Annotated in this window: 43 protein-coding genes and 1 pseudogene; 25 read left to right on the forward strand and 19 right to left on the reverse strand. The window is 72.1% G+C overall.

What is annotated here, in order from left to right:
• Positions 1 to 115: 115 nt before the first annotated feature.
• Positions 116 to 622, reverse strand: coding sequence for a GtrA family protein (locus tag ABZ948_RS31345; RefSeq protein WP_359765203.1), 507 nt, complete (start codon positions 620 to 622; stop codon positions 116 to 118).
• A gap of 163 nt (positions 623 to 785) precedes the next feature.
• Between ABZ948_RS31345 and ABZ948_RS31350 the strand changes: the two genes are divergently transcribed.
• The 3 genes from ABZ948_RS31350 to ABZ948_RS31360 are packed head-to-tail and all read left to right on the forward strand — an operon-like array spanning position 786 to position 3,642.
• Entirely contained in the window at positions 786 to 1,925 is a 1,140-nt protein-coding gene (locus ABZ948_RS31350; RefSeq protein ID WP_359765205.1) for a 5-(carboxyamino)imidazole ribonucleotide synthase, read from the forward strand.
• Between the two features lie 20 nt (positions 1,926 to 1,945).
• Positions 1,946 to 2,449 (forward strand): 5-(carboxyamino)imidazole ribonucleotide mutase, encoded by a 504-nt coding sequence (gene purE, locus ABZ948_RS31355; RefSeq protein WP_389626886.1) that lies wholly within the window; start codon positions 1,946 to 1,948, stop codon positions 2,447 to 2,449.
• 5 nt (positions 2,450 to 2,454) lie between these two features.
• Positions 2,455 to 3,642: a dipeptidase gene (locus ABZ948_RS31360; RefSeq protein WP_359765209.1), complete on the forward strand. Its 1,188-nt coding sequence runs from the start codon at positions 2,455 to 2,457 to the stop codon at positions 3,640 to 3,642.
• Here the strand turns inward: ABZ948_RS31360 and ABZ948_RS31365 are convergent.
• Complete coding sequence (locus tag ABZ948_RS31365; protein WP_359765211.1) at positions 3,582 to 4,724, reverse strand: alkene reductase; 1,143 nt, start codon at positions 4,722 to 4,724, stop codon at positions 3,582 to 3,584. The genes ABZ948_RS31360 and ABZ948_RS31365 overlap by 61 nt on opposite strands.
• Before the next feature lie 53 nt (positions 4,725 to 4,777).
• Here ABZ948_RS31365 and ABZ948_RS31370 point away from each other — a divergent pair, with 53 nt between their 5' ends.
• A complete protein-coding gene (locus ABZ948_RS31370; RefSeq protein WP_359765213.1) occupies positions 4,778 to 5,137 on the forward strand; it encodes a MerR family transcriptional regulator in 360 nt (119 codons plus the stop codon).
• Positions 5,138 to 5,243: 106 nt separating this feature from the next.
• Positions 5,244 to 6,377, forward strand: coding sequence for a dipeptidase (locus ABZ948_RS31375; protein ID WP_359765215.1), 1,134 nt, complete (start codon positions 5,244 to 5,246; stop codon positions 6,375 to 6,377).
• A 20-nt stretch (positions 6,378 to 6,397) separates the two neighbouring features.
• On the opposite strand, the gene ABZ948_RS31380 is transcribed toward ABZ948_RS31375, so the two are convergent.
• Together ABZ948_RS31380 and ABZ948_RS31385 are read right to left on the reverse strand one after the other, a co-directional pair.
• Positions 6,398 to 6,790 carry a VOC family protein gene (locus ABZ948_RS31380; RefSeq protein WP_359765217.1) on the reverse strand — a complete coding sequence of 131 codons (393 nt, stop codon included), beginning with the start codon at positions 6,788 to 6,790 and terminating at the stop codon, positions 6,398 to 6,400.
• A gap of 14 nt (positions 6,791 to 6,804) precedes the next feature.
• Positions 6,805 to 7,176, reverse strand: a complete 372-nt coding sequence (locus ABZ948_RS31385; RefSeq protein ID WP_359765219.1) for a VOC family protein — start codon at positions 7,174 to 7,176, stop codon at positions 6,805 to 6,807.
• Between the two features lie 131 nt (positions 7,177 to 7,307).
• Here ABZ948_RS31385 and ABZ948_RS31390 point away from each other — a divergent pair, with 131 nt between their 5' ends.
• Entirely contained in the window at positions 7,308 to 7,817 is a 510-nt protein-coding gene (locus ABZ948_RS31390) for a CGNR zinc finger domain-containing protein (protein WP_359765221.1), read from the forward strand.
• A gap of 105 nt (positions 7,818 to 7,922) precedes the next feature.
• Here ABZ948_RS31390 and ABZ948_RS31395 read toward each other — a convergent pair whose 3' ends face one another.
• The gene (locus tag ABZ948_RS31395; RefSeq protein WP_359765223.1) at positions 7,923 to 9,266 is read right to left on the reverse strand and encodes a UDP-glucose dehydrogenase family protein; all 1,344 of its coding nucleotides are present in this window, start codon (positions 9,264 to 9,266) and stop codon (positions 7,923 to 7,925) included.
• Positions 9,267 to 9,454: 188 nt separating this feature from the next.
• Between ABZ948_RS31395 and ABZ948_RS31400 the strand changes: the two genes are divergently transcribed.
• Together ABZ948_RS31400 and ABZ948_RS31405 are read left to right on the forward strand one after the other, a co-directional pair.
• Complete coding sequence (locus ABZ948_RS31400; RefSeq protein WP_359765225.1) at positions 9,455 to 10,612, forward strand: acyl-CoA dehydrogenase family protein; 1,158 nt, start codon at positions 9,455 to 9,457, stop codon at positions 10,610 to 10,612.
• 110 nt (positions 10,613 to 10,722) lie between these two features.
• Positions 10,723 to 11,088: a four-helix bundle copper-binding protein gene (locus ABZ948_RS31405; RefSeq protein WP_031119218.1), complete on the forward strand. Its 366-nt coding sequence runs from the start codon at positions 10,723 to 10,725 to the stop codon at positions 11,086 to 11,088.
• Between the two features lie 60 nt (positions 11,089 to 11,148).
• Here the strand turns inward: ABZ948_RS31405 and ABZ948_RS31410 are convergent, their stop codons facing one another.
• Complete coding sequence (locus ABZ948_RS31410; protein ID WP_359765228.1) at positions 11,149 to 12,450, reverse strand: LCP family protein; 1,302 nt, start codon at positions 12,448 to 12,450, stop codon at positions 11,149 to 11,151.
• A 119-nt stretch (positions 12,451 to 12,569) separates the two neighbouring features.
• Between ABZ948_RS31410 and ABZ948_RS31415 the strand changes: the two genes are divergently transcribed.
• On the forward strand, positions 12,570 to 13,127 hold the full coding sequence (locus ABZ948_RS31415; protein WP_037758822.1) for an acyl-CoA thioesterase: 558 nt from the start codon (positions 12,570 to 12,572) through the stop codon (positions 13,125 to 13,127).
• A 17-nt stretch (positions 13,128 to 13,144) separates the two neighbouring features.
• Here ABZ948_RS31415 and ABZ948_RS31420 read toward each other — a convergent pair whose 3' ends face one another.
• Complete coding sequence (locus tag ABZ948_RS31420) at positions 13,145 to 14,620, reverse strand: LCP family protein (RefSeq protein WP_359765231.1); 1,476 nt, start codon at positions 14,618 to 14,620, stop codon at positions 13,145 to 13,147.
• 127 nt (positions 14,621 to 14,747) lie between these two features.
• On the opposite strand from ABZ948_RS31420, the gene ABZ948_RS31425 reads away from it, so the two are divergent.
• Positions 14,748 to 15,791 carry a glycosyltransferase family 2 protein gene (locus ABZ948_RS31425; RefSeq protein WP_359765233.1) on the forward strand — a complete coding sequence of 348 codons (1,044 nt, stop codon included), beginning with the start codon at positions 14,748 to 14,750 and terminating at the stop codon, positions 15,789 to 15,791.
• A gap of 51 nt (positions 15,792 to 15,842) precedes the next feature.
• On the opposite strand, the gene ABZ948_RS31430 is transcribed toward ABZ948_RS31425, so the two are convergent.
• From ABZ948_RS31430 to ABZ948_RS31455, 6 genes and pseudogenes are all read right to left on the reverse strand, one after another.
• A complete protein-coding gene (locus ABZ948_RS31430; RefSeq protein ID WP_359765236.1) occupies positions 15,843 to 17,642 on the reverse strand; it encodes an LCP family protein in 1,800 nt (599 codons plus the stop codon).
• Positions 17,643 to 17,842: 200 nt separating this feature from the next.
• On the reverse strand, positions 17,843 to 19,615 hold the full coding sequence (locus ABZ948_RS31435) for an LCP family protein (protein ID WP_359765238.1): 1,773 nt from the start codon (positions 19,613 to 19,615) through the stop codon (positions 17,843 to 17,845).
• Between the two features lie 382 nt (positions 19,616 to 19,997).
• Positions 19,998 to 20,997: pseudogene (locus ABZ948_RS31440) on the reverse strand (LCP family protein); the annotation flags it as partial.
• Between the two features lie 498 nt (positions 20,998 to 21,495).
• On the reverse strand, positions 21,496 to 23,262 hold the full coding sequence (locus tag ABZ948_RS31445; RefSeq protein WP_359765239.1) for an LCP family protein: 1,767 nt from the start codon (positions 23,260 to 23,262) through the stop codon (positions 21,496 to 21,498).
• 243 nt (positions 23,263 to 23,505) lie between these two features.
• On the reverse strand, positions 23,506 to 24,777 hold the full coding sequence (locus ABZ948_RS31450; protein WP_435857667.1) for an LCP family protein: 1,272 nt from the start codon (positions 24,775 to 24,777) through the stop codon (positions 23,506 to 23,508).
• A gap of 193 nt (positions 24,778 to 24,970) precedes the next feature.
• Entirely contained in the window at positions 24,971 to 25,726 is a 756-nt protein-coding gene (locus ABZ948_RS31455) for a TIGR03089 family protein (protein ID WP_359765243.1), read from the reverse strand.
• A gap of 150 nt (positions 25,727 to 25,876) precedes the next feature.
• Between ABZ948_RS31455 and ABZ948_RS31460 the strand changes: the two genes are divergently transcribed.
• Entirely contained in the window at positions 25,877 to 27,337 is a 1,461-nt protein-coding gene (locus tag ABZ948_RS31460; protein WP_359765245.1) for a peptidoglycan recognition protein family protein, read from the forward strand.
• Positions 27,338 to 27,481: 144 nt separating this feature from the next.
• On the forward strand, positions 27,482 to 28,564 hold the full coding sequence (gene manB, locus ABZ948_RS31465) for a mannose-1-phosphate guanylyltransferase (protein WP_359765247.1): 1,083 nt from the start codon (positions 27,482 to 27,484) through the stop codon (positions 28,562 to 28,564).
• A 65-nt stretch (positions 28,565 to 28,629) separates the two neighbouring features.
• Here manB and ABZ948_RS31470 read toward each other — a convergent pair whose 3' ends face one another.
• The 4 genes from ABZ948_RS31470 to ABZ948_RS31485 form a co-directional block, all read right to left on the reverse strand.
• On the reverse strand, positions 28,630 to 29,631 hold the full coding sequence (locus ABZ948_RS31470; RefSeq protein ID WP_359765248.1) for a DNA-3-methyladenine glycosylase family protein: 1,002 nt from the start codon (positions 29,629 to 29,631) through the stop codon (positions 28,630 to 28,632).
• Positions 29,632 to 29,706: 75 nt separating this feature from the next.
• On the reverse strand, positions 29,707 to 31,023 hold the full coding sequence (locus ABZ948_RS31475; protein WP_359765250.1) for a coenzyme F420-0:L-glutamate ligase: 1,317 nt from the start codon (positions 31,021 to 31,023) through the stop codon (positions 29,707 to 29,709).
• The gene (cofD, locus tag ABZ948_RS31480) at positions 31,020 to 31,979 is read right to left on the reverse strand and encodes a 2-phospho-L-lactate transferase (protein WP_359765252.1); all 960 of its coding nucleotides are present in this window, start codon (positions 31,977 to 31,979) and stop codon (positions 31,020 to 31,022) included. Before cofD ends, ABZ948_RS31475 begins: the two co-directional genes overlap by 4 nt.
• 56 nt (positions 31,980 to 32,035) lie before the next feature.
• Complete coding sequence (locus tag ABZ948_RS31485) at positions 32,036 to 32,542, reverse strand: cysteine dioxygenase (protein ID WP_031119202.1); 507 nt, start codon at positions 32,540 to 32,542, stop codon at positions 32,036 to 32,038.
• Between the two features lie 659 nt (positions 32,543 to 33,201).
• Here ABZ948_RS31485 and ABZ948_RS31490 point away from each other — a divergent pair.
• The 3 genes from ABZ948_RS31490 (at position 33,202) to ABZ948_RS31500 (ending at position 38,813) form a co-directional block, all read left to right on the forward strand.
• Positions 33,202 to 33,465 carry a WhiB family transcriptional regulator gene (locus ABZ948_RS31490; RefSeq protein ID WP_010034659.1) on the forward strand — a complete coding sequence of 88 codons (264 nt, stop codon included), beginning with the start codon at positions 33,202 to 33,204 and terminating at the stop codon, positions 33,463 to 33,465.
• Between the two features lie 177 nt (positions 33,466 to 33,642).
• Positions 33,643 to 37,302, forward strand: a complete 3,660-nt coding sequence (locus ABZ948_RS31495; RefSeq protein WP_359765254.1) for a glycosyltransferase — start codon at positions 33,643 to 33,645, stop codon at positions 37,300 to 37,302.
• On the forward strand, positions 37,299 to 38,813 hold the full coding sequence (locus tag ABZ948_RS31500) for a DUF5719 family protein (protein ID WP_359765256.1): 1,515 nt from the start codon (positions 37,299 to 37,301) through the stop codon (positions 38,811 to 38,813). Before ABZ948_RS31495 ends, ABZ948_RS31500 begins: the two co-directional genes overlap by 4 nt.
• 10 nt (positions 38,814 to 38,823) lie before the next feature.
• Here the strand turns inward: ABZ948_RS31500 and ABZ948_RS31505 are convergent, their stop codons facing one another.
• The gene (locus ABZ948_RS31505; protein ID WP_359765258.1) at positions 38,824 to 39,279 is read right to left on the reverse strand and encodes a metallopeptidase family protein; all 456 of its coding nucleotides are present in this window, start codon (positions 39,277 to 39,279) and stop codon (positions 38,824 to 38,826) included.
• Between the two features lie 294 nt (positions 39,280 to 39,573).
• On the opposite strand from ABZ948_RS31505, the gene ABZ948_RS31510 reads away from it, so the two are divergent.
• The 9 genes from ABZ948_RS31510 to ABZ948_RS31550 all read left to right on the forward strand — a co-directional run bounded on the left by ABZ948_RS31510 (position 39,574) and on the right by ABZ948_RS31550 (position 49,540).
• A complete protein-coding gene (locus ABZ948_RS31510; RefSeq protein WP_010034669.1) occupies positions 39,574 to 39,996 on the forward strand; it encodes a DUF3499 domain-containing protein in 423 nt (140 codons plus the stop codon).
• 120 nt (positions 39,997 to 40,116) lie between these two features.
• A complete protein-coding gene (locus tag ABZ948_RS31515; protein WP_359765286.1) occupies positions 40,117 to 41,733 on the forward strand; it encodes an L-lactate permease in 1,617 nt (538 codons plus the stop codon).
• 102 nt (positions 41,734 to 41,835) lie between these two features.
• On the forward strand, positions 41,836 to 43,200 hold the full coding sequence (locus tag ABZ948_RS31520) for a phosphomannomutase/phosphoglucomutase (protein WP_359765264.1): 1,365 nt from the start codon (positions 41,836 to 41,838) through the stop codon (positions 43,198 to 43,200).
• Between the two features lie 69 nt (positions 43,201 to 43,269).
• Complete coding sequence (locus tag ABZ948_RS31525; RefSeq protein ID WP_359765266.1) at positions 43,270 to 43,440, forward strand: Trm112 family protein; 171 nt, start codon at positions 43,270 to 43,272, stop codon at positions 43,438 to 43,440.
• Between the two features lie 107 nt (positions 43,441 to 43,547).
• Entirely contained in the window at positions 43,548 to 44,675 is a 1,128-nt protein-coding gene (locus tag ABZ948_RS31530) for an SIS domain-containing protein (RefSeq protein ID WP_359765268.1), read from the forward strand.
• Positions 44,676 to 44,729: 54 nt separating this feature from the next.
• Positions 44,730 to 45,881, forward strand: a complete 1,152-nt coding sequence (gene manA / locus ABZ948_RS31535; protein ID WP_359765271.1) for a mannose-6-phosphate isomerase, class I — start codon at positions 44,730 to 44,732, stop codon at positions 45,879 to 45,881.
• Positions 45,882 to 46,035: 154 nt separating this feature from the next.
• On the forward strand, positions 46,036 to 47,010 hold the full coding sequence (locus ABZ948_RS31540) for a cation diffusion facilitator family transporter (RefSeq protein ID WP_359765273.1): 975 nt from the start codon (positions 46,036 to 46,038) through the stop codon (positions 47,008 to 47,010).
• A gap of 324 nt (positions 47,011 to 47,334) precedes the next feature.
• Entirely contained in the window at positions 47,335 to 48,792 is a 1,458-nt protein-coding gene (ahcY, locus tag ABZ948_RS31545; RefSeq protein WP_359765275.1) for an adenosylhomocysteinase, read from the forward strand.
• A gap of 133 nt (positions 48,793 to 48,925) precedes the next feature.
• Positions 48,926 to 49,540, forward strand: coding sequence for a hypothetical protein (locus ABZ948_RS31550; protein ID WP_359765277.1), 615 nt, complete (start codon positions 48,926 to 48,928; stop codon positions 49,538 to 49,540).
• A 93-nt stretch (positions 49,541 to 49,633) separates the two neighbouring features.
• Here ABZ948_RS31550 and ABZ948_RS31555 read toward each other — a convergent pair whose 3' ends face one another.
• Positions 49,634 to 50,656: an RDD family protein gene (locus ABZ948_RS31555; protein ID WP_359765279.1), complete on the reverse strand. Its 1,023-nt coding sequence runs from the start codon at positions 50,654 to 50,656 to the stop codon at positions 49,634 to 49,636.
• A gap of 139 nt (positions 50,657 to 50,795) precedes the next feature.
• Here ABZ948_RS31555 and ABZ948_RS31560 point away from each other — a divergent pair, with 139 nt between their 5' ends.
• Positions 50,796 to 51,803, forward strand: coding sequence for a stage II sporulation protein M (locus tag ABZ948_RS31560; protein ID WP_359765281.1), 1,008 nt, complete (start codon positions 50,796 to 50,798; stop codon positions 51,801 to 51,803).
• The last annotated feature ends 409 nt before the right edge of the window (positions 51,804 to 52,212 follow it).

A 52,212-nucleotide genomic window follows, 5' to 3' on the forward strand; every position in this document is an offset into this window, starting at 1 on the left:
CCCGCGTACTGGTTGTACTCGGGTGTTCGCCCGGTGCGGCGAGAGTGCGTGCCGGGCGTCGCGGGGCAGGCGGGACTTTGCGGACACCCCCTAGGGCCTGGGCCGCTTGCGGCGGCTACGGCACCCGCTGCTTGGACCGGGGCTGCCGGTTCCGCTCCCGCTTCAGGATCGACTCGGCGTCCGCCACGGCGTCGCGGGCGGGCAGCGCGCGGAAGACCCAGGTGCGGTACGACCAGAAGCGGAACAGGGTCGCGACGCCGATGCCGAGGAACTTGAAGATGTTGTTCTGCAGCGGCGTGTCCCAGCCGAAGCCGTACGTGGCCGTGTACAGCACGCCGTTCTCGATGACCAGCCCGACTGCGCTGAACAGCAGGAACAGGCTCATCTCGCGTGTGCGGCGGGTCTTGTCGCGGTCGCGGTAGGTGAAGTAACGGAAGCCGACGTAGTTGAAGACGATCGCGACGACGGTCGCGATGACGCTCGCGCGCACCACCTGGAGGTCGGTCACATGCCGCACCAGGTTGAACACGAGGAGGTTGACGAGCACGCCGGCCCCGCCGACCGCGCCGAATTTGGCGACTTCCCGACAGAGCCGTCGGAGCCGCGAGGCACCATGTCCCATGGTCGTGCAGGCCCCCGTCCGTCGGTTGGCGTCAACCCAGCCATGCTAACCACCCTCCCGCGCGATCTTCCTGCGGACGGCGGTGGACGGCCGGAGATGGTCCGGGCGGGGCCGGGCGGGGACAGGAAACCGGCCACCTTGGCGCGGCCGATACCCTGGGGGAGTGACGTTCCCGGTAGTCGGCATGGTCGGCGGGGGCCAGCTCGCTCGTATGACACACGAGGCAGGCATCCCGCTGGGCATCAGGTTCAAGCTCCTCAGTGACACCCCGCAGGACTCCGCTGCGCAGGTCGTGAGCGATGTCGTCGTCGGCGACTATCGCGACCTCGACACGCTGCGCGAGTTCGCCCGGGGGTGCGATGTGATCACCTTCGATCACGAACACGTACCCACCGAGCACCTCAGGGCCCTGGAGGCGGACGGCATCCCCGTGCGCCCCGGCCCGGACGCGCTCGTGCACGCCCAGGACAAGGGGGTGATGCGCGCGAAGCTCGACGCGATCGGCGTTCCCTGCCCCAGACACAGGATCGTCTCCGATCCGCAGGACGTGGCCGCGTTCGCGGCCGAGGGCGACGGATTCCCCGTCGTCCTCAAGACCGTCCGCGGCGGGTACGACGGCAAGGGCGTGTGGGTCGTCGACTCCGTCGAGGAGGCCGCCGACCCGTTCAAGGCCGGTGTGCCCGTGCTCGCCGAGGAGAAGGTCGACTTCGTCCGCGAGCTCGCCGCCAACGTCGTCCGCTCCCCGCACGGCCAGGCCGTCGCCTACCCGGTCGTCGAGTCCCGCCAGGTGGGCGGGGTCTGCGACACGGTCATCGCCCCGGCGCCCGACCTCGACGAGGCCCTCGCCCTTGAGGCCTCCGAGATGGCGCTGAACATCGCCAAGGAACTCGGCGTCGTCGGCCACCTCGCCGTCGAGCTGTTCCAGACCCGCGACGGCCGCATCCTCGTCAACGAACTGGCGATGCGCCCGCACAACTCCGGCCACTGGTCGATGGACGGCGCGGTCACCAGCCAGTTCGCCAACCACGTCCGCGCGGTCCTGGACCTGCCCCTGGGCGACCCGCGCCCGCGCGCCAAGTGGACGGTGATGGTCAACGTCCTCGGCGGCGACTACCCGGACATGTACTCCGCGTACCTGCACTGCATGGCCCGCGACCCGCAGCTCAAGATCCACATGTACGGCAAGGACGTGAAGCCCGGCCGCAAGGTCGGCCACGTCAACACCTACGGCGACGACCTGGACGACGTGCTGGAGCGCGCCCGTCACGCTGCCGGCTACCTGAGAGGCACCATCACCGAATGAGCCCTGTTGTTGGCATCGTCATGGGGTCGGACTCCGACTGGCCCGTCATGGAGGCCGCCGCCAAGGCCCTCGACGAGTTCGAGATCGCCTACGAGGTCGACGTGGTCTCCGCGCACCGCATGCCGCGCGAGATGGTCGCCTACGGCGAGCAGGCCGACGAGCGCGGGCTCAAGGTGATCATCGCCGGGGCCGGCGGCGCCGCCCATCTGCCCGGCATGCTCGCCTCGGTCACCCCCCTGCCGGTCATCGGCGTGCCCGTGCCGCTGAAGTACCTCGACGGCATGGACAGCCTCCTGTCGATCGTGCAGATGCCGGCCGGTGTTCCGGTCGCCACGGTCTCGGTCGCCGGCGCCCGCAACGCCGGTCTGCTCGCGGCCCGCATCCTCGCCGCGCACGACGAGGAACTGCGCGCCCGCATGCGCGAGTTCCAGCAGGAACTCAACGACCAGGCCACCGAGAAGGGCAAGCGCCTGCGCTCCAAGGTCGAGGGCACGGGCGGCTTCGGCTTCGGCGCGGGGAAGTGACGACGATGGCCTCCGGCGAGGCGGCCCGGGAGCTCCTTCGGGAGTTCCCGGTCGTCGACGGGCACAACGACCTGCCCTGGGCGCTGCGCGAGCAGGTCCGCTACGACCTGGACGCCCGGGACATCGCCGCCGACCAGTCCGCCCACCTGCACACCGACCTCCCGCGCCTGCGGGCCGGCGGCGTCGGCGCGCAGTACTGGTCGGTGTACGTCCGCACGGACGCCCCCGACCCGGTCGCGGCCACGCTCGAACAGATCGACTGCGTACGGCAGTTGCTGGCCCGCCACCCGGAGGACCTGCGCCCCGCGCTGACCGCCGCCGACATGGAGGCGGCGCGCCGCGAGGGCCGCATCGCCTCCCTCATGGGCGCGGAGGGCGGCCACTCCATCGCCAACTCCCTGGGCACCCTGCGCGGTCTGTACGGCCTCGGCGTGCGTTACATGACCCTCACCCACAACGACAACGTCGACTGGGCGGACTCCGCGACCGACGAGCCGAGGGCCGGGGGACTCACCGCGTTCGGCCGGGAGGTCGTACGGGAGATGAACCGGCTCGGCATGCTCGTCGACCTCTCCCACGTGGCCGCGACGACCATGCGGGACGCGCTCGACGCGAGCTCGGCCCCGGTGATCTTCTCCCACTCCTCCGCCCGGGCCGTCTGCGACCACCCGCGCAACATCCCGGACGACGTCCTGGAGCGGCTGCCCGCCAACGGCGGCATGGCCATGGTGACGTTCGTGCCCAAGTTCGTGCTCCAGGCAGCCGTGGACTGGACGGCCGCGGCCGACGAGAACATGCGGGCCCACGGCTTCCACCACCTCGACACCACCCCGGAGGCCATGAAGGTCCACCGCGCCTTCGAGGAGCGGCACCCGCGCCCGGTCGCCACGGTGGCGACGGTCGCCGACCACCTGGACCACATGCGCGAGGCGGCGGGCATCGATCACCTCGGCATCGGCGGCGACTACGACGGCACGGCCTTCACCCCCGACGGCCTGGACGACGTCTCCGGCTACCCCAACCTCATCGCGGAACTCCTCGACCGAGGCTGGTCCAAGGCCGACCTGACCAAGCTGACCTGGAAGAACGCGGTGCGGGTACTGGACGCGGCGGAGGGGGTGGCGCGGGGGCTTCAGGGGACGCGGTCGCCGTCCAACGCCACCATCGAGTCGCTGGACGCGCCCGCCTCCTGAGCGCCGAGGGCGGGGTAGTCGGTGTAGCCGGTCGCCCCGCCCACGTACATGAAGTACCGGTCGCGCATCGGGTTGAGCGGCGCGCCGAGCCGCAGCCGCGTCACCAGATCCGGGTTGGCCAGGAAGGGCCGGCCGAGCGCGACCAGGTCGGCCCCGGCGGCCAGCAGCGCCTCGGACGCCCGGCGCACCGCGTCCGTGGAGATCTCCTTCAGTACCGGGTTGCCGATCAGCACGCCCGGCCATCCGGCGCGCACCTTCCGGAACACCGCCGTCTCCGGGTCCGCGTACCCCAGGTGCAGGTAGGCCAGCCCCAGCCCGCCGAGCCGCTCGACGAGCGCCGGGTAGATCTCCTCGGTCTCGCCCTCCGCGATGCCGTTGACGGTGTTGCCGGGGGAGACCCGCAGCCCCACCCGCTCGGCCCCGATCTCGGCGGCCACGGCCTCGGTCACCTCGGCCGTGAACCGGATGCGCCGGGCGACCGGTCCGCCGTAGCCGTCCGTGCGGAGGTTGGTGTTGCGGGCCAGGAACTGGTGGAGCAGGTGGCCGTTGGCCGAGTGCACCTCCACGCCCTCGAAGCCGGCGTCCAGGGCGTTGCGGGCGGCCCGGGCGAAGTCGGCGACGGTGGTGCGGATGTCCTCGGCGGTCATCTCCCTCGGAACCACGGCCGGCCGGTGCCCCTGCGGCGTGAAGATCGTCTCGGGCAGCGGGACGGGTGAGGGCGCGAGAGGCGTCAGCCCGCTGGTCGCTGGGTGCCCGACCCGCCCGCCGTGCTGGAGCTGGAGGAACATCCGGCCGCCCGCGCCCCGCACGGCGTCCGTGACCCGTCGCCAGCCGGCCACGTGCGCGGGGCTGTGGACGGCGGTGATGTTCGGGTACGTCTGCCCGACCGCGTTCGGCGTCGACGCCTCGGCGATGATCAGCCCGGCGGAGGCGCGCTGGGCGTAGTACGTGGCCATCAGCGGGGTCGGCGTGCCGTCGGCCTCGGCCCGGTTCCTGGTCAGCGGCGCCATCACCAGACGGCTGGGCAGGTCCAGCCCGGGCAGACGAGCCGGTTCGAAGAGTGCTGTCGTGTGCTGCGTCATGCCCGTACGCTAGAACCTGACACCAATGTCAGAATCAAGCCCGGGAGTGGGACGTGCGGATCGGCGAACTGGCCCGGCGCACCGGCGTGAGCGAGCGGTCGCTGCGCTACTACGAGAAGCAGGGGATGCTCACCGCCGAGCGGACGCCCGGCGGACACCGGGAGTACCCGGAGGCGGCCGTGGACCGGGTCATCCGGATCCAGGAGCTGTTCGCGGCGGGACTGTGCAGCGAGAAGATCGTCCAGCTGCTGCCCTGCATGCGGGACAGGGACGGCGGGCCCTCGGCCCGCGCCACTCCCAACCTGGTCGCCGAACTCACCACCGAGCGCGCCCGCATCGACCGGATGATCGCCGACCTGGTCCGCTCCCGCGACACCCTGGACGAGGTGATCGAGGCGGCCCGGCTGCCCTGAGCGCGCGACCCACCGGGTCGTACTCCGAACGCCGCTCCCACCAGGAACCGCCTCCCGCGGCGTGCGACGGTGACCGTACCTCACGAACGACCGTACGGGAGCCGCCATGGCAGACCTCCAGGACGACCTGCGCCCCACCCCCGCGGCCGGCGAGCTCGACGACCTGGCCGACCCGTACCCCGAAGAGGCCGTCGTCGCGGCGGAGTCCTACGAGCCCGTCTCCGATCCGGACGACGCGCCCCTGACCCGGGCCCACGCCATCCTCGCCGCGCACCCCGTCGCCGACGGATACAACGGACTGCCCTGGGCCCTCAAGCGCCTGTCGTACTACGACCTGGAGCTCGGCGAGAGCACCGTGGACACGGACGTGCCCCGGCTGCGCGACGGCCACGTGGGTGCCCTGTTCTGGTCGCTGCACCTGCCCGAGGGCCTCGACGGCGACCGGGCCGTCGGCGCCACGCTGGAGCAGCTGGACCTGGCCAAGACCGTCGTCCGCACCTGCGACGAGGGCCTGCGGTCCGCCTGCACGGCCGGGCAGGTCGCGGACGCCCGCAACTGCGGCCGCGTCGCCGTGCTCCTCGGCCCCGCCGGGGCGTCGGCCATGGGCGACTCCCTGGGCATCCTGCGCCAACTGCACGTCCTCGGCCTGCGCGTCCTCACCCTCGCCGGGGTGTCCTGGGCGAGCGAGGCGGGACTGACCCGGTTCGGCGAGGAGGTCGTGCGCGAGATGAACCGGCTCGGCGTGATCGCGGACCTCTCCGGCGCCTCACCGCAGACCGTCCGCCGCGTCCTGAGCCTCTCCCGGGCACCCGTGCTGTGCAGCCGCTCCGCCGCCCGGGCGATCCGCCCCCACCCGGCCAACCTCCCCGACGACCTGCTCGCGGAGCTGGGCGCGGCCAAGGGGCTCTGCCTGGTGCCGCTGACCGCCGAGCAGACCGGCCCGACCGTCCGCGACGTCGCCGACCACCTCGACCACATCCGCGAGGTCGCCGGAGCGCACTGCGTCGGACTGTCCGGCACGTACGACTCCGGAGCCGCCCACCCGCAGGAGCTCGGCGACACCTCCTGCTATCCGAGGCTGATCGCCGAACTGCTCCGACGCGACTGGGACGAGGCCGACGTGGCCCTGCTGACCTGGGGCAACGTCCAGCGTGTGCTCCGCGGCGCCGACTTCACGGCCCGCGCGGCCCAGCAGCGGCGCGAGCAGTCGACGGCGACGATCGCGGAACTGGACGGCTGACGCGGCCTTCGGGGCGTGTGTCAGCCGTGCTCGATCCGGCACAGGCAGAACGGATGCCCCACCGGATCGGCGTACACCCGGAAGTCCTTCTTCTCGTAGTCCTCCTTGTCCAGCACCCGCGCCCCCAGCGCCAGCACCCGCTCCTCGGCCGCGTCGATCTCCTCCCACGTCGACCCGGCGTCGAAGTCCAGGTGGAACTGCTGGGCGTTGCGGTCGGCCCGCGGCCACTCCGGCGGGGTGTAACCGGGGGAGCGCTGGAAGGCGAGCCGCGGCCCGCCGGGGACGCGCAGCACCACCCAGTCGGGGTCGTCGTCCTCCGGCGTGCCGCCGCCGACCCGCGCGTAGAAGCGGGCCAGCTCGCGCGGCTCGGGGCAGTCGACGACCACGGAACGGAAACGTGCCACGGCGGACATGAGGCCTCCCGGTCTCAGCAGGCGCAGAGGCAGAACGGGTGCCCGGCCGGGTCGGCGTAAACCCGGAAGCTCCGCTCCCGGTCCTCGGCGTCCAGCGGCTTCGCGCCGAGCGCCAGCACACCCTTCTCGGCCGTGTCCAGGTCCTCCACCTCCAGGTCGAGGTGGAACTGCTGCGAGTGCTCGGGCGACGGCCACCGCGGCGGCACGTACCCGTCAGCGGCCTGGAAGGCCAGCGCCGGGCCGCCCGGCACCTTCAGGTCGACCCACTCGTCCGTTCCGTCCGTCTCCACCGTCGGCGTGCCCCCGAGCACCTCGGCGTAGAAGCCCGCCAGCGCGCGCGGGTCGGGACAGTCCAGGACGACGACACCCATCTTGGCGAGAGCCATGACTTCCTCCTCGAAGTCGCTGTTACCCACCTTGCTGTTACCCACATGGGCGGGTAACCGGTAACCGTTACTGCATGCTCCCGCATAGGCGGTAACCTCGCAAGGGGAATCGCGAGAGGTACGGTCCAGCCATGACGGAGAGATCGCCCGCACCCGGCGGCCTGGCCCTGGTCGAGGCGCTGGTGAACACGCTGGACATCGAGTCGGGCGCCGACGCGCTCGACACGCCGGACGGCCGGGCGCGCCTCGGGATCACCCGGGACGACGAGGCCGACGCCGCCCGCGCCCTGCGCGAGTCACTGCGCGCCGTCCTCCTCGCCCACGCCGGCCACCCGCCCCACCGCGAGGTGCCCCCGCTCGGCGACCTCCTGGCCGCGGCACCCCTCGTCGTCACGGTCGACCCGGCGGACGGCTCCGCCGCCCTCACCCCCGCCGACGGGAACTCCCTGCACGCGCGCGTGGCCGCCGCCGTCGCCGAGGCCCTGGTCGCCGGCACGTGGACCCGCCTGAAGGCCTGCGAGGCCGCCGACTGCCACTGGGCCTACTACGACCGCAGCCCGGCAGGCCGCGGCCGCTGGTGCTCCATGCAGGTGTGCGGGGCCCGCGCCAAGATGCGCCGCTACCGGGCCAAGGGAGCATGAGACGCCCCGCACCCCGGCCCGGTGGGGCAGAATGCAACAAGACGCCGGTTCGGCCGACTGAGCCTCGGCCGAACCGGCGTCGCCTGTTCTCGTGTCCCTGAGCGCCTACGCCTTGGGACGTCCCATCGCCCGGTACGTCCAGCCGGCCTTGCGCCAGCGCTCCGGGTCCAGGGCGTTGCGGCCGTCCAGGATGACCCGGGCCGCCGCGACCTCGCCGAGGGCCTCCTCGTCCAGCTCGCGGAACTCCCGCCACTCCGTCAGGTGCAGCACGATGTCGGCGCCCCGCACCGCCTCCAGCGCCGAGTCCGCGTAGCCGAGCGTCGGGAAGACACGGCGGGCGTTGTCCATGCCCTTCGGGTCGTACACCGTGACCTGGCCGCCCTGGAGGTGGATCTGCCCGGCCACGTTCAGCGCGGGCGAGTCCCGCACGTCGTCCGAGTCCGGCTTGAAGGTCGCGCCCAGCACCGCCACGCGCTTGCCCAGGAACGGCCCGCCGCCCAGCGCCTGCCGGGTCAGCTCCACCATCTGCCCGCGCTGGCGCATGTTGATCGAGTCGATCTCCCGCAGGAACGTCAGCGCCTGGTCCGCGCCCAGCTCGCCCGCCCGCGCCATGAACGCCCGGATGTCCTTCGGCAGACAGCCGCCGCCGAAGCCGATCCCGGCCCGCAGGAACTTCCGGCCGATCCGGTCGTCGTAACCGATCGCCTCCGCCAGCTTGGCGACGTCGCCGCCCGCGGCCTCGCACACCTCCGCCATGGCGTTGATGAAGGAGATCTTCGTCGCGAGGAAGGAGTTGGCGGACGTCTTCACCAGCTCGGACGTCGGGAAGTCCGTCACCACGAACGGCGAGCCCTCCGCGATCGGCGTCGCGTACACCTCGCGCAGCAGCTTCTCGGCCCGCTCGCTGCGCACACCCACCACGATCCGGTCCGGGTGCAGCGTGTCGTCGACCGCGAAGCCCTCCCGCAGGAACTCCGGGTTCCAGGCCAGCTCGGCGTCCTCGCCGGCGGGCGCGTGCGCGGCCAGGTACGTCGCGAGACGGTCCGCGGAGCCCACCGGCACCGTCGACTTGCCGACCACCAGCGCGGGCCCGTGCAGATGGGGCGCGAGCGAGGCGAACGCGGAGTCGACGTACGACATGTCACAGGCGTACTCGCCGTGCCGCTGCGGCGTGTTCACACAGACGAAGTGCACATCACCGAAGGCGCCGATCTCGGCCCAGTCCTGCGTGAAGCGCAGCCGGCCGCTGGAGCCCTCGAACCCGGGGACGTGCCTGCGCAGCAGCTCGTCCAGGCCCGGCTCGTACATCGGGGCCTCGCCCCGCTCCAGCATCTCGATCTTCTCGCGCACGACGTCGAGCGCGAGCACCTCGAAGCCCAGCTCGGCCATGGCCGCCGCGTGTGTCGCACCGAGATAACCGGTGCCGATCACGGTGATCTTCAGGGCCATGCGTGCTCCAGGGGTCTACGGCATGTGGTGCGCGCCCGAGCATAGCCGGGGCATGGGAGCGCGCTTCACTGGGCAACTTTCCCGCTGTCGCCTAGCTCACGTATCACTCCCGTGGGCGACCCCATAAACTTTTGATTACTTAACGGTAGTTAGCGCCACCATCGCAGCGTTTTGGAGCGTGAGAGACCTTGGCCGGATCGGCTGACTTCGACCTGTACCGCCCGTCCGAGGAGCACGACATGCTCCGTGACGCCGTCCGCTCGCTGGCCGAGGCGAAGATCGCGCCGTACGCCGCCGCCGTGGACGAGGAGGCCCGCTTCCCGCGCGAGGCGCTCGAGGCACTCGTCGCCAACGACCTGCACGCCGTGCACGTACCCGAGGAGTACGGCGGCTCGGGCGCCGACGCCCTGGCGACCGTCATAGTGATCGAGGAGGTCGCCCGCGTCTGCGCCTCCTCCTCCCTCATCCCGGCCGTCAACAAGCTCGGCTCCCTGCCGGTGATCCTCTCCGGCTCCGAGGAGCTGAAGAAGAAGTACATGGCCCCGCTCGCCAAGGGCGACGGCATGTTCTCCTACTGCCTCTCCGAGCCCGACGCCGGCTCCGACGCCGCCGGCATGAAGACGAAGGCCGTCCGCGACGGCGACTTCTGGGTCCTCAACGGCGTGAAGCGCTGGATCACCAACGCCGGCGAGTCCGAGTACTACACGGTCATGGCGGTGACGGACCCGTCGAAGCGCTCGAAGGGCATCTCCGCCTTCGTCGTCGAGAAGTCCGACGAGGGCGTCTCCTTCGGCGCCCCCGAGAAGAAGCTCGGCATCAAGGGCTCCCCGACCCGCGAGGTCTACCTCGACAACGTCCGCATCCCCGCCGACCGCATGATCGGCGAGGAGGGCACCGGCTTCGCGACGGCGATGAAGACCCTCGACCACACCCGCATCACCATCGCCGCCCAGGCCCTCGGCATCGCCCAGGGCGCCCTCGACTACGCCAAGGGCTACGTCCAGGAGCGCAAGCAGTTCGGCAAGCCGATCGCCGACTTCCAGGGCATCCAGTTCATGCTCGCCGACATGGCCATGAAGATCTCGGCCGCCCGCGCCCTGACCTACCAGGCCGCCGCCGCCTCCCAGCGCGTCGACGCCGACCTCACCTACCAGGGCGCCGCCGCCAAGTGCTTCGCCTCGGACGTGGCGATGGAGGTCACGACGGACGCGGTGCAGCTCCTCGGCGGCTACGGCTACACGCGGGACTACCCGGTGGAGCGCATGATGCGGGATGCCAAGATCACGCAGATCTACGAGGGCACGAACCAGGTGCAGCGCATCGTCATGGCCCGCAACCTGCCCTGACGCACGCTTGGCGGATTGGTTCCTTCCGCCCCGTGGCGGGCGGCGCCGCACAGGCGTAGGACGGAAGGGCACGGGGACCGACCCGGCCCCCGCCGTCCCCGGGAGGAACCATGACCCAGCAGCCCACCACGGCCACCCCGATGAGCAAGGAGATGCAGGACTGCGTCCAGGCGTGCATGTCCTGCCACAGCACGTGCGAGGAGACCATGAGCTCCTGCATGCAGATGGGTGGCCAGGCCCAGATGCAGGTCATGCGCGCGGTCATGGACTGCGCCGAGATGACCCGCATGTGCGCCGACATGATGATGCGCCGCTCGCCGCTCGCGGCCGAGATGTGCGCGATGTGCGCCCGGGCCTGTGACATGTGCGCCGAGGCGTGTATGTCCATGCCGGACGACGCCCAGATGATGCGCTGTGCCGAGGCGTGTCGCACCTGCGCCGAGATGTGCCGCAAGATGTCGGCCGCCACGATGTGAGGACCGCCGCACACGGCGAAGGGGGCACCCGCCCGGGTGCCCCCCTTCGCCGTGTCGGGCTCAGTTGCCCGAGACGGTGACCGTCTCGTCGTTCTTCAGCTGGTTCACCAGCGTCTTCACCTTCGCGGTGTCCCACTGGAGGTTGCCGTTCGCGGAGTTGCCCGAGATCGGCATGTTCATCGACTTGCCCTCGCCGCCGCTGACGCCCTTCATCGCCCAGAACATGGACGCCAGGTCGAACAGGCCCATGTCCTTGTCGACGACGAGGGAGTCCAGACCGGCGCCCATCGTCGGGTAGAGCTTGAAGGGGTTCAGGATCGTGCTCGGGGTGGCGACCTGGTTGGCCAGGGCCGAGAGGAACTTCTGCTGGTTCTTCGTACGGTCCAGGTCGGAGCCCGCGAGCGCGTAGCGGGTACGGACGAAGGCCAGGGCCTGCTCGCCGTTGAGGGTCTGCTTGCCCTTCTTGAGGTCCGCGCCGGACTTGGTGTCCTTGATGTCCTGCGGGATGTCCATCTCGACGCCGCCGACCGCGTCCACGATGTTCGCGAAGCCGCCGAAGCCGATCTCCACGTAGTGGTCGATGTGCAGCCCCGTGTTGGCCTCGACCGTGCGGACCAGCAGCTCCGGGCCGTCCTCCGCGTACGCCGCGTTCAGCTTCACCTGGCGGCCGGTGGCCGGGTAGAGCTTGCCGGAGTCGGAGCCCTTGTACGAGGGGATCGTGACGTTCGAGTCACGCGGCAGCGAGATCAGCGTCGGGCCGTTGCTGCCGGTGTGCAGGATCATCATCGAGTCCGTGCGCTTGCCCTCGGCGGACCCGGTGTGCAGCTTCTTCTTCTCCTCGGCCGACATGCCCGCGCGGCTGTCGGAGCCGACGATCAGGTAGTTCGTGCCCTCGCCCGTCTCCGGCCGGTCGATGACCTTCGACAGGTCGACGTCGCGGTTGAGCTTGGAGTCGGCCCAGAAGTACGTGGCGACGCTCGTCACCACCAGGACCGTCACCAGCGTGATCGCCGTCACCTTGATACGGCGGCGCCAGTTCGGCGCGGGACGCGGCTCGTACGTGCCGCCGCCCGGGCCGCCGGGTCCTCTGCCGCCGGGGGAGCCGTAGACCTGGCCGGTGTTGTAGCCGCTGTCGTAGGCGCCGGGCGGCTCGGCGTAGCCGCCGTCCACGTACGACGGCTGCTGCGGCACGCCTCCCGCGTACTGCGGCGCGCCGCCGTAGGCACCCTGCCCGGGCGACGGCGCCGGACCGCGGCGGACCTGCCGCATGACACGGGCGCTCTCGGGCTGTGCGCTCGCGCTGCCGCGTCCGTACCGGCTGCCGCGGTTGTCGTCGGACCATCCCTCGGGCCAATTGTTCATGCGCCCCAGTGTGCAGGTCCCCGTAGTGCGCCATACAAGAGTCGTCGGAAAATCAGAGCACGGCTGTGGCGAAGCTGACACAAAACCCCCTCATGCCGCCTCGGCATAAGGTAGGGGCCATGACAGACCAGGCCCCAGCTGCGGATTCCGGCAGTCCGGATATCCCGGGCAAGCCGACTTCGGCGTCCCGCACGACCCTCAGCCACATCATGACCCACAACGACACGAACCTGCTGGGGACCGTGCACGGCGGGGTCATCATGAAGCTGGTCGACGACGCGGCGGGGGCCGTGGCCGGGCGGCACTCCGGCGGGCCGGCCGTCACCGCGTCCATGGACGAGATGGCGTTCCTGGAGCCGGTCCGCGTCGGCGACCTGGTCCACGTCAAGGCGCAGGTGAACTGGACCGGCCGGACCTCCATGGAGGTCGGCGTCCGGGTCCTGGCCGAGCGCTGGAACGAGTCCGCGCCGCCCACCCAGGTCGGCTCCGCCTACCTCGTCTTCGCCGCCGTCGACGCCGACGGCAAGCCCCGCCGGGTCCCCCCGGTCCTCCCGGAGACCGAGCGCGACAAGCGCCGCTACCAGGAGGCCCAGATCCGCCGCACCCACCGCCTGGCCCGCCGCCGCGCGATCATGGAGCTACGGGAGAAGCGGGCGGCGGAGGGGTTCGAGGACTGACACGGCCGCCTGAACTCCTACCGGCACGCCACCTCGTCCCCCCGCACCACCCCGAACTCCCCCTGCCCCGGATCCTCGGCCCGTACCTTGCGGACGCGTTCGAAGTCCGCCCCCGCGATCACCTTCAGGGTCGGGCCCAACCCCTTGACCGGGCGCAGTTCGCTGCCCGGGAGGGCCGTCGCGAGGGACTTGGCCGAGCGGTCCCAGCGGGGGTCGTAGGCGACGACCGTGCGCTTCACGTCGCGGGCGGCGGCGTTCACCGGGGCCCGCGTCGTGCGGAAGCCCGTCGACGCGAGCGCCGCGTCCACCCGGCGGCCGAGGCCGGGCGTGCGCGTGCCGTTCTCCACCTGGACGCGGATCTGCTGCGGGGCCACCGACACGATGCGGGCCGCGGCGCGCTGCCGGTGCGCGGACAGCGGCTGGTCCTGGCGCAGGGCGTGGAAGAGGCGCTCCGCCTTCACCGGGTCCCACTTCAGCGTGGAGCCGACGCCCTTCACCGCGTATCCCATGCGCCCGATCGGCACGGTCGTGAACTCGGAGGAGGAGGGGGAGAAGTTCCGCATGGCCCGGCCGAGGTCCAGCATCTCGTCCGTGCCGAAGCCCTTGTCGGCGCGGACCGAGCCGAGCACGGCCCGTGTCACGTCCCGGAACTTCATCGGGTTGAGGAGGATCCCGGAGGAGGTGACGCGTTCCACGAGCGCCGCCATGAAGCGCTGCTGCCGTTTCATGCGGCCCAGGTCGGACGCGCCGTCGACGTGGCGGGCGCGCACGTACTGGAGTGCCTGGCCGCCCGCGAGGGTGTGCCGGCCGGCCGGGAGGTCCAGGCCGGTGTAGCTGTCCTTCAGGGGGTCGGCCGTGCAGATCTGCACGCCGCCCACGACGTCCACCGTCTTCATGAAGCTCGTGAAGTCGACCTCCAGGTAGTGGTCGATCTTCACCTTGGTCATGCTCTCCACGGTCCGCACGGTCAGCTGCGGCCCGCCCTCCGCGTACGCCGCGTTCAGCTTCACCGGGTGCCCGCCGTGCCGTTCGCCGGTCGTGCGGTCGACGTGCGGGGGCATCACGGCGTACGAGTCCCGCGGCAGGCTCACCACGCTGGCCCGCTCCCGGTCCTCCGAGATGTGCACGATCATGATCGTGTCGGTGCAGTGGCAGGGCGCCCCGCCCAGCCGGTACTTCCGCCGCTCCTCCTTGCTGATCTTCTCGCGGCCGTCGGTGCCGACGAGCAGGACGTTCATGCCGTGGCCGGCCTGGGGCCGGTTCTTCATGTCCTTGAAGGGGTCGACCCGGGCGATGTCCGCGTCCAGGCTGGTCACGACCGCGTGCCCGATACCGGCGGAGGCGAGGACCACCACGGACAGCGTCGTGACGGCCCGCATGCCCCAGCGCGGCTTCCGGCGCCGCGCGGGCGGTGCGGGCCGGCGGGGGCCGGGCGGCTGGGGGCGGTGCCGGGGGGCGGCGGTGGACCGAGGGGACCGCGGCGGCGTGGGCATGGGGACACCTCCGGACGACGGCCGTACGTGGGATCCGTGAAACCGTAGGCCGATACGATCTGCGGCCCGCGGTACCGCCCCGGCGGCGCGCAACGGTGTCCCCCGTTCGCGGTAACGTGAGCCCCCTATGAACGCCAATCCCGACGTGCGGCACCCCGCCGTTTCCGTGATCATGCCCGTCCTCAACGAGGAGCGGCATCTGCGGGGAGCAGTCCAAGCGATCCTCGCGCAGGAGTACGCCGGCGAGATGGAGGTCGTGATCGCCCTCGGTCCGTCCACGGACCGCACGGACGAGATCGCCGCCGAGCTCGTGGCCGAAGACCCGCGTGTGCACACCGTCCCCAACCCCACCGGCCGTACGCCCGCGGCGCTGAACGCGGCGATCAACGCCTCCCGGCACCCGATCGTGGTCCGTGTCGACGGGCACGGCATGCTCTCCCCGAACTACATCGCCACCGCGGTACGGCTCCTGGAGGAGACCGGCGCGCAGAACGTCGGCGGCATCATGCACGCCGAGGGCGAGAGCGACTGGGAGCACGCCGTCGCCGCCGCGATGACCTCGAAGATCGGCGTGGGCAACGCCGCCTTCCACACGGGCGGGCAGGCGGGCCCGGCCGAGACGGTCTACCTGGGGGTGTTCCGGCGCGAGGCGCTGGAGCGGCAGGGCGGCTACAACGTGGAGTTCATCCGCGCCCAGGACTGGGAGCTGAACTTCCGCATCCGTGAGGCCGGCGGGCTGATCTGGTTCTCGCCCGAGCTGAAGGTGTCGTACCGGCCGCGGCCGAGCGTGAGGGCCCTCGCCAAGCAGTACAAGGACTACGGCCGCTGGCGGCACGTCGTCGCCCGCTACCACGAGGGCTCGATCAACCTGCGCTACCTCGCCCCGCCGACCGCCGTGTGCGCGATCGCGGCCGGGATCCTGGTGGGCGCGCTGCTGACGCCGTGGGGCTTCCTGGTGCCCGGCGGCTACCTCGCGGCGATCCTGCTCGGCTCCGTTCCGGCGGGCAAGGGGCTGCCGCTGAAGGCGCGGCTGCAGATCCCCGTGGCGCTGGCCACGATGCACATGTCCTGGGGCTGGGGCTTCCTGACCAGCCCGCGCGCGCTGGCGCGGAAGGTCATCGCGTCCCGGCGCCCCTCGGTCCGGGCGGACGCCGACGCGGCCACCGGCTGACCCGTGCCGCACGACTTCGGGCCCCTTCCTGCCGGGAGGGGCCCGTCCTCGTCACCAGGTGAAGCCGGGGCTCACGTGCATGCAAGCCTTGTCGTCCGCGCCGTTGAGCGCCTGGGCCGACTTCGGGGTCTTGTCGTTCCGCTTCGGCGCCTTGTAGTCGGAGCCGGTACGCCAGTCCGCGCCCACGACGAGCGTGATGCCGGAGACGTCGGTCGACCGCTTCACCGAACTCAGCGGGATCCCGAGGGCCTCGGCGACGCGCTGGGCGTCGCCCTCCAGGTCGGCGCTCGGGTAGCGGACGACGGTCCTGTCCTCGCTCCATGAGCCGGCGGTGTCGGCGAAGGCCTCGGTGAAGCCCTCCTCCTTCAGCAGCCCGGCCACGGTGCCCGCGCGCCCGCTCGCCGGGGCCAGGGTGTCGGTGCGGGTGCCGTTGCGGACCTGGACGGCGATCTCGTCGTCGGCCGCGGCCGGGTCGGCGGAGGCCTTCTCCTCGGCCTTCTTCCTCTTGTCCTTGCCGTCCAGGGCGATGTCCTCCCGCACGAGCCGGAACAGCTGCTCGGCGTCCTCCGTGGGCTCCACGCGGGCGCCGACGTACCGGTTGGGCATCGTGGTCATGGTGATGCGCTCCGGCTCCACCTTGCGCAGCTCGGTGCTGAGGTCGTAGAGCTTCCGGACGGTGTCGAGGCCGGGGTCGACCGTCATGGCGCGGGTGGCCTCCTCGGCCAGTCTGCGCAGCTGGTTGGGGCTGCTCAGGGTGGCGTTCTCGCGCAGTTGGCGGACCATCGCGTTCATGTACATGTGCTGGGCCTTGGCGCGGGCGAGGTCGCTGCCGTCCTCGAAGCCGTAGCGCGTGCGCAGCCACTGCAGGGCCTGCTCGCCCTGGATGTACGAGGTGCCCTTCTCCAGTTTCAGGCCCGAGCCCTTGCCGTCGGAGGTGCGGGAGTGGATGTTGGCGTCCACGCAGACGGGGACGCCGCCGACGGCGTCGGCCATCGAGACGACCCCGGCGAAGTCGACCATGATGAAGTGGTCGATGTGGATGCCGGTGAGCTCCTGCCAGGTGGCCACCGTGCAGCCGGGGCCGCCGTGGCCGAGGCTCTGGTTGGTCATTGTCCGACCCTGGGTCGCCGGGTAGACCTTGCCGTCGTCCGGGTCCGTGCACTTGGGGATCTTGACCAGGGTGTCGCGGGGCATGCTGATGACCGACATGTTGGTGCGGTCGGCGGACAGGTGCAGCAGCATCTGGACGTCGGCCAGGGGAGTGGCGCCGAACGTCTCGCGGGCGCCGCCGAGTTTCTGGTTCTCCTCGGTGTCGCGGGCGTCCGAGCCGATGAGCAGGATGTTCAGCGGGGTCTGGCCGGCGGCGTTCGGCGTGGGGGCGGCGACCTTGTTGTCGCCGAGGTTCAGGGCGTCCTTCTTGATGTTGCCGTTGAGGTGCCGGTAGTAGAACCAGCCGGTGCCGGCCGTGCCGAGTATCAGCACGGCGAGCACCACGGCGGACCACTTCAGCGCCCGCCGCCCGGGCCGGGGCCGGCCGCCGCGCCGCCGCCCGCCGCCCTCGCCGCCACGGTTATCGACAGAGGATCCCGCGCCTGCTGCCGAGGCCCCCTCTTGACCGGCCGACTTCACGCCGGGGGCCGGTCCGCTGTCACGGCCGGGCGTCTTGGCGGCGCGGGCCGGTTTGCCGTCACTGCTCGGGGTCTTGGCGTCGCGGGCCAACCTGCCGTCACTGCTCGTGGTCTTGGCGCCGCGCTTCGGCCTGCCGTCACCGCCGGGCGTCTTCGCGCCGCGCGTCGGACTGTCGTCGTCGCTCGGCGTCTTCGTGTCCGTCTTCGTGTCCCCCGTCGGCATGCCGTCGCCCTCGGGCGACCGCGTGCCCGTCGGCCCGTTTCCGCCCGGGACCGGTTCGTGGCGGACGCCCCCTCGCGTTCCGTCCTCCCGCACACCGCTCTGCGTCACTTTCCCCGGTCCTCTCCGCCCCCCGCGCATGCAACAGGCCCGTCCTGCCTCCTGTTAGACGCACGACGGGCCTGTCAGTTGCCCTCAGCGGGTCAACTCGCGCACTTGACCTTGTCGGCCGTGGACTTTTCCACGTCCGGCGCCTCCACCGGGGCGTTGAGCTTCACGCCGGCGCCCTTGAAGTCCCTGCCGAGGGTCAGGGTCATCGTGGGCAGCCCCTGGGCGTTGGTCACGCTCTCGCCGGGCTTGAGCGCCGAGCCGGACAGGCCCATGATCTCGGCGAGCCGGCGGGCCTGGTCGGCCTGGCCGGGCGCGTACTCGAGGGTCGTCTTCGCCAGGGCGGCGGGCGCGTTGCCCCCGTTCTCGGACTTGGTCACGCCCTCCTCGACCTGGAGGTACTGCAGGGTCTTCTGCGCGCTGCCGGCGACGGCACCGCCGTTGAGGATCCGCACCCGGACCTCGGAGGCCGGGGCCTTGGTGCCCTTGAGCCGGGCGGCCTCGGCGTCCTTCTCCTTCTTCTGCTGCTTCTTGACCTCGGTGAACGAGACGTCGTTCTTGATCATCTCGAACACCTGGGGCGCCTGCGCCTCGTTGAGGACGACCGTCGCCTTCACCGTCTCCGCGGGGTTGTCCTTCACCGGGACCGTCGTGAAGGTGATGTTCTTCGTCGGTACCTTCTTCAGCTCCAGCGCGATGTCCTTGAGCGTGCCGACGTTCCCGATCGCCTTGTCCACCGTCAGGGCCTTGGTGGCGGCCTCGGCCAGCTTCAGCAGCTTGGAGGGGCTGGTGAGGGTGTCACTGGAGGACATCTTGCGCATCAGCGAGCCGAGGAACTGCTGCTGCACCTTGATCCGGTCGAGGTCGCCGCTGTTGCCGAAGCTCTTGCGCGTGCGGACGAAGGCGAGGGCCTGCTCGCCCTCGACGGTCGATTTGCCCTCGGGCAGGACGAGTTTGGACTGCTTGTCGTTGACGGGCTTCTCCACGCACACCTCGACCCCGTCCACCGCCGTGGTCAGGGTCTTCACCGCGTTGAAGTCGGCCATCATGAAGTGGTCGACCTCGATGCCGGTGTTCTCCGTCACCGTGCGCATCGTGCAGCCCGGGTCCCGGCCGCTCTCGCCGAGGCTCCGGTTGAAGCGGACGCCCCGCAGCCCCGGGACGACCTTCTCCGAGCCGTCCTCCTGCTTGGTCGGGCAGTCGGGGATGTCCACGATCAGGTCGCGGGGGATGCTGAGCGCGGTCGCGTTGGAGCGGTCCTCGGCGACGTGCAGCAGGATCGTGGTGTCGGCGTGCCCGCTGCTGCCCTTGTCGCCGTAGCCTCCGTTGCCCTCGCCGGTGCGCTTGTCGGTGCCGATGATGAGGATGCTGAAGGCCTCGTCCTTGCTGAAGTTGCTGGCACCCGCGCTGCCGACGTCGGTCGTCGTGACGTTGCCCTCCAGGTGCTGGAGGTAGAAGTAGCCGGCCGCGCCGACACCGACCAGCAGGAACGCCATCGTGCCGCCGGTCCACACCAGGACCTTCCTGGCCTTCTTCGGCTTCTGCTGCACCGGCCGGCGTCCACCGCGCCGTCCCGGCGGCGGCTCCTCGGGAGCGCCGCGCCGCCTGCGCTGCGGCGGGACGTCGGTGCGGGTTGCGCCCCCACGGGGAGCCTCCCCGCGCGGAGCCCCGGTGCGCGAAGTCGCCGTACGGGGAGCCGCCGTGCGGGGCGACGTCGTACGACCGCCCGCCGGTCCGCGTGTCCCCGGGCCCGGCGACTGCGGTGCGGAGGGGGACAGTCGCAGTTCGTATTCACCGGTGTTCGGATTGAGTACCCACTGGTCTGCGGGGTCGATCTGGTCCCCCCGCCCACGGCGTTGCGCGTCCACGGTTGTCTGATTCCTCCGTCGGGGCACGCGGCGCCCTCTCCCCCCGGAAGGCGCACGGGTACTTGGTCATCACAGAAGCACTGGATCGCTCACACTATCCGCCCAGTTGAACGCCGGTGTGCACTGAATGACAAATTCAACATCCATACATGTGGGCAATCCGCCCAAGTCCGCGCACGGAAGTTCGACGGCCCCGCGTGCGGGTGCGTCGCAGGTCACTACCAGCGGTACGGGGCGTACACGTCCATGCACGGACCGGCGTCCGACCCGTCGCGCGTGTCCGTGGCGCCGGGCCGATCCCCGGAGTTGAGCGCCGACTGCTGCGAACGCGCCGTGTCCGTACGCCAGTCGGGCCGCCCGGGTCGCTCGGGCCGCTCCTTGCCGTCGAAGGGCACGTCGTCGCGGATCATGGACCACACGCGGTCGGCGTCGGCCCCGGCCGGCACCAAGTGGTCGGCGTCCCGCGGGTCCTGGGTCGTGGGCAGTGTCGTCATGGTGATGCGATCCGTCGGCACCGTCCGGAGCTGCGTCCCCAGGTCGTACAGCCGTTTCACCGTGCCGATCTCCTCGGACACGCGCAGCGACTTCGTGGCCGCCTCCGCCAGGTCCGTCAGCCGGCCGGTGTCCGTGAAGACGTTCTGTGCCTTGAGCGTGCGGATCATCGAGTTCATGTACATGTGCTGCGCCCGGGCCCGCAGCGGGTCGCTGCCCCAGGCGTGGCGGGTGCGCAGCCACTGCAGCGCCCGCACGCCCTGGACCTTGGTGCGGCCGGCCGTCAGCTTCAGGCCGGAGCCGCCGGGTACGCCGGGCAGCGGCCGGTCCCACACGTTCTGCCGGACGCAGATCTCGACCCCGCCGATGGCGTCCGCCATGTGCACCACGCCCGCGAAGTCGATCGTCATCCAGTGGTCGATGTAGGTGCCGGTGAGGTTCTCCCAGGTCGCCAGCGTGCAACCCGCTCCGCCCCGGGCCAGCGAGGCGTTGATGATGGTGTTGACCGGCGGGTACGTCTTCCCGGTCGCCGGGTCCGTGCACTTCGGTATGTCGACCCGGGTGTCGCGCGGCACGCTCACCACGGAGGCGCTCCGGCGGTCCGCGGCCAGGTGGATGAGCATCTGCACGTCACCCAGCGGCGGATTGCCCCGACTGTCCCGGCCGCCGCCCAGCGTCACGTTCTCGTCGGAGGCGCGGCTGTCCGAGCCGATCAGCAGGATGTTCAGGGGCGTCTGCCCGGCCGCGTTCGGCTCCGCCTTCGACGCCTGGGAGTCGCCGCTGCTGCGCCGGCCCTTGAGGAGGTCGCCGTTCAGGTCCTCGTAGTAGAGGTACCCGGCGCCCGAGGTCACGAGGACCAGCAGGGAGAGGGCCGTCACCGACCGGCGCAGGGCGCGGCGCACGCGGCCGGGCCGGCTTCCCGCGCCCCCTGAGCCGCCCGGGCCTCCGGTCTCACCGGACCTGCCCGGCCTGCCGGTTCCGCCGGACCTGCCCGGGCTTCCGGTCTCACCGGACCTGCCCGGGCTTCCGGTCTCACCGGACCTGCCCGGGCCTCCGGCCTCACCGGACCTGCCCGGCCTGCCGGTTCCGCCGGGCCTGTCGGGCCCGCCCGGGCCTCCGGTTCCACCGGACCGGCCGGGCCTGTTCGGCCTCCCGGACCCGTCGGACCCCCCGGTCCTGCCCGGACCGTCATCGTCGGGGCCCGGCTCCCGGTCGTGGCCGCCCTGGTCCTGGACCGGCACCCGCGGCACGGCACCCGGCTTCGCGCCCTCCCCGTACACACCGCTGCTGCGCGCCATCTCTCCCGCTCCGCACCCCGCCGCGCTTCCCGCGCGCCACCGGACGGGGCCCGCCGCACGCCCGGTGGGACGTACGGCGGGCCCGTCAGGTCACTGGGCGCACTCGACCTTGTCCGCCGTGGACTTCTGCACACCCTCCGGCGCCTTCGTCGGAGCGGTGAGGGAGACACCCGCACCCTTGAAGTCCTTGCCGAGGGTCAGGGTCATCGCGGGCACCCCCTGCGCGTTGGTCACGCTCTCGCCCGGCTTCATCGCGGACCCGGGCAGGCCCATGATGTCGGCGAGGCGGCGGGCCTGGTCGGCCTGGTCGGGGGCGTACTCGAGCGTCGTCTTCGCCAGCTCGGCGGGCGCGTTGCCGGCGTTCTCGGACTTGGTGACGCCCTCCTCGTTCTGCAGCCAGCTGAGCGTCTCCTGCGCGCTGCCCGCGACGGCCCCGCCGTTGAGGATCCGCACCCGCACCTCGGAGGCCGGGGCCTTGGTGCCCTTCAGCCGGGCGGCGACGGCGGCCGCCTCCTTCTTCTTCTGCTCCTTGACCGCGGTGAACGAGATGTCGTTCTTGATCATGTCGAAGACCTGCGGGGCCGACGACTCGTTGAGCACGACCGTGGTCTTCACCTTCTCCGCCGGGTTGTCGATCACCGGGGTCGTGGTGAAGGTCAGGTTCTTGGTGTCGAGCTTGCCGAGCTCCATGCCGAGGTCCTTCAGCTTGCTGATGCTGTCCAGCTGGGAGTCGACGGTCAGCGCCTTCGTGCCCGCCTCGGCCAGCTTCAGCATCTTCGAGGGGCTCGACAGCGTGTCGTTGGACTTCAGCTTGCGCATCAGCGCGCTCAGGAACTGCTGCTGGAGCCCGATCCGGCTCAGGTCGCCGCCGAAGCCCACGGCATGGCGGGTGCGGACGAACGCGAGCGCCTGCTCGCCCTCGATCGTGTGGGTGCCCTTCGACAGCTTCAGGTGCGAGTCCGGGTCGTCGATGTCCTTGCCCAGACAGACCTCGACGCCGCCGACCGCGCTGGTCAGCGTCTTGACGGCGTTGAAGTCGGCGACCATGAAGTTGTCCGGCTTGACCCCGGTCAGCTCGGTCACGGTCCGCATCGTGCAGCTGGGCGTACGGCCGTCCTGGCCGAGGCTGGTGTTGAAGCGGACGTCCTGCGTGCCGGGGATGACCTTCTGCGTCCCGTCCTCCTGCGTGGTCGGGCAGTCCGGCACGTCGACGATCAGGTCGCGCGGGATGCTCAGCGCGGTGGCGTTCGAACGGTCCTTGGAGACGTGCAGCAGGATCGTGGTGTCGGCGTGCCCGACACTGCCCGCGTCGCCGTAGCTCTCGTTGCCCTTGCCGGTGCGCTTGTCGGTGCCGATCAGCAGGATGTTGATCGCCTTGTCCTTCTGGAAGCCACCGGTGCTCGCGCCGTCGTCGGAGACGGACGCGATGTTGTTGTTCAGGTGCTCGATGTAGAAGTACGCGGCGCCCGCACCGGCGACCAGCACGAACGCCATCGTGCCGCCGGTCCACAGCAGGGCCTTCCTGCCCTTGGAGGCCTTCTTGGCGGGCCGCCGCCCGCGACGCCCCGGCAGCGGCTCCTCCGGCGCCCCGCGGCGCCTGCGCGGCGGCGGCACCGCACGGCCGGGTGTCCCGGGCCGCGGGCGTCCGGGGGCGTCCGTCCGGGAGCGGGCCGGCGCGTCCGTACGGGCGCGGGCCGGCGGGTCCGTGTCCGAGGCGGGCGGCCTGCGCGGTCCGGGAACGCCCGACTGCGGGCTGGAAGGGGCCAGTCGCAGTTCGTATTCGCCGGTGTTCGGGTTGAGCACCCACTGGTCTGCGGGATCGATGTCGTCCGCCCGCCCTCGGCCTTGCGCGTCCACGGTTGCCTAGTTCCTCCGTCGGGGCACGCGGCGCCTTCCCCTCCAAGGCGCTCGGGTCTCGGTCACACAGTGTGCGCGACCTCAGGACCCGTCCTCAGAGCCGGGCGCACCGGATCGCTCACACTAACCGCCCAGTTCAGTGCCGAGCGACGACGGTGACAAATTCCACGTCCCTACACCTGGGCAATTCGCCCATTTCTCAGATGAAGAGTTCGTTGCCTTGGAGTTACCTTGGCGTCCGCTTTACTCACAGGTGTCCTCGGCTGCCGTGTTCCCCCGGAAGGTCGGTGGAGGAGAAACGGTGACGACGGGCTGCGCGAACGGCCCCGGATACGAATCCCCGTACGACCCGTCACGCGAATCGGTAGGCCTCAGCGGAGCGGAACCGCGCGGTACGTTTCCCGCCACGACCACCGGTGTGTCGGTCCGGAGCCGCTCGAACAGCTTCTCGGCCTCGGGCTCCACGAGTTGGTCGCGATTGGCGTCGAATGCGTACGACTCCCGGGGCACGGTCAGGAATTGCACTTGTTCCATGGGGATGTCGCGCAGCCCGCGCACGAGTTCGTACAAACCGCGAAGGCTCGCCAGATCCGGGTCGGTTGTGAGAGAGGACGTGGCGGCGTCGAGCACGGGGTACAGCTTCGCCGGATTCAGCAGGACGTCATTGCTGCGCACCTTGTTGACGAGCGCCCCGAGGAATCGTTGCTGCCGTTCCATCCGCTCCGTGTCGCTGCCGTCACCCAGGGACTTGCGGGCGCGGACGTAGCCGAGGGCCTGCTCGCCGTCGAGGGTCACCCGCCCGGCGGGCAGTCTCAGCTTGGCGGCCCGGTCGTCGATCGGCTCCCGCAGGCACACCTCGACGCCGTCGACCGCGTCGACCATCTCCTTGAAGCCGTGGAAGTCCACGACGACGTGATGGTCGACGCGGATGTCCGTGAGCTTCTCGACGGTCCGGATGGTGCAGGCCGAGCCGCCCACCTGGAACGCCTGGTTGAACTGGGCGAATCGCGGCGCGCTGCGGGACCCGTCCGGCCGCCGGCAGCCCGGCAGGTCCACCATCAGGTCCCGGGGCAGGGAGACGGCGGTGGCGCTGTCCCGGCCCGCCGCCAGGTGCAGCAGGATCGTGGTGTCGGACCGCTCGGTGCCGGAGTCCCGGCCGTAGCGGGCGTTGTCGTCGCCCTCGCGTGAGTCCGAGCCGATCAGCAGGATGTTCCGGGCGTCCTTGACCAGCGAGGTGGGCCGCTCCTTCTCGTAGCGGGCGAGCTCGGCCGCGGCCGCCTCGTCGGGCGTGATGTTCCCGCTGAGCTTGGCGTACACGGCCCATCCGGCACCCGCGGCCGCCACGACGAGGCCGGTGACGGCGAACACGGAGATCCGCACGCCCCGCCGACGACGCCGCCGCACCAGCCCCCGCCCACTGGCCGAGGCCCCGGCCGCGGGCCCAGTCCTGCCACCCACGACAGCACCACCCCTCCTGACGTAGGAACACCCCGCGCGCCCTGCTCCTACGACCATGGCGCGGATGAGGGGCGGGGGGTGGATGGGGGTGGGCCGAACGGGGGAGGGGGGCGAGCTACGGCTGTCGGTCTCGCTTAGCTGCGGGCAATCGTGCCGCTAAGGGCGGCACGGGTGGGCGCAGCGGCACCCCGCTACGCCGGGCTGCGGTCCCACCCAGTCTGAGCAACAACGCCGCGCACCCGGCACCGCCCTACCGGGCAATAGCCGTGACCCGCTCGCTCTCCACCCGCTTGTCCAGCACCCCGTCCCCGGCCTGCTCCAGGTTCCGGCACAGCACCACGGAACCCCCGGTCGCCAACGGCCCGTACAACCCCGCGTTCAGCCCCTCCCACGTGTCGTACGGCAACCCGGACAGGATCCGCGAGCCGGGTCCGGTCAGCCCCAGCCCCGACGCCTCCGCCCGGGCCCGCTCGACCACCTCGGCCCCGCTGAACTCCCGGCCCGCCACGATCAGCGCGGGCTCCTCGGGATCCACCGGCGCGTACGGCACGAACCGGTCGCCCTGGCCCGGCACCTCCACCGCGTAGTCGACGAATCCCTCGGGAGTCTGCGGGAAGCGCCCTCCGAGCGGCCGCAGCGCCAGCGCGACCCGCGCCCCGGAGCAGGCCCGAGCCGCCTCCAGCGTGTCCGGCCCGCTCACCACGACGTCGGCGGCCCGCGCGTCCCCCGCCACGTCCGCGACGGCCCCCACCGACGCACACGCCAGCAGCCACACCGCCGTCTGCCAGTGCGCGGGCAGCAGCAGGGCCACCCGGTCCCCGGGCTCGACGGACAACTCGTCCTGGAGCAGGTTCGCGGTCTTGGCCACCCAATTGGCGAAGGTGGCCACGGACAGTTCGACGCGTTCGCCCGTGGCGTCGTCGTAGAAGGTCACCAGGGGGCGTCCCGGATCCGCGGCGAGCGCGGAACCCAGCAGGTCGGCAGGGGTGCGATCGGTGGCGTTCACCCGCGCAAGCGTACGCGGCGCACCGGCCCCCACCCAATGGCCCGGCCACCGCACGGCCGCGCCGCCACCACCGGTTCGGCCGAACCTCGACCGACAGTCCGTCAACTCCCAAATGGACAGACTTATACGACTATGTCCAAGATCAGGGGCATGCGTGGATTCCTTGCTTCCTCGATCGGTGTCACCTGTGCGGCCGCTCTGGCTCTCCCCCTCACCCCGCCCGCCCTCGCGGCGCCGGCGAGACCGGTGCCGGCCACGGAAGCCGCCACGGCAGCGAGACCCGCGCCCCACGCGGGGACACCGACCACCACCGACCGGCGCGCGACCGAACCGCACGCCCCCGGCAGCACCCAGTCCCTCCCCCTGGAACCCCTCACCCGCAACCGCGCCACCCCGACCGCCCCGGCCACCGAACGTGACCTGCCCCGCCGCGCCGTACGCCACTTCTCCCTCGTCGGCGTCGTCTGGGACGACCCCGAGGCCGAACTGCACGGCCGCGTCCAGGTCCGCACCCGCGCCGCCGGCACCGGCACCTGGTCGGGCTGGCAGGACGTCGAGACGCACCACGCCGACCACGCGGCCGACCCGGGCACCCCCGAGAGCGCCTCGGGCCGCGTGCGCGGCGCCACGGCACCACTGTGGGTGGGCGACTCCGACGGCGTGGAACTCCGCGTCCGCGCCGAACCCCGCAGCGCGGAACCCGGTTCCGCGCACCCTCACACCGACACCCCCGACCAGCCCGCCGCGCCCGCTCTCCCCACCGGCCTCCGCCTCGAACTCGTCGACCCCGGCGAGGACGGGACACCTCCGGACGCCGCCGCGGACGGCCCCCGCACCGGCGGCCTGAACGCCGAGAACTCCGCCGCCGCCGAAGCCTCCGCAGCCAACGCCGAGCTCGCCCCCCTCGGCGCCACCGAGATCGCGGCCCTGAACCGCGCCGAGACCGAGCGGGAGTTCTTCGCCCTGAACGGCGTCGAGCCGGCGGCGCAGCAGCAGGCGAGGCCGTACGTCGGCCCCCGCCCACGCATCACCACGCGCCGCGGCTGGGGTGCGAACGAGGGCCTGCGCGAGCGCGGCTTCCGGTACACCAAGAAGGTCAGGGCGGCCTTCGTGCACCACACGGCCAGCGGCAACAACTACCGCTGCTCGCAGGTCCCGTCACTCATCCGCAGTATCTACCGCTACCACGTCAAGAGCATGGGCTGGCGGGACATCGGCTACAACTTCCTCATCGACAAGTGCGGAAAGATCTACGAGGGCCGCGCCGGGGGTGTGGCGAAGCCGGTCCTCGGCGCGCACACCCTGGGTTTCAACAACAACAGCATGGGGATCGCCGTCCTCGGGTCGTACGGCGCCACCAAGCCGTCGAAGGCGGCGGTCCGGGCCGTCGCCCGGCTGACCGCCTGGAAGCTGGGGCTGTACCGGATGAATCCGAAGGGAAAGACTTACCTGAAGTCGGCTGGCAGCAATCTCCACCGAAAAGGTAAGAAGGTACGACTGAACGTGATCTCAGGGCACCGGGACGGCTTCAAGACGGAGTGCCCGGGACGCAAGCTCTACGGCAAGCTCGGCTCGGCCCGCTCCAAGGCGGCCCGCTACCAGGGCCGCTGAGTACACGTTCACTGCCGTCGGGGGGCAAGCGGGGGCATGGGGGCGGAATGCCGCACGGCCAGCGAAGGCGCCACGGAACGGTCTGCATACACTGACCGGCCGAAAGACAGTTCGGCCGGTCCCGGCAGGAAGCAGAGACGACACGTGACAGAAGCGATCCTCCTGGTCGGCGGCAAGGGCACCCGGCTGCGCCCGCTCACGGTGCACACGCCCAAGCCCATGGTCCCGGCGGCCGGGGTGCCCTTCCTCACGCACCAGCTGGCGCGGGCGAGAGCGGCGGGTGTCGAGCACATCGTCCTGGCCACGTCCTACCTGGCCGAGGTCTTCGAGCCGTACTTCGGGGACGGCTCCGCGCTGGGCCTGCACCTGGAGTACGTGACGGAGGAGGAGCCGCTCGGCACCGGCGGCGCCATCCGCAACGTCGCCTCCCGGCTGCACTCCGGTCCGGACGACCCGGTCCTGATCTTCAACGGCGACATCCTGACGGGCCTCGACATCCGGGCCCTCGTCGACACCCACGAGTCGACGGGCGCGGACATCTCCCTGCACCTCACCAAGGTGACCGACCCGCGTGCCTACGGCCTGGTCCCCACCGACGACACGGGCAGGGTGCTGGCGTTCCTGGAGAAGCCGCAGACGCCCGAGGAGATCGTCACCGACCAGATCAACGCGGGGGCGTACGTCTTCCGCCGCTCGGTGATCGACACGATCCCGGCGGGCAGGCCGGTCTCGGTGGAACGCGAGACGTTCCCCGACCTCCTCTCCGGCGGGGCGCACCTCCAGGGCATGGTCGACTCGACGTACTGGCTCGACCTGGGCACGCCGGCGGCGTTCGTCCGCGGTTCGGCGGACCTGGTGCTCGGCCGGGCCCCGTCGCCCGCCGTGCCCGGCCGCTGCGGCGACCGCCTGGTCCTGCCGACGGCGATGGTCGCGGCCGACGCGAAGCTCTCGGGCGGCACGGTGGTGGGGGAGGGCGCGTTCGTCGCCGAGGGCGCCCGGGTCTTCGGCAGCACGATCCTGCCCGGCGCGGTGATCGAACCCGGCGCGGTCATCACCGACTCCCTGATCGGCACCCGCGCCCGCGTCGGCGAACGCTCCGTCCTCACCGGCACGGTCATCGGCGACGGCGCGGTCATCGGCCCCGACAACGAACTCCGCGAGGGCGCCCGCATATGGTGCGACGCCCGCATACCAGCGGGAGCGGTCCGCTTCTCGTCGGACCAGTAGGACCGAACCCGCTTGCCCACGCGGCGTCGGCGACAACGCCGAGCACCGGGATATCGGGCAGTCCCTCAGAACTGCCCGATATCCCACCGAGGCATCTTCGGCGCCCGACGCCCCGGCACCCTCCCACTCAGCAGAATCAGCCGAGCCGCCCGATGCCGCTGCCCCGCATACGGCTCCAGCAGCTCCAGCATCACGGCGTCATCCGCGTCCCGGTCCCCGGCCAGCGCCCAGCCCACGATCCCGGGCAGATGCAGATCCCCCACCGTGACCTCGTCCGCCGCCCCGTGACTGCGCTGCACCGTCTCCGCCGACGTCCACGGCCCGACCCCCGGCACGACCTCCAGCCGCGCCCGGGCCGCCACCGGCTCCATCCGCACGGCCTCCTCCAGCCGCGCGGCGACCCGTACGGCCCGCAGGATCGTCGACGCCCGCTTGTTGTCGACCCCGGCTCGGTGCCACTCCCAGGACGGGATCAGCGCCCACGTCCGCGGTGCCGGCATCACGTACATCCGCCCGGGCGCGGGCCCCGGCGCCGGCTCCCCGTACTTGCGCACCAGCAACCGCCACGCCCGGTACGCCTCGTCGGTTGTGACCTTCTGCTCCAGGATCGACGGGATCAGCGACTCCAGCACGAGCCCGCTGCGCGTCAGCCGCAGTCCGGGCCGCCGGTGTCGTGTCATCGCCAGCAGCCGGTGCCGCGGCACGAACGCCGACGGGTCGTCCGCCGCCCCGAGCAGCTCCGGCAACCGCTCCAGCAGCCATTCCGCCCCGGGCCCCCAGGCCTCCCCGCGCACCCCACCGCCGTACGCGCACACCCGCAGCGTCCCCGGCCCGGCGGGTGTGCGGGTGGCCCGCCACACGGACCCGTCCGGCATCGCCCGGAACGTCGGATCGCCCGGCCCGCGCCGCAACGGCCCGAGCACCAGCCCGAGGTCCAGCGGCCCGTCCGGCGCCCAGTCCCGTACCCGCCCCGGGCCCGCCGCCTGCCGCGGCACACCCGCGCCCACGGCGACGTGCCCCCCGCGCACGGTCGTGCGGGTGGGCCGAGGAGCGAACCGTCCTGCCATGAGTGAACGTCCCTGGATGAGATTGCCGCGGTCGGAGGAGAGGGCCCTACGAGGGTAGGCCCCCGCCGGTGTCCGTCACCGCACCTCGATGAACGCGCCCGCGTCCCGCTCCGCCCGCGCCCGCGGTTCCTCCGCCGGATGCCCGACCGCCACCGCCCCCATCGGATCCCAGTCCGCCGGCAGCTCCAGCACCTCGCGCACCACGTCCCGGCAGAACATCGTCGAGGACACCCATGCCGACCCCAGCCGCTCCCCGGCCAGGGCGACGAGGAAGTTCTGCACACCGGCACCGGCGGCGACGACGAACATCTCCCGCTCGGCGCCGTCCCGCCGGGCATCGCCGTACGTGTGCGAGCCGTCCATGACCAGGCAGGGCACGACGAGGTACGGCGCGTTCCGCAGGACGTCCCCGCGCCGCACCCGCTTGGCGATGGACTCCTCCGTCTTGCCGTCCCGCCGCAGATCGGCGATCCACGCGTCCCGCATCGCGTCGAGCAGCCGCGTCCGCGACTCCTGCGACTCCAGCAGCACGAACCGCCACGGCGTCGTGTGGTGCGGCGCGGGCGCCGTCACGGCCGCGGCCACGGCCCGCCGTACGGCACCGGCGTCGACGGGCTCGTCCGTGAACGCCCGGACCGTGCGCCGCTGGGTCACCGCCAGCCGCACCGCCTCGGACGTGCCGAGGCGGAACATGTCGTCGCGGGCGCCGCGGACCATGGCCCGGGCCCCCTCGCCAGCGTCGTCCGCCACCACGTGCGGGAGCCCGCGCACCACGGCGACGGGCAGCCCGGCGGCCTTGCCCTTGACCAGGTCGCCCGCGGCGGCGAGTTCGTCGGCCGTGGCGACGACGGTGGCGCTGAGCGGATTGCCGTACGCGTCCACGCCGCCGCGCAGGTCGTCCAGCACGCGCACTCCGGCGGCGCCGATCGCGACGTCCGTGAGCCCCGCGCGCCAGGGGCGCCCGAACGTGTCGGTGACGACGACACCGACGTTGACGCCGAGGGCGTCCCGCAGTCCGTCGCGGATCGCGCGGGCGGAGGCGTCCGGGTCCTCTGGCAGCAACAGCACCGTCCCGGACGGGGTGTTGGAGGCGTCGACCCCGGCCGCGGCCATCACGAGGCCCTGCCGGTTCTCGACGATGCGGAGGGCGCCCCGCCGGGCGACCACCCGGACCGTCTCCGCGTCGATCGCGGCCTCCCGGTCCGCCGCCTGGACGATCCGGCCCTCCGCCTTGGACACGATCTTCGAGGTGACGAGCAGCACGTCCCCGTCGGCCAGGCCGGGCTCGGCGGCGGCTATCAGCTTGGCCAGATCATCCCCGGCCACGACCTCGGGCAGCCCGCCCAGGGCCCACACCCGGTACCCACCGGGCTCCTGCTCCGCGCCGTTCACGCCCCCCGCACCTCCTCCGCCAGCGCCAGCGCCTCCCGGGCCATCCGCGCGGTCGCGTCGGCGTCCGTCATCATCAGCGGCACGGCCCGGCAGCGGATCCCGGCGGCCTCGACCCGCTCCACGGCGCCCGCGTCCACCGTGTCCACGAGCCAGCCGTCCAGCAGCCCCGAGCCGTAGTGCTCGGCCACCGCCGTCGCGGTCGACTCGACGCCCACGGCGGCCAGCACCTTGTCGGCCATGCCCCGCACGGGCGCGTCGCCGACGATGGGGGACAGGCCGATCACCGGCACCCCGGCGTCGGCGATCGCCTCCCGGATGCCGGGCACCGCGAGGATCGTGCCGATGGAGACGACCGGGTTGGACGGCGGGAAGAGGATGACGTCCGCCTCGGCGATGGCGTCCAGCACGCCCGGGGCGGGCTTCGCCTGGTCGGCACCGACCGGCACGATCGCCTGCGCGGGCACCGAGGCGCGCAGCCGCACCCAGTACTCCTGGAAGTGGATGGCCTTGCGCTCGCCGTCGATCTCGACGGCCACGTGCGTCTCGACGCGGTCGTCGGACATCGGGATCAGCCGCACGCCGGGCTGCCACCGGTCGCACAGCGCCTGGGTCACGGCGCTCAGCGGGTACCCGGCGCCGATCATCTGCGTCCGCACGATGTGCGTGGCGAAGTCCCGGTCGCCGAGGCCGAACCACTCGGGCCCGACGCCGTAGGCCGCGAGCTCCTCCTTGAGGTGGAAGGTCTCGTCGGCGCGACCCCAGCCCTGCTCCTCGTTGATGCCGCCGCCGAGTGTGTACATCACCGTGTCGAGGTCCGGGCAGACCTTCAGCCCGAAGAGGTGGATGTCGTCCCCGGTGTTGCCGATGACCGTGATGTCCGCGTCCGGCACGGCCCGCTTCAGACCACGCAGGAACCGGGCACCACCGATGCCGCCTGCCAGAACCACAATGCGCATGGGAGCCAGTCTTGCAGGCGCCTGTGACAACCGGTCGGCGGCTTGGGGGGAACCCGTCAGGCGGTCAGCGCGCCCGGCTCGGGAAGCGCCTCGCAGTGCGGCGCGGTGTGCATCGGCATCTCCGTCAGCCCCGGGTAGTACACGTGCAGGCTGACCGCCGGCTCCAGTGCGTCGTTCACCACCTCGTGCACGTACCCCGGCGCGAACACGCGCTGCGCGCCCGGCCGCAAGGCGCGCGTGCCCCGCTCCGTGCGCTCGGTCAGCGTGCCGTCCAGCACGGTCAGCACCCCGGAGGAGCGGCCGTGGTCGTGCCTCCCGCTGCCCTGCCCGGGCACCCAGGACAGCAGCCACACCTCGTAGCCGGGGCCGGTGCGCAGCCGGTGGTACCAGCGGCTGGTCGCGTCGTACCGGACGAGGTGCTCCCACTGGGAGCGGTCGGCGGCGATGGAGCGGGCGAGCCCGGCGAACTCGGCGACGGTGGCCGGGTGCTCGCGCGGTGTCTGGAGCAGGTGCGGGACTTCGAGGATGTCGCCGGCGATCTGGAGGTCGCTGTCGCTGTTCATGGGTGTGGTGGTTCCTCAGTGAAAAGAAGGTCAGAGGGAACGGCGGCCGAGAGACGGGTGGCTCGGCCTTCAGCTGGAGCGGGTGGGGCTCAACAGCTGGAACAGCAACAGCTACAGCGAGCGCGGGCAGCACCGTGGGACCCGGCGGTGCGGGTCGAGGTGAGTGCCAAGTTCGCGAGCATGCCCACAAGGACACCGGTTCACACCTCGACTGTCAACTCGGGACCCGGTATGTGGGATGAGGTTCACCTCATCCGGTCGATCGCTCAGATGAAAGGTTTGTTCATGGCCCGGCCGGGACACATGGCGTCCATCCGGGCGGACAAACCCCGTTGCGCACTCGTGATCCGACTGTGATCAGGTTCGCTTCGAGGGGCGTGTCGGAACGGGATCGAACTCCTGGGCGTCCTTCTCCGTAGAGGTCTGCGAGGGGTCCGGCGGAAGGCGTGAGCCCCAGCGGGCTCCGCCTGTGTGTCAGGTTTTATGGTGATTTGAACACTTTCCGCATGGGCTTGGTTCCGCAGAGTGAATAAGGGGCTCAATAGCAGATCTCGGCTTGACTCGCCCGGAGCAGCACACTTGTAATTTCACTCGTGTCGTTCAGCCGGAATCGGTAACGGCTAGATCACGGGGACGCGAAAGACAGACGAGGGGCGCACATGACCGAGACGGTGCAGCAACTGCTGGTCGACGACGCGGACGAGGAACTCGGCTGGCAGGAGCGCGCACTGTGCGCCCAGACCGACCCCGAGTCCTTCTTCCCCGAGAAGGGCGGCTCGACCCGGGAGGCCAAGAAGGTCTGCCTCGCCTGTGAGGTCCGCTCCGAGTGCCTCGAGTACGCCCTCGCCAACGACGAGCGCTTCGGCATCTGGGGCGGCCTGTCCGAGCGGGAGCGCCGCCGTCTGAAGAAGGCCGCGGTCTGACCGACACCCCGGATCCGTACGTACGCACGGTTCGAACGGCCCGTCGCAGGTGGGTTATCCACAGGCGGCGGGTCGCCTTGTTGCGCAGCCGATAGTGTGGTCGCTCGTCCGAGACGCCCCGCTGCCCCACCGGTCGCGGGCGTCCCCGCAGTCCACCGAACCGGGGCCCGTACCTCGATGTCCGTGCACAGCCACCCGGCAGCCCATCACGACAGCGCTGCCACACCTGAGTTCCCGCGTCATGTGGTGACCGCGGTCCTCGTCTCCCACGACGGCGCCCGCTGGCTGCCCGACGCGCTCGCCGGGCTGCTCGGCCAGGAGCGTCCGGTCCAGTACGCGATGGGCGCCGACACGGGCAGCGCGGACGACTCCGCCCGGCTCGTCACCGACGCCCTCGGCGCCGACCGCGTGCTGCACCTGGCCCGCCGCACCGGCTTCGGCCAGGCCGTCGAGGAGTGCGACCGCACCGCCCCGGTCCTCACCCCCGAGGAACTGCCGTACCTGAAGCGGCCCAGCGGCTGGGACCCGGTCACGCGCTCCTGGCGCGACGACGCCTACGACCTGCCCGAGCTCCCGCACGGCGAGCCGGTCCAGTGGCTCTGGCTGCTGCACGACGACTGCGCCCCGGAACCGGACGCCCTGGCCCAGCTGCTGCGGGTCGTGGACAACGAGTACGAACTGGGCCGCGAGGACGTGGCCGTCGTCGGCCCCAAGCTGCGCGGCTGGTACGACCGCCGGCAGCTCCTGGAGGTCGGCGTCAGCATCGCCAACTCCGGCCGCCGCTGGACCGGCCTGGACCGCCGCGAGCAGGACCAGGGCCAGCACGACCACGTCAGGTCCGTGCTGTCGGTGTCCACCGCCGGCATGCTGATCCGCCGCGACGTCTTCGAACAGCTCGGCGGCTTCGACCGGCACCTGCCCCTCATGCGCGACGACGTCGACCTGTGCTGGCGCGCCCACGCGGCCGGCTACCGCGTCCTGGTCGCCCCCGAGGCGGTCGTCCGGCACGCCGAGGCGGCCTCCCGCGAACGCCGCACGGTCGACTGCGTGGGCCGTACGTCCGCCTCCCCGCACAAGGTCGACAAGGCCGGCGCCGTCTACGCCCTGCTCGTCAACACCCGTACCGCCGTGCTCCCCTGGGTGCTGCTGCGGATCGTGCTCGGCACGCTGCTGCGGACCCTCGCGTACCTCGTCGGCAAGGTCCCCGGCCAGGCGGTCGACGAGATCCGCGGCCTGATGGGCACGCTGCTCAGGCCCGAGCGGATCCTCGCCGGGCGCCGGCGCCGGGGCGCACCCCAGATCGACAAGGGCGAGCTGCGGCAGCTGTTCCCGCCGCCCGGCGCGACCGTCCGCGCCACCGTCGAGCAGGTCGCCGGCAACCTGGTCGGCCGCTCCGACCCGGAGGTCGCCGCCGGCGCCGGACGGCACGGCGGGGCCGTCGAGTCCGGCCCGGGCGGCGACGACGCCGACTTCCTGGAGATCGAGCAGTTCGCCCGGCTCAAGCGCATCGCGCGCAAGCCTGGCCCGGTGCTCTTCCTGGTGCTGCTGCTCGTCTCCCTGGTCGCCTGCCGCCAGCTCCTCGGCGGCGGCGCGCTTGCGGGCGGCGCCCTGCTGCCCGCCCCGGCCGACTCCGCCGACCTGTGGGCGCGCTACCTGGACGCCTGGCACGCGGTCGGCGCCGGCGGCACCTCCGCCGCTCCGCCGTACCTGGCGATCGTCGCCATGCTGGCCTCCCTGCTGTTCGGCTCGACCGGCCTCGCCGTCACGCTCCTGCTCGTCTGCTCGGTGCCGCTGGCCGGTGTCACCGCCTACTTCGCCTCCCGCCCGCTGGTCGAGTCCCGGCTGCTGCGCGCGTGGGCGGCCGTCGTCTACGCCTTCCTGCCCGCCGCCACCGGCGCCCTCGCCGGCGGCCGCCTCGGGACCGCCGTCCTGGCCGTGCTGCTGCCGCTCATCGCGCGCGCGGGCATCGCGGCCGGCGGCCTGGCCAGCCCCTCGGGCGCCCGCGGCAGTTGGCGCGCCACCTGGGCCTACGCGCTGCTGCTGACCATCACCACCGCGTTCACCCCGATCGTGTGGCCCATCGCGCTGCTCCTCGGCGCCGGGCTGCTGGTGCTGCGCCGGTCCGACATCACGGCGTACGGGCTGCGGTTCCTCGCCCAGCTCGGCACCCCCCTGCTGATCCTCGCCCCCTGGTCGCTGACGCTGCTCCCGTTCGGCTTCTTCAAGGAAGCCGGCCTGGAGTACGGCGCCTCGGCCGCCTCCGCCGTCGACCTGCTCGGCGCCAGCCCGGGCGGCCCCGGCACCGTCAGCGGCCTCATGCTCATCGGCATCGTGCTGGCCGCGCTCGCCGCCCTGCTGCGCTCGGAACGCCAGGGGGGCATCTGGACGGCCTGGGCGGTCGCCCTGGTGGGCTTCGTCTTCGCGGTCCTGTCCAACAGCTCCACCTGGGCGGGCCCCGCGACCCTCGTCTACGGCATCGCCCTCCTGGCCGCCGCCGCGCTCGGCGCCGACGGGGCACGCGCGCGCGTGGCCGAGCAGAGCTTCGGCTGGCGCCAGCCGGTCGCCGTGCTGATCGCCTTCGCCTCGGCCGCGGGCCCGCTGCTCGTGGCCGCCGGCTGGATGATCCGCGGCGCCGACGGGCCCCTGGAGCGGCGCGACCCGACCCAGGTGCCCGCGTTCGTCGCCGAGGAGAGCGGTAGCAGCGACCAGGCCCGCACCCTGGTCCTCGACAGCGACTCCCCGGCCCACGTCGGCTACGTGCTGGTCCGCGGCTCCGGCGCCCGCCTCGGTGACGGCGAGATCGCCGCGGAGGACGGCGAGAACGGCAGGCTCGACAAGGTCGTCGCCAACCTCGTCGCGGGCTCCGGCGCCGACCAGGCCGACCAGCTCGGCGGCTTCGCCGTGCGCTACGTCCTGGTCCACAAGGGCGCGCCCCGCGACGTCACCCGTGTCCTGGACGCCACACCCGGCCTGGCCCGGCTGAGCCAGCAGGACGGCAGCGCGCTGTGGCAGATCGACCGGGAGGTCGCGCGCGCCACCATCGTCCCCGCCTCCGGATCCGGCACCCCGCAGACCGTCGCCGCCGGGCCCGTCGACATCCACACCACGATCCCCGCCGGCGCCGACGGGCGCGTGCTGCGCCTCGCCGACTCCGCCGCGGACGGCTGGACCGCCACCCTCGACGGCAAGCCGCTGACCCGCACCACGGTCGACGGCTGGGCCCAGGGCTTCGAACTCCCCGCCTCCGGCGGCAGGCTGGACGTCACCTACGAGGACCCGATCGGCCACACCGCATGGCTGTGGGCGCAGGGCCTGCTCGCCCTCGTCCTCGTCGTGCTGGCGCTGCCAGGCCGCCGCCGCGACATCGACGACGACCTGCCCGAGGAGCCGGCCGTCCCGGCCCAGGCGGTCGCCGGCGAGGGCCGCCGCGCCCGCCGCCTGCGCGCCCAGGCGGAGGCCGAGGCCGAAGGAGCGGACCGGCCCGAGGAGTTCCCGCCCCCGCAGCCGGCGCAGCCGCCCGCGGCCGTGCCCCAGCAGCAGAACCACGGGCAGTACGACAACGCCGCCTACCAGGGCGGCGAGTACGCGAACTTCGGCGACCAGTACCAGGGCACCCCGTACCCGGCCGACGCCTACGGGCAGCAGTACCAGGCGGACCCGTACCAGGGCGGCCAGTACGACCCGTACGCGTACGGCGGCCAGGCCCCGGCCCCGCCGTACGACCAGCAGGGCTACGACCAGGCCTACACCCAGGGCTACGGCACGCCGTACGACCCGGCGCAGCAGCACCACCCCCACGGCACGGGCAGTGAGCGTCCCGACGGGAGCCAGCAGTGAACCGCACCACCCTGTCCCTGATCGCCGGCGCGACCGCGCTCGCCGCCGTCACCGGCTTCGCCGCGCTGTCCGCCCCGGACGCCCCGGGCACGGCCGCCACCGCCGAGGCGGCCGCCCAACTCCCCGTGGAGCGCACGAGCCTGCTGTGCCCCGCGCCCAGCCTGTCCGACATCGCGGAGACGTCCTACACGTCCTTCACGCCCGTCACGAAGGGCACCGGGAGCGGCGGCAAGGCCGAACTCCAGGCGGCCGCGGCGGAGTCGGCGGACGGCGCGCAGGCGGGCGAGGACGACGGGAAGGCGTCCAGGGGCAAGACGGAGAAGCCCGTGCTGACCCCCAAGGAGCCCGGCACGCCGGTCACCGGCGACAGCTCCGGCTCCGAGGCACCCGCCCTCGTCGGCACCGCGGACGGCAGGTTCGCGCCCGGCTGGACCGTCCAGGAGACGACGGAGGTCGCCGCCGGGACGGGCCGCGGCCTCCAGGGCGTCAACTGCACCGCTCCGGACACGGAGTTCTGGTTCCCGGGCGCCAGCACGGCCGCCGACCGCACCGACTACGTCCACCTGACGAACCCCGACGACTCGGCCGCCGTGGTCGACGTCGAGCTCTACGGCAAGGACGGCGCCCTGCAGTCCACGGTGGGGGAGGGCATCACGGTCCAGCCGCACTCCAGCGAGCCGATCCTGCTGTCGACCCTCACCGACGAGCGGCAGACCGACCTCACCGTGCACGTCAACGTGCGCAGCGGGCGCGTCGGCGCCGCCGTGCAGGCCCTGGACGACAAGACCGGCGGCGACTGGCTGGCCGCCTCCACGGACCCGTCCGGCAGTCTGGTGCTGCCCGGCATCCCGAAGGACGCCACCTCCGTGCGCCTGGTCGCCTTCACCCCCGGCGACGCCGACGCGGACCTGAAGGTGCGCCTCGCCTCCCCCTCCGGGCTGATCACCCCCGCCGGACACGAGACGGTGCACGTCAAGGGCGGCATGACGACCGCCGTCGACCTCGGCGACGTCACGCGCGGCGAGGCGGGCTCCCTGGTGCTGACGCCGACGGACCAGTCGGTGCCGGTCGTGGCGGCCCTGAAGGTCGTCCGGGGCAAGGGCGACAGGCAGGAGACGGCGTTCATCCCCGCCACCCGCCCCGTCGGCACGCGCGCGACGTCCGCGGACAACAGCGCCAAGGGCAGCACGCTCTCCCTGACCGCCCCCGGCCGCGCCGCCACGGTCAAGGTCACCGCCTCGGCGGGCAGCGAGGGCGGCACGCCGGTGTCGAAGACGTACACGATCAAGGCGGGCACGACCCAGGACATCGAGCCCCCGGTCCCGGGCGGGCTGAAGGGCACGTACGCGCTCACGGTCGAGCCGGTCTCCGGCGGCCCGGTCTACGGTGCCCGCACCCTGGCGGCGTCGGAGGGCGGCGTCCCCGCCTTCACCGTGCAGACGCTCCCGGACGACCGGGGGACGGTGGCGGTGCCGGAGGCGGACGAGGACCTGTCGGTGCTGCAGAAGTAGCCGGGCGGGCTCAGCCCTGGTCCTCGCCGTAGCGCGGGTCCACCGTCTCGGGTGTCAGCCCGAGCAGCTCGGCGACCTGCTCGACGACGACCTCGTGCACCAGCGCGGCCCGCTCGTCGCGCCCCTTGGTGCGGATCTCGACCGGCCGCCGGTAGACCACCACGCGCGCGGGGCGGCCCTCGCGCGCGCTGACCGTGCCGCCGAGCGGAACCGCCTCGTCGTGCCAGGCCTGACCCGGCCCGTCGAGCCGCGGCACTTCCAGGACCAGGAAGTCGATGTCGGCGAGCTGCGGCCACCGCCGCTCCAGGCGCTCCACGGAGTCCTGCACCAGATCCGCGAACGCGTCCGCGCGGCTCGCGGCGAGCGGCACCTGCGGGGGTGCGATCGGGCCGCGCATGCCCCGGCCGTGGCGATCACGGCGGCGGGGCCCGGGGGCGGCGGCACGAGGCGTTACGGGCTTGTCCATCACTGGTGAAGGGTAGTCCCCGCCGCGCCCGTACGCCCGGCACCGCACGGGCGCACGGACGGCTTCCGGCCGCCCCCCGCGGCATGTCGTTACATGCCCATTCAAGCCAAGGTTGGGCTCGATTCCGTATCCCTCCGAGACCGGTGACCTCACGGCAAATGAGGGTTTTGTGGCGACTATTGACTGCTTGCGCGACCGTTCGAGACCCCGGACGACGGTGTCCGGCCAGGTCAGCAGGGTGTGCCGGAGGGGGCGTGTGGGGCGTTTCACAGCACGACACGGTGGAGTGACCTGGTGGAGAGTCGTCGCGGCCCGCTCAAGAGTGCGGTACCGTCCAACGTCGTGAGCCCTGTACGTCGCTGTTCGCGCACCGCCTGCGGCCGTCCCGCCGTCGCGACGCTGACGTACGTCTACGCCGACTCGACCGCGGTCCTCGGCCCGCTCGCCACCTACGCCGAACCCCACTGCTACGACCTGTGCGCCGAGCACTCCGAGCGCCTCACCGCCCCCCGCGGCTGGGAGGTCGTCCGGCTCCTCGACGGCTCCGCCCCGGCGCGCCCGAGCGGCGACGACCTGGAAGCGCTTGCGAACGCCGTGCGCGAGGCGGCCCGTCCTCAGGAGCGGGCGGCCGGGGCCGGCGGCGGCGGTCGCGCGGCCGACCCGATGGAGGTCGCGCGGCGCGGGCACCTGCGGGTCCTGCGGTCGCCCGACAACTGACCGCACCGCCTCGGTTTCTCCACACGTCCACCCATTGACGGGGCGTTGGCGTGGACATGACCATTCCGTTTCAGGGGTACGAGAAATCGCTTTCGCATGGCGGAAACCGGGGAGGCGCCCGTGTACGTCCAGGAACTGGAACCCGTCGCCGGCTCACTCGGCCTGTCCGCCCTGGTGGCCGCCTTACCCCTGGTGATCGTCCTGGTCCTGCTCGGCGGCGTCCGCATGAAGGCGCACCTGGCGGGCCTGACCGGGCTCCTCGCGGCCGTCCTGGTCGCCCGGCTCGCCTACGGCATGCCGCTCGGCCAGACCCTCTCCAGCGCCGCCCAGGGTGCCGTCTTCGGCCTCTTCCCCATCCTGTGGATCGTCGTCAACGCCCTGTGGGTGTACCGGATGACCGTCCGCACCCGGCACTTCGACATCCTGCGCCGGTCCTTCGGGCGCCTCTCCGACGACCCGCGCATCCAGGCGCTCGTCATCGCCTTCTGCTTCGGGGCGCTGCTGGAGGCGCTCGCCGGCTTCGGCGCGCCCGTCGCGATCAGCGCGGTCATGCTCGTCGCCCTCGGCTTCGAACCGGTGCGCGCCGCCGTCGTCGCCCTCGTCGCCAACACCGCGCCCGTGGCCTTCGGCGCGATGGGCACGCCGGTCGTCACCCTCGCCCAGGTGACGGGCCTTCCGCTGGACTCCGTGGCGTCCGTGGTGGGCCGTCAGACGCCCCTGCTGGCCCTCGTGGTGCCCCTGGTGCTCGTCTGGCTGGTCGACGGCCGGCGCGGACTGCGCGACACCTGGGTGCCCGCCCTGGCGTGCGGAGTCGCCTTCGCCGTCGCCCAGTTCGCCGCCTCCAACTACGTCTCCGCCCAACTCGCCGACATCGGCGCCGCCCTGGCGGGCGCGGGCGCCCTGGTCGCCGTCCCCCACGCGCGCGTGCCCGCCCCGGAGTCCGTACGCGCCTCCGTGCTGACCGGCGGGCGCAGCGAGGAACTGGACCAGGAGGACCCGCCCCGCGAGGTGCTGCGCGCCTACGCCCCCTATGCGCTGATCGTCGTGATCTTCTCCGTCGCGCAGATCCCCGCCGTCAAGGACTGGCTGGCCAAGGCGACCCAGACCTACGACTGGCCTTTCCTGGACGTGGCCGGGCCCGACGGCGAACCCGTCGGCGGCAACCTCTTCTCCTGGCCCATCGTGTCGACCGGCGGCACGCTCGTCCTGCTCGCCGGGATCTGCACGGCCGTCGTCATCGGGGTGCACGCGCGCGTGGCGGTGAGGGAATGGCTCGCGACGGTCCACGAGCTGCGGTTCGCGATCCTGACGGTGACGTCCGTCCTGGCCCTCGCCTACGTCATGAACCTGTCCGGGCAGGCGGCCACGATCGGCCACTTCGTCGCGGCGGCCGGAGCCGGGCTCGCCTTCCTGTCGCCGGTCCTCGGCTGGTTCGGCGTCGCCGTGACCGGCTCGGACACCTCGGCCAACGCCCTCTTCGGCGCCCTCCAGGTGACCGCCGCCCGCGAGTCGGGGCTCTCGCCCGACCTCCTGGCCGCCGCCAACAGCTCCGGCGGCGTCCTCGGCAAGATGATCTCGCCGCAGAACCTCACCATCGCCTGCGCGGCCGTCGGACTGGCGGGCCGGGAAGGCGACCTGCTGCGCAAGGTACTGCCGTGGAGCCTGGGCCTGCTGCTGGTGATGTGCCTGATCGTCGTCGGCCAGAGCACCCCCGTCCTGGGCTGGATGCTGCCCTGACCTGAGGTTACGTCTCGGCGTCCGCTGGGCGTCCGCACAGCGCGCTGTCAGCGGGCGGGGGTAGTTTGTGCTGACCGACAGTACTTTCGAGGAAGGTTGGCCGTGGCTGCTGATCTGTCGCAGGTCGTGAAGGCGTACGACGTACGCGGGGTCGTCCCCGACCAGTGGGACGAGTCCCTGGCCGAGCTCTTCGGAGCGGCCTTCGTGCAGGTCACCGGCGCGAGCGCGATCGCCACCGGGCACGACATGCGGCCCTCCTCACCCGGCCTGTCGCGGGCCTTCGCGCGCGGGGCCGCCGGGCAGGGCGCCGACGTGACGGAGATCGGCCTCTGCTCGACGGACCAGCTGTACTACGCCTCGGGCGCGCTGAACCTGCCGGGCGCCATGTTCACCGCCTCCCACAACCCCGCGCAGTACAACGGCATCAAGATGTGCCGCATGGGCGCCGCCCCGGTCGGCCAGGACACCGGCCTCGCGGAGATCCGCGAACTGGTCGAGCGCTGGAGCGAGTCGGGCGCACCGGCACCGGCCGCGAAGACGGGCACGATCACCGGCCGCGACACGTTGTCGGACTACGCGGCCCACCTGCGCTCGCTGGTCGACCTGACCTCCATCCGCCCCCTGAAGGTCGTCGTCGACGCGGGCAACGGCATGGGCGGGCACACCGTGCCCGAGGTCTTCGCCGGCCTGCCCCTGACGCTGGTGCCGATGTACTTCGAGCTGGACGGCACGTTCCCGAACCACGAGGCCAACCCCCTCGACCCGGCCAACCTCGTCGACCTGCAGAAGCGGGTCCGCGAGGAAGGCGCCGACCTGGGCCTCGCCTTCGACGGCGACGCCGACCGCTGCTTCGTCGTCGACGAGCGCGGCGAGCCCGTCTCCCCGTCGGCGATCACCGCCCTGGTCGCCGCCCGCGAACTGGCCCGGCACGGCGGCAAGGGCACGATCATCCACAACCTGATCACGTCCTGGTCCGTCCCCGAGGTCGTCCAGGAGCACGGCGGCACCCCCGTCCGCACCCGCGTCGGCCACTCCTTCATCAAGGCCGAGATGGCCCGCACCGGCGCGATCTTCGGCGGTGAGCACTCCGCCCACTACTACTTCCGCGACTTCTGGAACGCCGACACGGGCATGCTGGCCGCCCTGCACGTCCTCGCGGCCCTCGGCGGCCAGGAGGGCGCCCTGTCCTCCCTCGTCGCCGCCTACGACCGCTACACCGGCTCCGGCGAGATCAACTCCACGGTCGCCGACCAGCAGGCCAGCCTCGCCGCGATCCGCTCCGCGTACGGGAGCCGCGAGGGCATCACCCTCGACGACCTCGACGGCCTCACGGTCACCTCCGCCGACTGGTGGTTCAACGTCCGCCCGTCCAACACGGAGCCCCTGCTGCGCCTGAACGCCGAGGCGAGGGACCCGGAGACCATGGCCCGCGTGCGGGACGAGGTGCTGGGGATCATCAGGGGCTGAGGCCCCGCCCCCACCGGCGGTAACCTGACCAGGCACAACCCCAAGCGCCCGCACCTCGAAGGAACCCCTATGCCCCTCGAATCCGGACTCCTCGAGATCCTCGCCTGCCCCGCCTGCCACGCCCCGCTCAAGGAGCAGGACAGCGAGCTGGTCTGCACCGACACGAGCTGTGGCCTGGCCTACCCGGTCCGCGACGGCATCCCCGTCCTCCTCGTCGACGAGGCCCGCCGCCCCGCGTGACCGCCGGCGGCCCACACCCCCTCGGTGTACATAGCCGCGGACTCGGTGGGCACCGGCGTAGGACGACATCCCCATAACGGACCCGGCGATCGGGAGGCTGCCGCCCCATGCTCGACGAATCGCTGCTCGACAACCCGGACGGTCTCGCCGAGGCCGACCACCGCGGCCTGCTCCGCGGCGCCGCGGAAGCCGGCGCCCGCGTCCGCACCGCCGCCCGCCACTCCGCCGAGGCGGGCGTCAACGACCTCAAGCCCGACGGCCGCCCCCGCGCCGTCCTCATCGCCGGCCCGGGCGCCGCCGCCACCCACACCGCCGACCTCCTCGGCACCCTCGCCGGCGCCGGCAGCCCCGTCACCCGCCTGGCGCCCACCGGCGTCGCCCCCGCCGCCGGCGCCCTGCGCTGGGAACTGCCCGGCTGGGTCGGCTCGGTCGACCTCCTCCTGATCGCCACCCCGGACGGCACCGAACCGGGCCTGTCCCTCCTCGCCGAGCAGGCCTACCGCCGGGGCTGCACGGTCGTCGCCGTGGCACCCGGCCGCTCCCCGCTCGCCGACGCCGTGGGCGGCACGCACGGCCTGTTCGTCCCCATGGCGACCGCCCCCTACGACCAGGACGAGCCCCTCGCCGCGTCCGCCCCCGGCGTCCTGTGGGCCCTGCTCACCCCGCTCCTCGCGCTCCTGGACCGCACCGGAGTGCTCGCCGCCCCGCCGGATGCCCTCGGCAAGGTCGCCGACCGCCTCGACCGCATCGCCGAACGCTGCGGCCCCGCCATCGCCACGTACAGCAACCCCGCCAAGACCCTGGCCGCCGAACTCGCCGACGCACTCCCGGTCGTCTGGACCGAGGGCACATCGGCCGGCCCCGCGGGCCGCCGCTTCGCCGCCGCCCTCGCCGAACTGTCCGGCACCCCCGCGGTCGTCGCCGAGCTCCCCGAGGCCCTCGCCGCCCACAGCGCCCTGCTCGCCGGCCCGCTGGCCGCCAGCGCCGACCCCGACGACTTCTTCCGCGACCGCGTCGAGGAACCACCCGCCCTGCACGCGCGCGTGGTGCTCCTGCGCGACCGGCCCATCGGCGGCCTCACCGCCGCCCCCGGCGCCCGCGACCTCGCCCTCAGCCACGACACGCCGATCAGCGAGCTGGAACCGGAGCCGGGCGACGAACTGGAGACCCTCGCGGAACTGATCGCCATCACAGATTTCGCTGCGGTTTACCTGGCGCTCGCCTCGAGGGCCTGATCATGCCCGGGACACCCTGAAGCGCCCGCCGCCCGAACACCCAGAGAGAACCCCATGGACCGCCTCGACAACACCATCCGCCCCTACGCCTGGGGTTCCCCGACCGCCATCCCGCACCTGCTCGGCGTCGAACCGACCGGCGAGCCGCAGGCGGAGATGTGGATGGGCGCCCACCCCGGCGCGCCCTCGCGCACCGAGCGGGGCACGCTCGTCGAGGTCATCGACGCCGACCCCGAGAAGGAACTCGGACCGGCCGCCGTCGCCAGGTTCGGCCCCCGCCTGCCCTTCCTCCTCAAGATCCTCGCCGCCGGCGCCCCGCTCTCCCTCCAGGTCCACCCCGACCTGGAACAGGCCAAGGAGGGTTACGCGGACGAGGAGCGCCGCGGCATCCCCGTCGACGCCCCGCACCGCAACTACAAGGACGCCAACCACAAGCCCGAACTCATCTGCGCCCTCACCGAGTTCGACGGCCTGTGCGGCTTCCGCCCCCCGCTCGAGGCCGCCGGCCTCCTCGACGACCTCGGCGTCGACTCCCTCAAGCCGTACGTCGACCTGCTGCACGCCCACCCCGAGGACGCCGCCCTGCGCGAGGTCCTCACGGCGATCCTCACCGCCGACCCCGAGGAGATGTCCCGCACGGTCGCCGAGGCCGCGGCCGCCTGCGACCGCCTCGGCGGCGCCTACGCCCCCTACGCCGACATCGCCCACCACTACCCGGGCGACCCCGGCGTCCTCGCCGCGATGCTGCTCAACCACGTCCGGCTCCAGCCCGGCGAGGCCCTCTACCTCGGCGCCGGCGTCCCGCACGCCTACCTCAACGGCCTCGGCGTGGAGATCATGGCCAACTCCGACAACGTCCTGCGCTGCGGCCTGACCCCCAAGCACGTCGACGTCCCCGAACTCCTGCGCATCGTCCGCTTCCAGCCCAGCGACCCCGGCGTCCTGCGCCCCGAGGCCTCCCCAGACGGCGAGGAGGTCTACGAGACCCCGATCGACGAGTTCCGCCTCTCCCGCCACGTGCTCCCCGAGGCGGGCACCGCCCACGACCTCACCCGCCCGACCCCGCAGATCCTGCTCTGCACGGCCGGCACGGTCCGCGCGGGCGAGCACGAGCTGACCCCCGGCCGATCCGTCTTCGTCCCCGCCGGCGAAAAGGCCGAAGTGTCCGGAACCGGCACGCTCTTCCGGGCCACCGTCGTCGCCTGACCGTTTCAACGCCCCCCGTGCTGGTGACCTGAAGCACCGCGACCGCAGCGGGCTGCAACAATGGCCCACCGTCAAGCACGGGCAAAGCCACGGGCGCCGCACCTCTGCGGCGCCCTGGGCCCTGGAACGGCGTACGAAGGGACAACGCGAACATATGAGCGCGTCAGGCGGCACCAAGGCGATCGTGGCGGCACTGGCCGCCAACCTCGCGATCGCGGTAGCGAAGTTCGTGGCGTTCATCTTCAGCAACTCGTCGTCGATGCTCGCCGAGTCCGTGCACTCGCTCGCCGACTCCGGCAACCAGGCACTGCTCCTGCTCGGCGGCAAGAAGGCCAAGCGCGAGGCCACCCCGCAGCACCCCTTCGGCTACGGCCGCGAGCGCTACATCTACGCCTTCCTCGTCTCCATCGTCCTCTTCTCGGTCGGCGGCATGTTCGCCCTCTACGAGGGCTACGAGAAGATCAAGCACCCGCACGAGCTGACCCACTGGTACTGGCCCGTCGGCGTCCTGGTCTTCGCGATCATCGCCGAGGCCTTCTCCTTCCGCACGGCCATCAAGGAGTCCAACGCCCTGCGCGGCAAGCGCTCCTGGAAGGAGTTCGTCCGCCACGCCAAGGCCCCCGAGCTCCCGGTCGTCCTCCTGGAGGACCTCGGCGCCCTCGTCGGCCTGATCCTCGCCCTCGGCGGCGTCGGCCTCGCCCTGCTCACCGGCGACGCCGTCTGGGACGGCATCGGCACCCTCTGCATCGGCGTCCTGCTCATCCTGATCGCCCTGGTCCTCGCCGCCGAGACCAAGTCGCTGCTGCTCGGCGAGTCCGCCGGCGTCGAGGAGACCCAGAAGATCGAGGCCGCCGTCGTCGACGGCGACACCGTCACCCGCATCATCCACATGCGCACGCTCCACCTCGGCCCCGAGGAACTCCTCGTCGCCGCCAAGATCGCCGTCCGCCACGAGGAGACGGCCACCGAGATCGCCGCCGCCATCGACGCCGCCGAGGCCCGCATCCGCGAGGCCGTCCCCATCGCCCGCGTGATCTACCTCGAACCGGACATCTACAGCGAGACCGAGGCCGCCAAGGGCCCCGACCCCGAGGCCTCCCCCGGAGGCCCGGCCCCCACGGCCCACTGACCTCACCCGCAGCACCCACGGGGCCCGCCGAACCACTCGGCGGGCCCCGTCGCCTTACCCGAACCCGTCACATGATCGGCTCGATGTGTTCGCGGGCGGACTGGGGTTCGCACCCGCCCCCGGTGTAGCTTGGGACGGAGCCAGACGTCGCTGCTGATGGCGGTCGGGCGGTCCCACCGCGGACCGGCCGAGGGAGAGAGGGCCTCCGACGGACTGCGCTGCGCGTACGCGGGCATGCCTGTGTCCTCCTTCGGGCACCCCTGTGTCCGCCGCCGCGCAGACCAGCCGTACCCACCCTCGACCCAACCCGAGGAGCAGCTCGCAATGACGACTGTCGAGAACCGACAGGACTTCAAGGTCGCCGACCTCTCCCTGGCCGAGTTCGGCCGCAAGGAGATCACCCTCGCCGAGCACGAGATGCCGGGCCTGATGGCGATCCGCAAGGAGTACGCCGAGGCACAGCCCCTCGCCGGCGCCCGCGTCACCGGCTCCCTGCACATGACCGTGCAGACCGCCGTCCTCATCGAGACCCTGGTCGCCCTCGGCGCCCAGGTCCGCTGGGCCTCCTGCAACATCTTCTCCACCCAGGACCACGCCGCCGCGGCCATCGCCGTCGGCCCCAACGGCACGGTGGACAACCCGCAGGGCGTCCCGGTCTTCGCCTGGAAGGGCGAGACCCTGGAGGAGTACTGGTGGTGCACGGAGCAGGCCCTGACCTGGCCGGACAGCCCCACCGGCGGCCCCAACATGATCCTGGACGACGGCGGTGACGCCACCCTCCTCGTCCACAAGGGCGTCGAGTACGAGAAGGACGGCAAGGTCCCCTCGCCCGACACCGCCGAGTCCGACGAGCACCGCGTCATCCTGGAACTGCTGACCCGCACCCTGGGCGAGAACCCCCAGAAGTGGACCCAGCTGTCCTCCGAGATCCGCGGTGTCACCGAGGAGACCACGACCGGCGTCCACCGCCTGTACGAGATGCAGCGCGACGGCACCCTCCTGTTCCCGGCGATCAACGTCAACGACGCCGTCACCAAGTCGAAGTTCGACAACAAGTACGGCTGCCGCCACTCCCTCGTCGACGGCATCAACCGCGCCACCGATGTCCTCATCGGCGGCAAGACCGCGGTCGTCTGCGGCTACGGCGACGTGGGCAAGGGCTGCGCGGAGTCCCTGCGCGGACAGGGCGCCCGCGTGATCGTCACCGAGATCGACCCCATCTGCGCCCTCCAGGCCGCGATGGACGGCTACCAGGTCACGACCCTCGACGAGGTCGTCGACAAGGCCGACATCTTCATCACCACGACCGGCAACAAGGACATCATCATGGCCTCGGACATGGCCAAGATGAAGCACCAGGCCATCGTCGGCAACATCGGCCACTTCGACAACGAGATCGACATGGCCGGCCTCGCCAAGATCCCCGGCATCGTCAAGGACGAGGTCAAGCCGCAGGTCCACACCTGGACCTTCCCCGACGGCAAGGTGATCATCGTCCTGTCCGAGGGCCGCCTGCTGAACCTGGGCAACGCCACCGGCCACCCGTCGTTCGTGATGTCCAACTCCTTCGCGGACCAGACCCTGGCCCAGATCGAGCTGTTCACCAAGCCCGACGAGTACCCGACCGGCGTCTATGTGCTGCCCAAGCACCTCGACGAGAAGGTCGCCCGCCTCCACCTCGACGCGCTCGGCGTGAAGCTCACCGAGCTGCGCCCCGAGCAGGCCGAGTACATCGGCGTGAAGGTCGAAGGCCCGTACAAGCCGGACCACTACCGCTACTGAGCCGAGCAGTACCGCTGCCGGTCGGTTCATCGCCGGTCACAGTCCGAGGCAGGCCCCCGCACCCCCGTGCCGGGGGCCTGCCCCGTTCCGACCGGCCGGCGACCGGCCCAGCCCGTCAGGACCCAGGACCCCCATGCCCCGCGGCCGTTATTCGCTCCATGATCCGCACGATCACACCCCCCTCGCGGAAGAACACTTCCAGTGCGCCATCGGCCCCTCCGGCTGGCGCTACGTCTCCCAGCTGACCACCCCCTCGGGCGATCACCACGGCTCCGTCGACCTCACCCTCGACGAACTCGGCCGCCCCATCCGCCTGGAACTCCACGCCGCCGCCTGGCAGGTTCGCGGCGCCGCCCTCGACGGCGTCACCTGGGTCCGCACCGACCCCACCGGGACCGACGCCACCGAAGGCAATGTGCGCGCCCACGCCTTCACCGGCACCTCCCCGGCGTTCCTCGTCGCCACCGCCCGTCTCCTGCGCCTCACCCCCTCCGCCGCCGCCACCCGCGTGCGCCTCGTCGCCTTCACGGACCCGGTCCTCGCCCCGCGCACCGTGGACCAGTCGTGGGCCTTGCTGAGAAGAGAAGCACACGCCACTGACAACGGCCCCCTGACCGTGGACGAGTACCAGGTCACAGCCCTGGACACGGGCGAGCAGCACTCCGTGCACATCGCCGGCGACGTGGTGCTCGCGGCTCCCGGCATCGAACTCGAAGACCTGGAATCACCACCGTCGGTCTTCACCTGAGCGACCCGCCACAGCCGAGGGCCCGCGACAGCCGAGCGCCAGGCACAGCCGGGGGCCAGGCCCAGACGGCGGGCCGACGGGCGACTCCGGCCCCTACGCCGGCGGCACGAACCCGCTGCCGGACCGACCGCCCGCGAACTCACCGCCCGGCCGGTCGCCCGCCGCCCCTTCGCCCGACTCCGACTCCGCTGGCTGTCCCCCCGCCGACGGCAGGGACGCCGCCCGAGGCGGTACGACGGGCGAAGCCGGGGAGGCTGGGGAAGCTGAGTAAGCGGGGGGAGCAGAGGGAGCTGGGGGAACTGGCGAGGCCGAGGGGGCCGCTGATCCTGAAGCTGCTGGGATGTCCGAAGCTGGGGGGGTGCCCGAGCCGTTTCCGAAGGCCCGCCGGGCCTCCCGCGCCTGCCGCTCCTGCACCACCGCAGCCAGATACGCCGCCGGCGGAATCCCCTGCGGCACCGGAGCCCCGGTACGCTCCGCCAGATCCGACGCCAGCCGCTCCGCCATGGACCAGCCCACCTGCGGATCCAGCTGCTGCATGCGCGTCAGGTACTGACGAACGGCGAGCCACAACCCGTCGGGCACCGCGGACAGATCCAGCCCGGAGAACCGCCCCGCCAGCCAGGGCGGAGGAGGCGGCACAAAGCCGGTACGAGCGACGGGGATCCGCTCCCGCACGACGAGAGTCCCGGCGAACACGTCCCCCAGCCGCCGCCCACGCGCGGATACGAACGAGGCGATGCAAGCGACGATCCCGAAGGTCATGAGGATCTCGATCACCCCGATCAAGCCCCGCACCAGCGCATGCCGGAACCGGATCGGACCCCCGTCGTCCCGCACCACCCGCAGCCCGCACGCCATCTTCCCGAGCGACCGCCCGTGAGTGAGCGTCTCCACGGCGATGGGCGCGCCCACGAGCACCAGAACGAACGTCGCGATCGACAGCGCCGTCTGCGCCGCCTCGTCCAGCGAGGCCGTGGAGACCACCAGGGCGATGGTCACCGCGACGTAGACCGCCATGGCCGCCACAAGATCGAGCAGCACGGCCAGCGCCCTGCTGGGCAACCTCGCGGGGCGCAGCTCCAACGCCACAGCCTCGCCCGTCACCAGCTCACTCACGCCCGCCGTCCTTCCCCTGCCCTGCCCCTGACAGGCCCAGTCTGCCAAGCTGAGGGCGCATCGCACCGTAGTACGACAAGCTGATCCACGACGAGCCACCGACGAACAGTCGACGAACAGCCGAGGAGCAGGCACACCGATGGACCTCGACGTCTTCGTCTCCGCCCACCGAGCGGAGTGGGACCGCCTCGAAGCCCTGCTCCGTCGCCAGCGTCGTCTCAGCGGCGCCGAGGCCGACGAACTCGTCACCCTCTACCAGCGTGCCGCCACGCATCTCTCTCTGATCCAGTCCAGCGCGCCCGACCCCCAGCTGACCGGCCGGCTCAGCCAACTGGTGGCACGCGCGCGTAGTGCCGTGACAGGAACCCGCCGTGCCTCCTGGCGCGACGTCACCCGCTTCCTGGCCCACGGTTTCCCCGCGGCCGTCTACAAGTCGCGCCACTGGTGGGTACCCACCGCACTCCTCTCCACGGCAGTGGCGGCCCTCCTGGGCTGGTGGATCGGCACCCACCCCGAAGTACAGGCATCCATCGCGGCCCCCAGCGAACTCCGCGAGCTCACCCGCCCCGGTGGTCAGTACGAGACGTACTACTCCAGCCACCCGGCCGCGAGCTTCGCCGCCCAGGTGTGGACGAACAACGCCTGGGCGGCCGCCCTGTGCCTGATCCTGGGTGTCTTCCTGGGTCTCCCGGTGCTCTGGATCCTCTTCCAGAACATGCTCAACCTCGGCGTCGGCTTCGGCCTGATGTCCTCGGCCGGTCGCCTCGACACCTTCCTGGGCCTGGTCCTTCCGCACGGCCTCCTCGAACTGACCGCTGTATTCGTGGCCGCCGGCACCGGCCTGCGCCTCGGGTGGACCCTCATCGACCCGGGCCCACGCACGCGACGCACGGCGCTGGCGGAAGAGGGCCGGGCCGCCATCGGCATGGCCATCGGTCTGGCCGTGGTCCTCTTCGTATCCGGAGCCATCGAGGGCTTCGTGACCCCGTCCGGCCTTCCCACCTGGGCCCGCATCGCCATCGGAGTCGCCGCCGAACTGGCCTTCCTCGCATACGTCTGGGTACTCGGCGGCCGTGCGGCCCGCGCGGGAGAGACCGGTGACGTCGAGGCCGCGGAACGTAGCGCGACGGTCCCCACGGCTGCCTGATCGTCCCCACGACCGCCGGATGTGCGACCACGTCCGTTCAACTGCTAGTCTCCTCTTCGCCCCACAGGAGCCGTTGACACGGCAAGTGCGGGGAGGTAGATTCGAACAGTTGCCTGGAGAGGGGCTCTAGCCCCGGACCGGCGACAGAGAGCATCTGTCTGCTTCTTGAATCGCTGATTTCAATGAAGCCCCTCCCGGTGAATCGGAAATGAGCGGCCGGTCAGTCCGGCCCGAAACCTCTGATAAAGTCGGAACCGCCGGAAAGGGAAACGCGGAAGCGGGAACCTGGAAAGCACCGAGGAAATCGGATCGAGAAAGATCTGATAGAGTCGGAAACGCAAGACCGAAGGGAAGCGCCCGGAGGAAAGCCCGAGAGGGTGAGTACAAAGGAAGCGACCGTTCCTTGAGA

Source organism: Streptomyces olindensis (assembly GCF_040645895.1).
GTDB classification, from domain to species: domain Bacteria; phylum Actinomycetota; class Actinomycetes; order Streptomycetales; family Streptomycetaceae; genus Streptomyces; species Streptomyces olindensis.

Excerpts from the sequence above, each read along its gene's own strand:
- ABZ948_RS31360 (WP_359765209.1), top strand. The coding sequence starts at position 2,455 with ATGGCCTCCGGCGAGGCGGCCCGGGAGCTCCTTCGGGAGTTCCCGGTC.
- ABZ948_RS31525 (WP_359765266.1), top strand. The coding sequence starts at position 43,270 with ATGCCCCTCGAATCCGGACTCCTCGAGATCCTCGCCTGCCCCGCCTGC.
- ABZ948_RS31385 (WP_359765219.1), bottom strand. The coding sequence starts at position 7,176 with ATGGCTCTCGCCAAGATGGGTGTCGTCGTCCTGGACTGTCCCGACCCG.
- ABZ948_RS31420 (WP_359765231.1), bottom strand. The coding sequence starts at position 14,620 with ATGCCCACGCCGCCGCGGTCCCCTCGGTCCACCGCCGCCCCCCGGCAC.
- ABZ948_RS31410 (WP_359765228.1), bottom strand. The coding sequence starts at position 12,450 with ATGAACAATTGGCCCGAGGGATGGTCCGACGACAACCGCGGCAGCCGG.
- ABZ948_RS31390 (WP_359765221.1), top strand. The coding sequence starts at position 7,308 with ATGACGGAGAGATCGCCCGCACCCGGCGGCCTGGCCCTGGTCGAGGCG.
- purE (WP_389626886.1), top strand. The coding sequence starts at position 1,946 with ATGGGGTCGGACTCCGACTGGCCCGTCATGGAGGCCGCCGCCAAGGCC.
- ABZ948_RS31530 (WP_359765268.1), top strand. The coding sequence starts at position 43,548 with ATGCTCGACGAATCGCTGCTCGACAACCCGGACGGTCTCGCCGAGGCC.
- cofD (WP_359765252.1), bottom strand. The coding sequence starts at position 31,979 with ATGCGCATTGTGGTTCTGGCAGGCGGCATCGGTGGTGCCCGGTTCCTG.
- ABZ948_RS31415 (WP_037758822.1), top strand. The coding sequence starts at position 12,570 with ATGACAGACCAGGCCCCAGCTGCGGATTCCGGCAGTCCGGATATCCCG.
- ABZ948_RS31345 (WP_359765203.1), bottom strand. The coding sequence starts at position 622 with ATGGGACATGGTGCCTCGCGGCTCCGACGGCTCTGTCGGGAAGTCGCC.
- ABZ948_RS31380 (WP_359765217.1), bottom strand. The coding sequence starts at position 6,790 with ATGTCCGCCGTGGCACGTTTCCGTTCCGTGGTCGTCGACTGCCCCGAG.
- ABZ948_RS31560 (WP_359765281.1), top strand. The coding sequence starts at position 50,796 with ATGGACCTCGACGTCTTCGTCTCCGCCCACCGAGCGGAGTGGGACCGC.
- ABZ948_RS31495 (WP_359765254.1), top strand. The coding sequence starts at position 33,643 with ATGTCCGTGCACAGCCACCCGGCAGCCCATCACGACAGCGCTGCCACA.
- ABZ948_RS31430 (WP_359765236.1), bottom strand. The coding sequence starts at position 17,642 with ATGCCGACGGGGGACACGAAGACGGACACGAAGACGCCGAGCGACGAC.
- ABZ948_RS31470 (WP_359765248.1), bottom strand. The coding sequence starts at position 29,631 with ATGGCAGGACGGTTCGCTCCTCGGCCCACCCGCACGACCGTGCGCGGG.
- ABZ948_RS31375 (WP_359765215.1), top strand. The coding sequence starts at position 5,244 with ATGGCAGACCTCCAGGACGACCTGCGCCCCACCCCCGCGGCCGGCGAG.
- ABZ948_RS31365 (WP_359765211.1), bottom strand. The coding sequence starts at position 4,724 with ATGACGCAGCACACGACAGCACTCTTCGAACCGGCTCGTCTGCCCGGG.
- ABZ948_RS31460 (WP_359765245.1), top strand. The coding sequence starts at position 25,877 with ATGCGTGGATTCCTTGCTTCCTCGATCGGTGTCACCTGTGCGGCCGCT.
- ABZ948_RS31425 (WP_359765233.1), top strand. The coding sequence starts at position 14,748 with ATGAACGCCAATCCCGACGTGCGGCACCCCGCCGTTTCCGTGATCATG.
- ABZ948_RS31505 (WP_359765258.1), bottom strand. The coding sequence starts at position 39,279 with ATGGACAAGCCCGTAACGCCTCGTGCCGCCGCCCCCGGGCCCCGCCGC.
- ABZ948_RS31485 (WP_031119202.1), bottom strand. The coding sequence starts at position 32,542 with ATGAACAGCGACAGCGACCTCCAGATCGCCGGCGACATCCTCGAAGTC.
- ahcY (WP_359765275.1), top strand. The coding sequence starts at position 47,335 with ATGACGACTGTCGAGAACCGACAGGACTTCAAGGTCGCCGACCTCTCC.
- ABZ948_RS31550 (WP_359765277.1), top strand. The coding sequence starts at position 48,926 with ATGCCCCGCGGCCGTTATTCGCTCCATGATCCGCACGATCACACCCCC.
- ABZ948_RS31540 (WP_359765273.1), top strand. The coding sequence starts at position 46,036 with ATGAGCGCGTCAGGCGGCACCAAGGCGATCGTGGCGGCACTGGCCGCC.
- manA (WP_359765271.1), top strand. The coding sequence starts at position 44,730 with ATGGACCGCCTCGACAACACCATCCGCCCCTACGCCTGGGGTTCCCCG.
- ABZ948_RS31490 (WP_010034659.1), top strand. The coding sequence starts at position 33,202 with ATGACCGAGACGGTGCAGCAACTGCTGGTCGACGACGCGGACGAGGAA.
- ABZ948_RS31395 (WP_359765223.1), bottom strand. The coding sequence starts at position 9,266 with ATGGCCCTGAAGATCACCGTGATCGGCACCGGTTATCTCGGTGCGACA.
- ABZ948_RS31450 (WP_435857667.1), bottom strand. The coding sequence starts at position 24,777 with ATGGTCGTAGGAGCAGGGCGCGCGGGGTGTTCCTACGTCAGGAGGGGT.
- ABZ948_RS31405 (WP_031119218.1), top strand. The coding sequence starts at position 10,723 with ATGACCCAGCAGCCCACCACGGCCACCCCGATGAGCAAGGAGATGCAG.